At 63.9% G+C, this 56,465-nt stretch carries 55 protein-coding genes and 1 pseudogene (2 of these 56 only partly in view); 26 read left to right on the top strand and 30 right to left on the bottom strand.

Features of this window, described 5'->3' with window-relative positions; all coding sequences use genetic code 11:
- The 3 genes in view from FJ956_RS16995 to FJ956_RS16985 are tightly spaced (each overlapping or abutting the next) and all read left to right on the top strand, a layout consistent with a single transcriptional unit that may run on beyond the window.
- Positions 1-1,347 carry the 3' portion of an FAD-binding oxidoreductase gene (locus FJ956_RS16995; RefSeq protein ID WP_140678808.1) on the top strand. The gene continues 57 nt to the left of window position 1, outside the view, so only the last 1,347 of its 1,404 coding nucleotides appear in the window; its start codon lies off the left edge, out of view; the stop codon is at positions 1,345-1,347.
- Positions 1,347-1,928: an NAD(P)H-dependent oxidoreductase gene (locus FJ956_RS16990; RefSeq protein WP_181170236.1), complete on the top strand. Its 582-nt coding sequence runs from the start codon at positions 1,347-1,349 to the stop codon at positions 1,926-1,928. The genes FJ956_RS16995 and FJ956_RS16990 overlap by 1 nt, the downstream gene beginning before the upstream one ends.
- Positions 1,928-2,515, top strand: coding sequence for an NAD(P)H-dependent oxidoreductase (locus tag FJ956_RS16985; RefSeq protein ID WP_140678696.1), 588 nt, complete (start codon positions 1,928-1,930; stop codon positions 2,513-2,515). Before FJ956_RS16990 ends, FJ956_RS16985 begins: the two co-directional genes overlap by 1 nt.
- 150 nt (positions 2,516-2,665) lie before the next feature.
- Here FJ956_RS16985 and FJ956_RS16980 read toward each other — a convergent pair whose 3' ends face one another.
- The 5 genes from FJ956_RS16980 to FJ956_RS16960 all read right to left on the bottom strand — a co-directional run bounded on the left by FJ956_RS16980 (position 2,666) and on the right by FJ956_RS16960 (position 10,326).
- Complete coding sequence (locus tag FJ956_RS16980) at positions 2,666-5,113, bottom strand: FAD-dependent oxidoreductase (protein ID WP_140781976.1); 2,448 nt, start codon at positions 5,111-5,113, stop codon at positions 2,666-2,668.
- On the bottom strand, positions 5,110-6,291 hold the full coding sequence (locus FJ956_RS16975) for a pyridoxal phosphate-dependent aminotransferase (protein WP_140678700.1): 1,182 nt from the start codon (positions 6,289-6,291) through the stop codon (positions 5,110-5,112). Before FJ956_RS16975 ends, FJ956_RS16980 begins: the two co-directional genes overlap by 4 nt.
- A complete protein-coding gene (locus FJ956_RS16970) occupies positions 6,291-7,190 on the bottom strand; it encodes a homocysteine S-methyltransferase family protein (RefSeq protein ID WP_140678702.1) in 900 nt (299 codons plus the stop codon). Before FJ956_RS16970 ends, FJ956_RS16975 begins: the two co-directional genes overlap by 1 nt.
- On the bottom strand, positions 7,187-9,640 hold the full coding sequence (locus tag FJ956_RS16965; RefSeq protein ID WP_140678704.1) for an FAD-dependent oxidoreductase: 2,454 nt from the start codon (positions 9,638-9,640) through the stop codon (positions 7,187-7,189). The genes FJ956_RS16970 and FJ956_RS16965 overlap by 4 nt, the downstream gene beginning before the upstream one ends.
- A 98-nt stretch (positions 9,641-9,738) precedes the next feature.
- Complete coding sequence (locus FJ956_RS16960) at positions 9,739-10,326, bottom strand: XRE family transcriptional regulator (protein WP_281405620.1); 588 nt, start codon at positions 10,324-10,326, stop codon at positions 9,739-9,741.
- 236 nt (positions 10,327-10,562) lie between these two features.
- On the opposite strand from FJ956_RS16960, the gene FJ956_RS16955 reads away from it, so the two are divergent.
- Positions 10,563-11,267, top strand: coding sequence for a nitroreductase (locus FJ956_RS16955; RefSeq protein ID WP_140678706.1), 705 nt, complete (start codon positions 10,563-10,565; stop codon positions 11,265-11,267).
- A gap of 22 nt (positions 11,268-11,289) precedes the next feature.
- On the opposite strand, the gene FJ956_RS16950 is transcribed toward FJ956_RS16955, so the two are convergent.
- Together FJ956_RS16950 and FJ956_RS16945 are read right to left on the bottom strand one after the other, a co-directional pair.
- Positions 11,290-12,672 (bottom strand): MFS transporter, encoded by a 1,383-nt coding sequence (locus tag FJ956_RS16950; protein WP_246672099.1) that lies wholly within the window; start codon positions 12,670-12,672, stop codon positions 11,290-11,292.
- A 234-nt stretch (positions 12,673-12,906) separates the two neighbouring features.
- Positions 12,907-13,803 carry a LysR substrate-binding domain-containing protein gene (locus FJ956_RS16945; protein WP_140678710.1) on the bottom strand — a complete coding sequence of 299 codons (897 nt, stop codon included), beginning with the start codon at positions 13,801-13,803 and terminating at the stop codon, positions 12,907-12,909.
- A gap of 85 nt (positions 13,804-13,888) precedes the next feature.
- Here FJ956_RS16945 and FJ956_RS31110 point away from each other — a divergent pair.
- Together FJ956_RS31110 and FJ956_RS16935 are read left to right on the top strand one after the other, a co-directional pair.
- Positions 13,889-14,323: pseudogene (locus FJ956_RS31110) on the top strand (DMT family transporter).
- Between the two features lie 73 nt (positions 14,324-14,396).
- Positions 14,397-14,807, top strand: a complete 411-nt coding sequence (locus tag FJ956_RS16935; protein WP_140678712.1) for a VOC family protein — start codon at positions 14,397-14,399, stop codon at positions 14,805-14,807.
- Positions 14,808-14,825: 18 nt separating this feature from the next.
- On the opposite strand, the gene FJ956_RS16930 is transcribed toward FJ956_RS16935, so the two are convergent.
- Genes FJ956_RS16930 through FJ956_RS30720 form a run of 5 tightly spaced genes read right to left on the bottom strand, consistent with a single transcriptional unit; the run spans position 14,826 to position 20,189 of the window.
- Positions 14,826-15,413, bottom strand: a complete 588-nt coding sequence (locus FJ956_RS16930; protein ID WP_140678812.1) for a sarcosine oxidase subunit gamma — start codon at positions 15,411-15,413, stop codon at positions 14,826-14,828.
- 7 nt (positions 15,414-15,420) lie between these two features.
- Complete coding sequence (locus FJ956_RS16925) at positions 15,421-18,429, bottom strand: sarcosine oxidase subunit alpha (protein ID WP_140678714.1); 3,009 nt, start codon at positions 18,427-18,429, stop codon at positions 15,421-15,423.
- Complete coding sequence (locus FJ956_RS16920; protein ID WP_140678716.1) at positions 18,426-18,719, bottom strand: sarcosine oxidase subunit delta; 294 nt, start codon at positions 18,717-18,719, stop codon at positions 18,426-18,428. Before FJ956_RS16920 ends, FJ956_RS16925 begins: the two co-directional genes overlap by 4 nt.
- 15 nt (positions 18,720-18,734) lie before the next feature.
- A complete protein-coding gene (locus FJ956_RS16915; RefSeq protein WP_140678718.1) occupies positions 18,735-19,994 on the bottom strand; it encodes a sarcosine oxidase subunit beta in 1,260 nt (419 codons plus the stop codon).
- Between the two features lie 33 nt (positions 19,995-20,027).
- Positions 20,028-20,189, bottom strand: a complete 162-nt coding sequence (locus tag FJ956_RS30720) for a hypothetical protein (RefSeq protein ID WP_181170237.1) — start codon at positions 20,187-20,189, stop codon at positions 20,028-20,030.
- Between FJ956_RS30720 and FJ956_RS16910 the strand changes: the two genes are divergently transcribed.
- Complete coding sequence (locus FJ956_RS16910; protein WP_140678720.1) at positions 20,188-22,677, top strand: mechanosensitive ion channel family protein; 2,490 nt, start codon at positions 20,188-20,190, stop codon at positions 22,675-22,677. The genes FJ956_RS30720 and FJ956_RS16910 overlap by 2 nt on opposite strands.
- Here the strand turns inward: FJ956_RS16910 and FJ956_RS16905 are convergent.
- Both FJ956_RS16905 and FJ956_RS16900 read right to left on the bottom strand, forming a co-directional pair.
- Entirely contained in the window at positions 22,674-23,570 is an 897-nt protein-coding gene (locus FJ956_RS16905) for an NAD(P)H-binding protein (protein ID WP_140678722.1), read from the bottom strand. The two genes, FJ956_RS16910 and FJ956_RS16905, sit on opposite strands and share 4 nt — an antisense overlap.
- A 103-nt stretch (positions 23,571-23,673) precedes the next feature.
- Positions 23,674-24,492, bottom strand: coding sequence for an AraC family transcriptional regulator (locus tag FJ956_RS16900; RefSeq protein ID WP_140678724.1), 819 nt, complete (start codon positions 24,490-24,492; stop codon positions 23,674-23,676).
- 201 nt (positions 24,493-24,693) lie between these two features.
- Between FJ956_RS16900 and FJ956_RS16895 the strand changes: the two genes are divergently transcribed.
- The 15 genes from FJ956_RS16895 (at position 24,694) to FJ956_RS16825 (ending at position 41,364) form a co-directional block, all read left to right on the top strand.
- On the top strand, positions 24,694-24,957 hold the full coding sequence (locus tag FJ956_RS16895; protein WP_027167119.1) for a hypothetical protein: 264 nt from the start codon (positions 24,694-24,696) through the stop codon (positions 24,955-24,957).
- Between the two features lie 258 nt (positions 24,958-25,215).
- A complete protein-coding gene (locus tag FJ956_RS16890) occupies positions 25,216-26,649 on the top strand; it encodes a UbiA family prenyltransferase (RefSeq protein ID WP_140678726.1) in 1,434 nt (477 codons plus the stop codon).
- Positions 26,649-28,001 carry an FAD-binding oxidoreductase gene (locus FJ956_RS16885; RefSeq protein ID WP_140678728.1) on the top strand — a complete coding sequence of 451 codons (1,353 nt, stop codon included), beginning with the start codon at positions 26,649-26,651 and terminating at the stop codon, positions 27,999-28,001. Before FJ956_RS16890 ends, FJ956_RS16885 begins: the two co-directional genes overlap by 1 nt.
- 122 nt (positions 28,002-28,123) lie before the next feature.
- Positions 28,124-28,558 carry an EamA family transporter gene (locus FJ956_RS16880; RefSeq protein ID WP_140678729.1) on the top strand — a complete coding sequence of 145 codons (435 nt, stop codon included), beginning with the start codon at positions 28,124-28,126 and terminating at the stop codon, positions 28,556-28,558.
- A complete protein-coding gene (locus FJ956_RS16875) occupies positions 28,555-29,562 on the top strand; it encodes an NAD(P)-dependent oxidoreductase (protein ID WP_140678731.1) in 1,008 nt (335 codons plus the stop codon). Before FJ956_RS16880 ends, FJ956_RS16875 begins: the two co-directional genes overlap by 4 nt.
- 31 nt (positions 29,563-29,593) lie before the next feature.
- Positions 29,594-31,060: an aspartate aminotransferase family protein gene (locus FJ956_RS16870; RefSeq protein WP_181170240.1), complete on the top strand. Its 1,467-nt coding sequence runs from the start codon at positions 29,594-29,596 to the stop codon at positions 31,058-31,060.
- 12 nt (positions 31,061-31,072) lie between these two features.
- Complete coding sequence (locus tag FJ956_RS16865; protein ID WP_140678735.1) at positions 31,073-32,305, top strand: hypothetical protein; 1,233 nt, start codon at positions 31,073-31,075, stop codon at positions 32,303-32,305.
- Complete coding sequence (locus FJ956_RS16860) at positions 32,302-33,057, top strand: FkbM family methyltransferase (RefSeq protein ID WP_140678737.1); 756 nt, start codon at positions 32,302-32,304, stop codon at positions 33,055-33,057. The genes FJ956_RS16865 and FJ956_RS16860 overlap by 4 nt, the downstream gene beginning before the upstream one ends.
- 155 nt (positions 33,058-33,212) lie before the next feature.
- Entirely contained in the window at positions 33,213-35,774 is a 2,562-nt protein-coding gene (locus tag FJ956_RS16855) for an FAD-dependent oxidoreductase (protein WP_140678739.1), read from the top strand.
- 107 nt (positions 35,775-35,881) lie between these two features.
- Positions 35,882-36,646 carry a site-2 protease family protein gene (locus FJ956_RS16850; RefSeq protein ID WP_140678741.1) on the top strand — a complete coding sequence of 255 codons (765 nt, stop codon included), beginning with the start codon at positions 35,882-35,884 and terminating at the stop codon, positions 36,644-36,646.
- A gap of 60 nt (positions 36,647-36,706) precedes the next feature.
- Positions 36,707-37,648, top strand: coding sequence for a phosphoribosylaminoimidazolesuccinocarboxamide synthase (locus FJ956_RS16845; protein ID WP_140678743.1), 942 nt, complete (start codon positions 36,707-36,709; stop codon positions 37,646-37,648).
- A 79-nt stretch (positions 37,649-37,727) separates the two neighbouring features.
- Complete coding sequence (locus tag FJ956_RS16840; RefSeq protein WP_140678745.1) at positions 37,728-38,570, top strand: DUF1194 domain-containing protein; 843 nt, start codon at positions 37,728-37,730, stop codon at positions 38,568-38,570.
- 223 nt (positions 38,571-38,793) lie between these two features.
- Positions 38,794-39,744, top strand: a complete 951-nt coding sequence (locus tag FJ956_RS16835) for an ABC transporter substrate-binding protein (protein WP_140678746.1) — start codon at positions 38,794-38,796, stop codon at positions 39,742-39,744.
- 67 nt (positions 39,745-39,811) lie between these two features.
- Positions 39,812-40,585: an ABC transporter permease gene (locus FJ956_RS16830; protein ID WP_140653656.1), complete on the top strand. Its 774-nt coding sequence runs from the start codon at positions 39,812-39,814 to the stop codon at positions 40,583-40,585.
- Positions 40,582-41,364, top strand: coding sequence for an ABC transporter ATP-binding protein (locus FJ956_RS16825; RefSeq protein WP_140678748.1), 783 nt, complete (start codon positions 40,582-40,584; stop codon positions 41,362-41,364). Before FJ956_RS16830 ends, FJ956_RS16825 begins: the two co-directional genes overlap by 4 nt.
- 10 nt (positions 41,365-41,374) lie before the next feature.
- Here the strand turns inward: FJ956_RS16825 and FJ956_RS16820 are convergent, their stop codons facing one another.
- The 4 genes from FJ956_RS16820 to FJ956_RS16805 form a co-directional block, all read right to left on the bottom strand.
- Positions 41,375-41,548, bottom strand: a complete 174-nt coding sequence (locus FJ956_RS16820) for a DUF1778 domain-containing protein (protein WP_246672101.1) — start codon at positions 41,546-41,548, stop codon at positions 41,375-41,377.
- 11 nt (positions 41,549-41,559) lie between these two features.
- Positions 41,560-42,498, bottom strand: a complete 939-nt coding sequence (locus FJ956_RS16815; RefSeq protein ID WP_254633786.1) for a GlxA family transcriptional regulator — start codon at positions 42,496-42,498, stop codon at positions 41,560-41,562.
- A 307-nt stretch (positions 42,499-42,805) separates the two neighbouring features.
- Positions 42,806-42,940, bottom strand: a complete 135-nt coding sequence (locus FJ956_RS31020; RefSeq protein ID WP_081482193.1) for a hypothetical protein — start codon at positions 42,938-42,940, stop codon at positions 42,806-42,808.
- A gap of 348 nt (positions 42,941-43,288) precedes the next feature.
- Entirely contained in the window at positions 43,289-43,474 is a 186-nt protein-coding gene (locus FJ956_RS16805; protein WP_140541955.1) for a hypothetical protein, read from the bottom strand.
- Positions 43,475-43,693: 219 nt separating this feature from the next.
- Here FJ956_RS16805 and FJ956_RS16800 point away from each other — a divergent pair, with 219 nt between their 5' ends.
- The gene (locus tag FJ956_RS16800) at positions 43,694-44,593 is read left to right on the top strand and encodes a LysR substrate-binding domain-containing protein (RefSeq protein WP_140627085.1); all 900 of its coding nucleotides are present in this window, start codon (positions 43,694-43,696) and stop codon (positions 44,591-44,593) included.
- 1 nt (position 44,594) lies between these two features.
- Here FJ956_RS16800 and FJ956_RS16795 read toward each other — a convergent pair whose 3' ends face one another.
- Positions 44,595-45,557, bottom strand: a complete 963-nt coding sequence (locus tag FJ956_RS16795; RefSeq protein WP_140678752.1) for an alpha/beta hydrolase — start codon at positions 45,555-45,557, stop codon at positions 44,595-44,597.
- Positions 45,558-45,867: 310 nt separating this feature from the next.
- Entirely contained in the window at positions 45,868-46,053 is a 186-nt protein-coding gene (locus FJ956_RS30520) for a hypothetical protein (protein ID WP_095765549.1), read from the bottom strand.
- Positions 46,054-46,346: 293 nt separating this feature from the next.
- Between FJ956_RS30520 and FJ956_RS16785 the strand changes: the two genes are divergently transcribed.
- The gene (locus FJ956_RS16785; RefSeq protein WP_246672102.1) at positions 46,347-47,366 is read left to right on the top strand and encodes an acyltransferase; all 1,020 of its coding nucleotides are present in this window, start codon (positions 46,347-46,349) and stop codon (positions 47,364-47,366) included.
- A 10-nt stretch (positions 47,367-47,376) separates the two neighbouring features.
- On the opposite strand, the gene FJ956_RS16780 is transcribed toward FJ956_RS16785, so the two are convergent.
- The gene (locus FJ956_RS16780) at positions 47,377-49,446 is read right to left on the bottom strand and encodes an ASKHA domain-containing protein (protein ID WP_140678754.1); all 2,070 of its coding nucleotides are present in this window, start codon (positions 49,444-49,446) and stop codon (positions 47,377-47,379) included.
- An 89-nt stretch (positions 49,447-49,535) separates the two neighbouring features.
- Here FJ956_RS16780 and FJ956_RS16775 point away from each other — a divergent pair, with 89 nt between their 5' ends.
- The gene (locus FJ956_RS16775) at positions 49,536-49,778 is read left to right on the top strand and encodes a hypothetical protein (protein WP_245273519.1); all 243 of its coding nucleotides are present in this window, start codon (positions 49,536-49,538) and stop codon (positions 49,776-49,778) included.
- Positions 49,779-49,857: 79 nt separating this feature from the next.
- Here the strand turns inward: FJ956_RS16775 and FJ956_RS16770 are convergent, their stop codons facing one another.
- The 8 genes from FJ956_RS16770 to FJ956_RS16735 all read right to left on the bottom strand — a co-directional run bounded on the left by FJ956_RS16770 (position 49,858) and on the right by FJ956_RS16735 (position 55,338).
- The gene (locus tag FJ956_RS16770; RefSeq protein ID WP_140678756.1) at positions 49,858-50,832 is read right to left on the bottom strand and encodes a methyltetrahydrofolate cobalamin methyltransferase; all 975 of its coding nucleotides are present in this window, start codon (positions 50,830-50,832) and stop codon (positions 49,858-49,860) included.
- 80 nt (positions 50,833-50,912) lie between these two features.
- Complete coding sequence (locus FJ956_RS16765; RefSeq protein ID WP_140678758.1) at positions 50,913-52,004, bottom strand: methylenetetrahydrofolate reductase; 1,092 nt, start codon at positions 52,002-52,004, stop codon at positions 50,913-50,915.
- Positions 52,001-52,591 (bottom strand): methylenetetrahydrofolate reductase C-terminal domain-containing protein, encoded by a 591-nt coding sequence (locus FJ956_RS16760; protein WP_140678760.1) that lies wholly within the window; start codon positions 52,589-52,591, stop codon positions 52,001-52,003. The genes FJ956_RS16765 and FJ956_RS16760 overlap by 4 nt, the downstream gene beginning before the upstream one ends.
- Positions 52,584-52,886, bottom strand: a complete 303-nt coding sequence (locus FJ956_RS16755; RefSeq protein WP_140678762.1) for a virulence factor — start codon at positions 52,884-52,886, stop codon at positions 52,584-52,586. Before FJ956_RS16755 ends, FJ956_RS16760 begins: the two co-directional genes overlap by 8 nt.
- 175 nt (positions 52,887-53,061) lie before the next feature.
- Positions 53,062-53,640: a GNAT family N-acetyltransferase gene (locus FJ956_RS16750; RefSeq protein WP_348641076.1), complete on the bottom strand. Its 579-nt coding sequence runs from the start codon at positions 53,638-53,640 to the stop codon at positions 53,062-53,064.
- Positions 53,565-53,822: a DUF6290 family protein gene (locus FJ956_RS16745; protein ID WP_246672104.1), complete on the bottom strand. Its 258-nt coding sequence runs from the start codon at positions 53,820-53,822 to the stop codon at positions 53,565-53,567. Before FJ956_RS16745 ends, FJ956_RS16750 begins: the two co-directional genes overlap by 76 nt.
- A 63-nt stretch (positions 53,823-53,885) precedes the next feature.
- The gene (locus FJ956_RS16740) at positions 53,886-54,668 is read right to left on the bottom strand and encodes a formyl transferase (RefSeq protein ID WP_140678764.1); all 783 of its coding nucleotides are present in this window, start codon (positions 54,666-54,668) and stop codon (positions 53,886-53,888) included.
- 94 nt (positions 54,669-54,762) lie between these two features.
- The gene (locus tag FJ956_RS16735) at positions 54,763-55,338 is read right to left on the bottom strand and encodes a DUF4893 domain-containing protein (RefSeq protein ID WP_140678766.1); all 576 of its coding nucleotides are present in this window, start codon (positions 55,336-55,338) and stop codon (positions 54,763-54,765) included.
- Between the two features lie 125 nt (positions 55,339-55,463).
- On the opposite strand from FJ956_RS16735, the gene FJ956_RS16730 reads away from it, so the two are divergent.
- Positions 55,464-56,378: an NAD(P)-dependent oxidoreductase gene (locus FJ956_RS16730; protein WP_140678768.1), complete on the top strand. Its 915-nt coding sequence runs from the start codon at positions 55,464-55,466 to the stop codon at positions 56,376-56,378.
- 10 nt (positions 56,379-56,388) lie between these two features.
- On the opposite strand, the gene FJ956_RS16725 is transcribed toward FJ956_RS16730, so the two are convergent.
- Positions 56,389-56,465: the final stretch of a DUF1638 domain-containing protein gene (locus FJ956_RS16725; protein ID WP_140678770.1), read on the bottom strand. It continues 553 nt past the right edge of the window; only the last 77 of its 630 coding nucleotides appear in the window; the start codon falls outside the window, past its right edge — the gene reads right to left on this strand; it ends in the stop codon at positions 56,389-56,391.

The following is a 56,465-nucleotide window of genomic DNA, read 5'->3' as shown; positions in this document are numbered from 1 at the left end:
GCCATCGTGCAGCAGAAAAGCCGCGACTTCTACTGGTACAGCCCGGTGCTGAAGGCGCAGCTCGATCACGTCAAAGGCGACCTGATCGTTACGCCGAAGAACGAGGACGAGGTGATCCGCGTTCTGGCTGCCTGTCACCGGCACGGCGTGCCGGTGACACCGCGCGGTAGCGGCACCGGCAATTACGGCCAGGCGATGCCGCTGTCGGGCGGCGTGGTGCTCAACCTTGCCGAGATGAACAAGGTCAAGTCGATCGCGCCTGGACGCGTGGTGACCGGGCCGGGCGCCGTGCTGGCCGACATCGACAAGGCGACGCGGGCGCATTCCGGGCAGGAGCTGCGCATGTCGCCTTCCACCTACAACACGGCTTCGATCGGCGGCTTCGTCGCCGGCGGCTCGGGCGGCGTCGGCTCGATCAATTTCGGCGGCTTGCGCGATTTCGGCAATGTGCTGCGGTTGCGCGTCGTCACCATGGAGGCCGAGCCGAAGGCGCTCGAGCTCACCGGCGAGGACCTGCACAAGGTCACGCATGCCTATGGCACCAACGGCATCATCATCGAAGTCGAGATGCCGCTGACCGCCGCCTATGAGTGGGTCGACGTCATTGTCGGTTTCGACAGCTTCATGGCGGCTGCCCGCTACGGCAACGCGCTGGCCTGCCAGGACGGCATCCTGACCAAGCTGATCACGCCGATCGCCGCACCCGTGCCGCAGCTCTATTTCAAGCGGCACCAGAAATTCCTGCGCGAGGGGCAAAGCATCTGCGTCGTCATGGTCGCGCGGCATGGGCTCGACGCCTTCCTGACCTTCACCCGGCGCACCGGCGGCGAGGTCATCTTCAACGCGGCAACCGCGACGGACGAGGACAAGAAAGGCCTGCCGCCGGCCTATGAGCTTGCCTGGAACCACACGACGCTGAGGGCGCTGCGCGTCGACCCGTCGATTACCTACCTGCAGTCGCTCTATCCGTTCCCCAACCAGTTGGCGCTGGTCGAAAAGATGGACGCGATGTTCCCCGGCGAAGTGTTTTCACATCTCGAATTCGTGCGGCTCGACGGCAACATCACGTGCTTCGGCCTGCCGCTGGTCAAGTTCACCACCGAGACGCGGCTCAACGAAATCATCCGCCTGCATGAAGAGAACGGCTGCCCGATCTTCAATCCGCATCGCTACACGCTGGAAGAGGGCGGCATGAAGCAGACCGACGAGATCCAGCTCGCCTTCAAGCGCCAGACCGATCCGCAAGGCCTGCTCAATCCCGGCAAGATGATTGCCTGGGAAAATCCGGACTACGATTATCGCTCCGGCCGGACGTTCCTGTTCAAGGGATTGCAGAAGGCGGGCTGATGAAAATCCTCGTGCTCTTCGCTCATCCGGTGGAGACCAGCTTCAACGCCGGCCTGCACCGGACGATCGTCGAGCGGCTCGCCGCGGCGGGGCATGCGGTCGACGATTGCGACCTCTACGCCGAGGATTTCGATCCGCGGCTGACGCGCGCCGAGCGGCTCGGCTACCACGGCCCGCGCGGGCCGGACGACGCGGTCGCCGGCTATGTGGAGAGGCTCCAGAGGGCCGAGGCGCTGGTGCTGTCTTTCCCGGTCTGGAATTACGGTTATCCGGCGATCCTGAAAGGGTTCTTCGATCGCGTGTTCCTGCCCGGCGTGTCATTCAAGCTGGTCGACGGCAAGGTGCGGCCGACGCTGCATAACATCCGCAAGATGGCGGCCATCACGACCTATGGCGGCAGCCGTTTTCGCGCCATGCTGATGGGCGATCCGCCGCGCAAGATCGTCAAGCGCATGCTGCGGGCCACGATCAAGCCCGGCGCTCCCGTCTCCTATCTCGCGCATTATTCGATGAACCTTTCGACCGACGAGACGCGCAACGCCTTCATGGCGAAGGTCGCGGCCACGATGGACGCCTTCTGATGCGCGTGCTGGTGGTCTATTGCCATCCGGTGCCTGAAAGCTATTGCGCGGCGATCCGCGACATGGCGATCGAGGTGCTGAAAGGGCGGGGCTGGGACGTGCGGCTGCTCGACCTCTATGCCGAGAATTTCGACCCGGTGATGAGCTGCGAGGAGCGGCGCTTCTACAACGACCGGGCGCCGCAAGACCCGGCGCTCAAGCCGCATTTCGAGCACCTGCAATGGGCGCAGGCGATCCTCTTCATCTATCCGACCTGGTGGTACGGCCTGCCAGCGATGCTGAAGGGCTGGTTCGACCGGGTCTGGGCGACCGACATCGCCTTCAAATTGCCAGCCGGCAAGGGACGGATCACGTCGCTGATGCGGCACGTAACCAAGGTCGGCGTCATCACCACCTGCGGCGCGCCAACCTGGTGGAGCGTGGTCGTCGGCCAGCCGGGACGCAAGACAATTCTGCGCGGCATGCGGGCGCTATGCGCCACGCGCTGCAAGACGGTTTTCCTGGCGCATTACCTGATGGATGCCTCGACGCCGAAGAGCAGGGCGGCGTTTCTGGCGAAGGTGAGGACGAGGCTGGAGAGGTTTTGAGCGCCTCTTCCTTCTCCCCTTGTCGCCGAAGGCGACGGATGAGGGGTGCTCCATGGAACGCCGACGTCTTACTCCGCTGGAACACCCCTCAACCGTCTCGGCGCTTGCGCGCCGATCCTCCTTCTCCCACAAGGGGAGAAGGAGGAGGCGCTACATTCTCACCCGTTCCGCCTTGGGATCATACATCGGCTTCAGCGATGCCTCCGCGGCGAAGCGCTCGCCGGCGATCTCCACCTCGTAGGATGAGCCCAGCACATCCGCCTCGCTCTCGCCCTGGCAAGGCACATAGCCAAGCCCGATAGCGCCGCCGAGATGGTGGCCGTAATTGCCTGACGTGATCGGGCCGACGATCTTGCCGTCGCGCAGGATGGGCTCGTTGTGGAAGAGCAGGGGCTGCGGGTCCTTCAGGCGGAACTGCACCAGCCGGCGTGACAGGCCGGCTTCCTTTTTCCTGAGCACCGCATCGCGGCCGATGAAGCCGGCTTTGCTCGTCTTCACCGCAAAGCCCAGTCCGGCCTCCAGCACATTGTCCTCGTCGGTGATGTCGTGGCCGAAATGGCGGAAGGCCTTTTCGATGCGGCAGGAATCGAGCGTGTGCAAGCCGCAAAGCTTCAGGCCAACATCGGCGCCGGCTTCAGCGATCGCTTCGAAGACATGGGCCGCCTGCTCCGTCGAGACGTAGAGTTCCCAGCCGAGCTCGCCGACATAGGTGACGCGGTGGGCGCGGGCCAGCCCCATGCCGATCTCGATCTCCTGGAACGTGCCGAACGGATAGGCTTCGTTGGAAAAATCGTTCGGGCTGACCTTCCGGATCAGGTTTCGCGCTTCCGGTCCCATCAGGCAGATGACGGCTTCGGCGGCGGTCACGTCGGTGATGACGACGAATTCGTCGGCGACATGCTTGCGCAGCCAGGCAAGGTCGCGCTGCAAGGTGGCGCCCGGCACGACGAGGAAATAGGCCGTCTCCGACAGCCGCGTCACGGTGAGGTCGCTCTCGATGCCGCCGCGCTGGTTGAGCATCTGCGTGTAGACGATCTTGCCCGGCGCGACGTCCATGTCGTTGGCGCAGAGCCGCTGCAGGAAGGTACAGGCATCGCGGCCCTCGACGCGTATCTTGCCGAAGGAGGTCATGTCGAACAGGCCGATGCCGTTGCGCACCGCCAGGTGCTCTTCGCGCTGATTGTCGAACCAGTTCTGCCGCTTCCACGAATAGCGGTATTCGCGCTCCTGGCCATCGCGGGCGAACCAGTTGGCACGCTCCCAGCCCGCCACCTCGCCGAAGACGGCGCCGCGCGCCTTCAAATGTTCATGCAGAGGCGAGCGACGCACGCCGCGCGAGGTCGCCATCTGGCGGTAGGGAAAATGGTCGGCATAGAGCAGGCCGAGCGTTTCCGACACGCGCTCCTTGAGATAGCGGCGGTTCTTCTGGAAGGGCTGGGCGCGGCGGATGTCGACCTCCCACAGGTCGAAGGGCGCCTCGCCGTCGTTGATCCATAGCGCCAGCGCCATGCCGGCGCCGCCCGAGGAGACGATGCCGATCGAATTGTAGCCGGTCGCCATCCAGTAGCCGGCAAGTTCCGGCGCCTCGCCGAGATAGTAGCGATCGTCGGGGGTAAAACTCTCCGGACCGTTGAAGAAGGTGTGGATGCCGGCGGTGCCCAGCATCGGCATGCGGTTGACGCCCATTTCGAGGATCGGCTCGAAATGATCCATGTCCTCGGGCAACTGGTCGAAGCAGAAATCCTCGCGGATGCCATCCATGCCCCAGGGCTTCGCCACCGGCTCGAAGGCGCCGAGCATCATCTTGCCGGCGTCCTCCTTGTAGTAGGCGCACTCGTCCGGCACGCGCAGCACCGGCAGGCGGGACAGGCCGGGGATCGGCTCGGTGACGAGGTAGAAATGCTCGCAGGCATGCAGCGGGATGGTGACGCCGTTCTGCCGGCCAAGCTCGCGCGCCCACATGCCGGCGCAGTTGACGACGATGTCGGTCTCGATCGTGCCTTGCTCTTCGCCCTGCGCCCAGGAGACGCCGGAGACGCGACCGTTCTTCGTGTGGACCTTGGTGACCTTGACGTTCTCGATGATTGTCGCACCGCGCTGGCGCGCGCCCTTGGCCAGCGCCATGGCTATGTTGGCCGGATCGCACTGGCCGTCGAGCGGCAAATGCACGGCGCCGACCACGTCCGAGACGTTGAGATGCGGGTACATCTCCTTGACTTCGCTCGGCGAAATCTCGCGGACGTCGACATCGAAGGCGCGGGCGAGCGATGCCTGCCGATAGATCTCGTGCTTGCGCTCTTCGGTCAGCGCGACGGTGATCGAGCCGACCTGGCGCATGCCGGTGCCGACCTCGGTCTCGGCTTCGAGCTTGACGTAGAGGTCCGCCGAGTATTTCGCCAGCCGCGTCATGTTCTGCGAGCCGCGCAATTGGCCGATCAGCCCGGCTGCATGCCAGGTGGTGCCGCTGGTGAGCTGCTTGCGCTCGAGCAGCACGATGTCGGTCCAGCCGAGCTTGGCCAGGTGATAGGCGACCGAGCAGCCGGAGACGCCGCCGCCGATGATGACGACGCGGGCTTTCCTGGGAACGGTCTTGGTCATGCGGCCTCGCGGCGATAGTTTGAGGCTAAGCGGCGCACGCGAAGCGCTGCTTCCTTGAGGATGGGCTCGGGCTGGCAAAGGCTGATGCGGATGTGGCCGGCGGCAGCTTCGCCGAAGCTCGATCCGGGCATGACGCCGACCTTTTCCTTGTCGAGCAGCGCCCAGGCGAATTTCTCGTCGTCGGGTTCGACGGCGGAGACATCGAGCATGATGTACATGCCGCCTTCGGAGCCGCGCACGGTGACTTCATTGGCGCCGCGTATGGCGTCGAGGAAGACGGTGCGTCGCGCGGCGTAGCGCTCGGCGATGTCCTTCACGCCATAGTGGTTCTCCAGCGCCTCGGCGCAGGCGATCGAGATGAAGGCCGGAAGACCGTAGGTCGTGACCAGATTGAGGTCGATCATCAGCGCGATCATCGCTTTCGGCCCGGTCAGCCAGCCCATGCGCCAACCGGTCATGCCGTGGCTCTTCGACATCGAGTTGATGACCAGCGTGCGCTCGGCCATGCCGGGCAGCGAACGCGGCGAGATATGCTCGCCGCCGCCAAGCGTCCAGTAGACCTCGTCCGATAGCAGCCAGAGATCATGCTCCTTGCAGATTTCGGCCAGTTGCTCGAGCCGTTCGCGCGAATAGACGGCGCCCGTCGGGTTGTTCGGCGTGTTGATCAGGATGGCGCGGGTGTTGGGCTTGACCGCGGCGCGGATCATGTCGGCGCGGGGTTGAAACCCATCTTCGGCGGGCGTCTCGACCACGGTGAAACTGGCGCCCGCGGCGCTGAAGGTGTTCGGGTAGGTGGCGTAATAGGGCGCGACGACGATGGCGTGGTCGCCCGGATCGAGCATGCCCTGCACGGCGGCATAAAGCGCCCCCTGGCCACCGGCCGTGGCGATGACTTCGTCGGGTTCCGTCAGGACGCCGGTGCAGGCGGTGGAGGCCGCCGCCATCGCCTTGCGCAGGCGCGGCAGGCCAGGCAGCGGCGTATAGTGATGGTTGCTGCCGCGCACGGCGGTCACGCAAGCCTCGATCGTTTCCGACGGCGTGTCGAAGTCATGGTCGCCGACCGAGAGCACGATGATGTCTTCGCCGGCCTGCCTACGGGTCCAGGCGGCGAAGTGGACTTCCCAGCCATCCTTGCCCGAAGGCACGATACCGGTAATGCGCTTTGACGGCTTTGGCATCAGAAGACTCCCGAAATCTGGTGGCCGGCCTGCGTGAGCTTGTCGCGCAGGGCGGCGATATGGGCGGGGCCGACCTCGCAACAGCCGCCGACAATGCCGGCGCCGACATCGACCCAGCCGATGGCCTGGTCCGCATAGGCTTGCGGATCGAGGTCATGGCGAGCATGCAGCACGTCGACCGTCCCGCCATGCTTCAATGCCTCGACCGAGGTGAAACCATTGGCATAGGCACCGACCGGTCCGCCAAGGGCGACGAGTTCGGGCAAGGCGGCGGCGATGGCCTCGGGCCGGCAGCAGTTGAGCAGCCGGGCCGCGACCGGCAGGTCGTCGAGGGCGTTGACGGCGGCAGCAATGGTTTCGCCGCTGCGCAGGCGCGGCGCGCCGTGATCGGCGAGCGTCCAGGACACCCATACGGGCTTGCCGCTTTCAGAGGCCGCGGTGACCGCTGCACGCGCCTCCTCGGCGGAGGCCATCGTCTCGCACAGGAACAGATCGACGCCGTCGGCCTGCTCGGCGACGATGCGTCGATAGATATCGAGCGTGTCCTCCAAGGAGATGGTCAGCGCCGGCGCGTAGCTGCCGAACAGAGGCGACAGGCAACCGGCGATGGCGGTGTCGCCTGCTTCGTCGCGAGCCTGGCGCGCCAGTTCGATACCGCGCTTCTGCAACGGCTTGAACAAATCTTCGGCGCCCTCGCGCTCCAGGCGCTCCGGCGTTGCCGAATAGGTGTTTACGGTGATGACGCGGGCGCCGGCACGGATGAATTCCGCATGCAGGTCGCGCACAAGGTCCGGCTCGTCGATCAGCACCCTGGCCGACCACAGCGGCGTCGGCTCGGATTTGCTGCGGCGGACCAGTTCCTGGCCCATGCCGCCGTCGGTGAGGATAACTGAGGTCATGCCCGCAATCTTTCGTTCTTCGGATCCCATAGCGGCTCGTCGTTCTGGACGATGGCCTTGAAGCGATCGCCAAAAATCTCGACCTCGATCGCCGTGCCCGGTTGCGTGAGATCGGCGCGCAGCATGCCAAGCGCAATCGATTTGCCGACGCGGTGGCCCCAGCCGCCCGACGTCGTCTCGCCGACGATGCTGCCGCCATGCCAGAGCGTCGACATATAGGGCGCGTCGCAATCGCCCGGGTTCTCGACGACCAAAGTGACGAAGCGCTTCTTCACACCCTGCTGCTTTTCATTGAGCAAAGCCGCCTTGCCGCGGAAATCGGGCTTATCCCATTTGACGAAGCGCTCCAGGCCGCCCTGCAGGATCGAATAGTCGGTCGACAGATCGCCTTTCCAGGCACGGTAGCCTTTTTCCAGCCGCAGCGAATCCAGCGCATACATGCCGAAGGGCTTTAGCCCGTGCTTCCGGCCTGCGGCCCAGACGGCGTCGAAGACGGTCGCCGTGTCCGCGACCTTGGTGTGGATCTCCCAGCCTAGCTCGCCGGCGAAGGAGACGCGCACCAGCTTCGCCCAGCGTCCAGCGATGGTGGCTTCCTGATGCGTCAGCCAGGGCAGCGTCAGATCCGCTCCGCAGACCTCGGCAAGGATTTTTCGCGAGTTCGGACCGGCGAGGATCTGGGTCGAGTATTCTTCCGTGCAGTCGGTCAGCGTGAAGGCCGCGTCGACGGGCATGCGCGACTTCAGCCATTCGAAATCGTGCCATTGCGCGACCGCCGCGGTGATCAGCGTCATCTGGTCCTCGCCATGGCGTACGACCGACATTTCGGTGACGATGCGGCCCTTGTCGTCGGCGAAATAGACGAGGCCGATGCGGCCGGGCTTCGGCACAAGGCCGGTGACCTGCCTTGCCAGCCAGTCGGCCGCACCGGGGCCTTCGAGGTTGAAGCGCGAGAAACCGGGCAAATCGAGGATGCCGGCGGCGTCGCGCACGGCCAGGCATTCCTCGCGCACGCGCTGCTGCCAGGGTCCGTCGCGGCGGAAAGTCAGCGTCGCTTCCTCGGACGTGTCGTCGCCCGGCCCGGCATACCAGGTGGCGCGCTCCCAGCCATTATAGGCGTCGAACTGGCCGCCCAGCGCCTTGGTGCGATCGTGCAGCGGCGAAAGCTTGCGGTTGCGCCCCTCCGGCCAGGCATGACGCGGGAACTGGATGGCGTATTCGTTGCCGTAGATTTCCATGCCCTTGGCCACGCAATAGTCGGGCGCGGAGGCGAAGCTGGTGAAGCGGCGCGGATCGCAGGACCACATGTCCCATTCGGTCTGGCCCTCGGTGACCCATTCGGCCAGCACCTTGCCGGCGCCGCCACCCTGCGCGATGCCGAAGGTGAAGACACAGGCCTCGAAGGCGTTCGGCACGCCGGGCATCGGCCCGATCAGCGGGTTGCCGTCCGGCGCGTAGGGGATCGGTCCGTTGATCACCTTGGAGAGGCCGGCGGTGCCGAGGATCGGCACGCGGGCGACGGCGTCGGCGAGGTAATGCTCGAGACGGTCGAGATCGTCGGGGAACAGCTGGAAGGAAAAATCCTCCGGCATCGGATCGTTGTGGGTCGCCCAATGCGCGCGGCAATTGCGCTCATAGGGACCGAGATTCATACCGGTCTTTTCCTGGCGCAGATAATACGACGTATCGACGTCGCGCAGCAGCGGCAGTTTCTTGCCTTGTTCCTTCGACCATGCGGCGAGTTCGGGGATTTCCTCGAACAATATGTACTGATGGCTCATCACCATCATCGGCACTTCGCGGCCGAACATTTTTCCGACCTCGGCGGCGCGGTAGCCGGCCGCGTTGATGACGATCTCGCAGCGGATTTCGCCCTGCGGGGTGGCGATTACCCATCCGCCGTTCTCGCGGCGCACGCCGGTGACCGGGCAGAAGCGGATGATTTTCGCGCCCATGTCGCGCGCGCCCTTGGCGAGCGCCTGGGTCAGCTGCGCCGGGTCGATGTCGCCGTCGCTCGGATCGTAGAGCGCGCCCTTCAGCTCATGCGTCTCGATGAAGGGGTAGCGGCGCTTGATCTCGTCGAGGCCGACGACGTCGATGTCCATGCCCTGGTAGCGGCCCATGCCCTTGGCACGCTGGAATTCCTGCATACGCTCCCTGCTGTGGGCAAGCCGGAGCGAGCCGGTGACGTGGTAGTTCATCGGATAGTCGACCGCCTCGGCCAGCCCACGATAGAGTTCGGTCGAGTAGCGCTGCATGTTCATCAGCGACCATGACGAGGAGAAGGTCGGCACGTTGCCGGCGGCATGCCAGGTCGAGCCGGAGGTCAGCTCGTTCTTTTCCAGAAGCACGCAATCGGTCCAGCCGGCCTTGCAGAGATGATAGAGCGAGGAGGTGCCGACGACACCGCCTCCGATGATCACCACGCGTGCCGTGGTCGGCAAACCGGCCATTTTCTTCCTCCAGAGTCTCAGCGCTTCGCGCTTCGATTTTTGTTTTTGATGCATGTCGTTATCCCAAACCGCTTTGCACTTTTGGGTGACATGCATTGTCAGTATACCGGCGGCGAAACCACCCAGATGACCACAGCCGGCTCGGCGCCGGGATTGCGCCAGCGGAACGGCTTGCCCTCGAAGCGGAACGAATCGCCCTCGCCGAGACGGTGCCAGACGCCGTCGATCTCGATCTCGAACGTGCCCGATGCGACGTAGCCTGCTTCTTCCGTCGGGCGGCGCGCTTCGGTCTTCAGCTCCGCGCCCGGCGCGAAGACCGAGCGCAGCATCTCGAAGCTACCGCCGAGGTCTGGCGACAGAAGCTCCTCCACCAGGCCGGATTCACTTGTGCCAAGCGAACGGCGATTGCCGGCGCGCACGACCACGCCGCGTTCCTCTTCGACAGGCACATCATGGCTGAAGAACAGGCTGACCGGAACGTCGAAGAGGCTGGCGAATGCTCTGAGGTCGCCGAGCGAGGGGATAGAAAGACCGCGCTCGACCTGGCTGACCCAGCCGACCGACCGGCCGAGCTTGAGGGCGATTTCGGCGAGCATGAGGCCGCGCGCCTTGCGAAGCGCGCGGATGTCGCCGGCGAGCAGCCGGTCACCATTGTCCTGCTCCGATTTGGTCGCGGTCGGGGTCAAAGGCTGCTCGTGAAAAAAACTGGATAAATTTCATGAGAGGGTAAAATCATGAAAAAATCAAGGAGATTTTCATAGGCCACAAGATTTGCTTGCGCGTTTTCGGCGGTTGATGCAAAGGCTCGCGCACGAGCGGCGAGTGGGGCGTCCGGTCGGGGACCAGTTTTAGCTTATAGTCTGCGGATGGTCGTTAAGGAAACCGGGTTGCGGGTTTCTGGCCATGCCGAAAGGGACGACCCATGCTTGAGAAGAACATCCGGATCGCGTCGGATGCGGAGATCGTCGATGAGGCGATCATGTCGCGCCGGTCGGTGCGCGCCTTCCTGCCCGATATGGTCGATGACGACACGATCCGCGCGATCCTCGCCGTCGCCGCGCGCGCGCCGTCCGGCACCAACATGCAGCCCTGGCGCGTCTATGTGACCAAGGGCGAGGTCAAGCAGCGCATCAGCGACGCGATCCTTAATTCCGGCATCCGCGCCGAAAAGGCCGAGTGGGACGAATATCGTTATTATCCCGACCAGTTCTTCGAACCATACCTCACGCGCCGCCGCGCCAACGGCTTCGGGCTCTATGGCGTGCTGGGCATCGGCCGCCGCGAGGTCGACAGGATGCGCGCCCAGCACGACCGCAACTTCATCTTCTTCGACGCGCCGGTCGGCATGATCTTCACGATCGACCGGAGACTGAACCAGGGGTCGTGGATCGACTACGGCATGTTCCTGCAGAACATCATGGTGGCGGCGCGGGGCAGGGGGCTGCATACCTGTCCGCAGGCGGCCTTCGCGCCCTATCACCGTCAGATCAGGCCGGTGCTCGATATTCCCGACGAAGAGATCGTCGTCTGCGGCATGGCGCTGGGCTACGAGGACACATCGAAGCCGGAGAACGAATTCCGCACCGACCGCGCGCCGCTCGAGGACTGGGTAAGCTTCGCGGAATAATGACGCCGAGTTTCTCGGTTGGCTAATCGGTGCTCATGTGCGCGCCGTGGCCGCTGACATGGGCGCCGTCTTGCGGCGTCAGCCTGAGATAGGCCGACAGCGCGCAAAGCGTGATCAGCCCCTCGATGACGAACAGGATGCGGTAGTCGTTGACGTTGGCCTTGCCGCCGCCGGCAAGCAGCGACAAGAGCGCCGCCGCGAAGCCGACGCTGATCGCCACCGCGAGCTGCCACAGGATGTAATAGAGCGCGCTGAAGCGCGCGAGCTGCTCCGGCGCGATGTCCGAATAGGAAAGATTGCCGGTCGAGGCCCATTGCACCGAGCGGAAGACGCCGAAGGCGAAGATATAGGCCAGAACGATCCAGGCCGGCAGGCTCTCCTGCATCAGGGCAAAGCCCGCGACCAGCAAGGCGACGATCGGCGTGTTGGTGACCAGCACGCGCTTGAAACCGAAGCGGTTCAACAGGCGCGGCATGAAGAAGCGCATCGTCAACGACCCGATCGCGGCGATGAAGGTCAGCGATCCGGCCTCTACCGCGCTCATGCCGAAGCCGAGCTGGAACATCAGCGGCAAGAGGAAAACCACCGAGCTCAGGCCGATCGTGTCGAGCGCCCCGCCGGTGAGGAAGGAGATGCGGAAGGTGCGGATGCGCAAGAGATTGAGGTCGAGCAGCGGGTTGCGCGCGCGCAGGCAGTAGAAGGCGGCAACCGCCAGGATGACGATCGCCAGGCCAAGCTCGATGCCGATGAGACTATTCGCGGCATCCTTGGCGGCAAGCGAATCCATGCCGAAGACCAGCAGCCCCATGCCGCTGCCGACGAGTAGGAAGCCCGGAAAATCGAACGGCGTGCGCACCGGCTTGGTCGTCGTGGGAAACATGGAGGCGGCCAGCATTGCGGCGGTCAGCGCGATCGGGATGTTGATGTAGAAGATCCAGCGCCAGGAAACGTAGGTGGTGAGCGCGCCGCCGACGAGCGGGCCGACCAGCGGCCCGGATTGGCCGGCCAGCGAGATATACATGTTGATCTTCAGCGTGCGATCGCGCGGGAAGCTCGACAGGATCACGACCTGACCAAGCGTGCCCATCAGCGCGCCGCCGCAGCCCTGCAGGGCGCGCGAGCCGACCAGCATCCAGATGTTTTCCGAAAGGCCGCACAGGGCCGAAGCGCCGGCAAAGACGAGCAGCGCGAAGCAATAGACGTTGCGCAGGCCGAAGCGGTCGGCCAGCCAGCCGCCGAGCGGCATGGTGACGATGAGGCTCGCGACGTAGACCGTGATCAGCAGGCCAAGCTGGCTTGGCGGGCGATCGAGGCTCTCGCCGATGCCGGGCAGCGCGGTGACCACGACGTTCTGGTCGAGGCTGGTCATGAACACGCCGCAGGCGACGGTCGCCGGCAACAGCATTGACGGACCGCCCGCCGGAGCAAAGCGGGTCGTGGCCGTCGCCGAAGTCTCTAACGTCATGGGAAGGGTATGGTCGAACTGGTTGCCTGAGCGGACGTCTGCCCTGGCAAACGCCGATGATTCTTTATCTATCGTCCTTGCTGGCCCAACGCTCAAGCAGCAGTTGTAGCGGTCCATAGTACCAGATACCGGCTGGACCAATCCTGGCACTGCCAGGCGGGCCTTACACCTCGCTCAGTCCTCAAACAGATGTCGAAGGCGCGCGCGCAGCCATTGATGCGCGGGGTCGCCATCGCGCCGCTTGTGCCAGATCTGGGTAAATTGGAAATCTGGAATCTCGAAAGGTGGGTTGAATACGCAAAGCCCGTTGCCGGGCGCCGGCAGTATCCGGCTGGCGACCGTAAGCACGAGGTCGGTGCCGACGATCAAGCGCGGCGCGACACCCCAATGTGGAATGATCAGGCAGAGCCGCCGCTTGTGACCCAGTTCGACCAGGGCCTTGTCGACCTCGCCGAGGCGGTCCGGTCGCAAGTCGACAAGAGCATGCGGCCGTTCCAGATATGCGGGCAGGTCCATCCTCAGCTCGCCGCCGAGGCTTGCCGCATCGGCGAGGCAGGCGAAGCGCTCGTCGAACAGCCGATGCGAGCGCACGGAAGCGTCCAGGCCGGGAAAGACGCCAAAGGCGAGGTCGATCTCGCCGTCGACGACTTGCGAGACCATCACCTCGCGGCTCGCCTGGCTGACGGCGAGGTCGACATAGGGCGCCTGGGTGCGCAAGAGGGGCAGCAGGGCGGGCAGGATAACCGCGGCACCATAATCCGACATGGCGAGACGAAATGTCCGGCGTTCCTTCGCCGCGTCGAAGCCGGCCGGTGCAAGGAGGTGCCGCATACGATCGAGCGCCTCGGCGAGCGCGGGGGCGATTTCCATGGCGCGCGCCGTCGGTTCCAGGCCGCCCGGGCGTCTGACCAGCAACGGGTCGTCGAGAAGGTGACGCAATCTGGCAAGGGCATGGCTGATGGCGGGCTGGCTCTTGTTCAGCCGGATTGCCGCCCGCGACACGTGCCGTTCTGAAAGCAAGGCCTCCAGCACGACGAGGAGATTGAGATCGACACCGGCAAGATTATTCATGGTGTGCATATTAATTGTGCGATTATGGAATTTCCATAAATCTCAATTATGGCCTAACCCGGCATGATCGATATGGAGATATCTCATGCCCGGTTCCCTTTCCTTTCTTGTCTCCGCGTTGCTGGCGGGGGCCGCGGTCCCTTTCCAGTCCGGTGCGAACGCGATGCTCGGCCGTCTGCTCGGTCATCCGCTCTGGGCGACCCTGGTTTCGCTTGGCGTCAGTGCGGTGCTGATCGTTCCCGTCATGGCGGTTTTCAGGGTGCCGGTTCCATCCTCAGAATGGCGTTCGAGGGGCCATGGTGGATTTGGATCGGCGGTGCCGTGGGCGTGATCTACATCACCGCGGCATTGCTGCTCGCGCCGAAGCTCGGCGCGGCGAGCTTCATCGTTGCAGTCATAGCCGGCCAGATGGCGGCTTCGACGGCCATCGACCATTTCGCCCTGATGAGCTTTGCCCATTGGCCGATCACCACGGTCCGTTTCGCCGGACTTGTGCTCATCATCGCCGGACTCGTGGTGACACAATGGTCAAATTCCATTGCGCGGCCATCCGCTCAACTCGACCTGAACTCGACCGAAAAAGGAAACGGCAAATGAAACCTCACCTCGTCTTGCGCGTGGCGCGGCCCACCAACGACCTCGCGGCCGTTGTCCGCTTCTACAGGGATGGTCTCGGTCTTCAGGAGCTGTTTCGCTTCGACAACCATGACGGCTTCGACGGTGTCATGCTCGGGCAGCCCGGCGACTCCTACCATTTCGAATTTACCCACGCCCACAACCACGATGCGGGCCGGGCGCCTACCGCCGACAATCTCGTTGTCTTCTATCTCCCGGACCATGACGCCTGGGAATCGGCCGTGCGGCGCATGAAGGACCACGGCTATGCCACGGTCCCGTCCTTCAATCCCTATTGGGACAGGCAAGGCGTCACTTTTGAGGATTGCGACGGCTATCGCGTTGTCCTGCAGAACGCCGATTGGAGGACGGTTGAGCAAAACGCGTAAACGGCACGCAGACCACGCCTATTGCACCTCGTAGCCGACTTCTTCCGAGGCGTGGCACAAAGCCTTCCAGAACGAGCGCGCGAAGGAGCGGAAGACGTAGATATCGAACTGGTCGGCGCCGCTGCGCTGGATCTGCGCGAAGACGTCGTGATGGTTGGTCGAACGTCCAGCGCCGAGCGGGAAGGCCGGCAAGGCGAAGTCGATGGCAAAGAATTTCGCCATCACCCATTCGGCCTTCGGGCCGGCGATACGGATCGCGGTGCGGCCATGCGAAAGGTCGGTGAGCGTGCCGATCGCCGGCGTGATCGATCCGGCAAAGGCCTGAGCCAAACCTTCGGCCTCGTCCACCACGGTGAATTTCCCCGGCGCGAAGCCGAAAACGGCGCGGGCGCCGCTGCTCACGCCGCCGCCGGCGCCGTCGGGCAGAGCGAGCCCAGCGACCTTGCGGATAATTTCGATCAGACGCTTCTCTTCGCCCGGCCATGCGGCGAGCTGCAGGATCGAGCCCGGCCGCGTCTCGGACAGGATGACGTCGACGCCATGTTCGAAATTGCCGTGCGAACCCGGATGATACTCCGGCTCGAGCGGCGATTGGCGTTCGGGCAAATGCTGCTCAGCCATGCATGCGGCTCCCGTCCGGATCGTAGAAGTGGTTGGAGACGATCTCGATCGGCCCGAACCGGTTGCGCAGCGGGTCGGAGACGAAGGCGCGAGTCCCGTGACGCGCCTTGCCGCCCTTGACCAGCGCAAGGGCTATATATTTGCCCAGCGCCGGCGAATAGCAGCATGCGGTGATGTGACCGAGCGATCCGTGCGGATTGGCCTCGTCCAGTTCCTCGACGATATGCCCGCCGCCATTGAGCGCTCGGTTGTCGAGCGCAATCACCCCGACCAGCTCCAGCCGGTCGGAGCCGATCAGGCCTTCCCGGTCCATCATGGCCGAGCCGATGAAGGGCTTCTTCTTCGACAGCATCCAGTCGAGATGGAGGTCGCGCGCGGTGGTGCGGCCGTCGATCTCGGCGCCGGTGACATGGCCCTTCTCGATGCGCATCGTGCCCAGCGCCTCGAGCCCGTAGGTGACAAGGCCGAAAGGCTTGCCGGCCTCGATCAGTGCTTCCCAGACGTGGGTGCCGTAGCCGGCGCCGGAATAGACCTCGAACGCCATCTCGCCGGAGAAGGACAGCCGGCAGATCATCACCGGGATGCCGGCGATCCGGCCATGGACGATGCCCATGAAGGGCAGGGTGGCGTTGTCGACGGCGGTGCCGGTGACGCAGGAGGCAAGGATGGCGCGCGCGTTCGGTCCGCCGATCGCCGCGCCCGCCCATTCGTCGGTGACGGAGGTGACAGTGACCTTCAGCTCCGGCCAGATGACGTCGAGGAAATATTCCAGATGCTGCATGACCTTGCCGGCATTGGCGGTGGTGGTGGTCATCAGGAATTCCTGATCGCCGAGCCGCCAGGTGGTGCCGTCGTCGAAGGCAAGCCCGTCCTCGCGCAGCATCAGTCCGTAACGGGCCTTGCCGACCGCGAGCGTCGAAAACATGTTGGTGTAGACGCGGTCGAGGAGTTCAGCCGCGTCTGGTCCCTGCACCGCGATCTTGCCCAGCGTCGAGACGTCGACGATGCCGGCGCTTTCGCGTGTCGCTTTCGCTTCGCGGACATAGGCCTGCTCGACCGTCTCGCCGGCAAGGCCGTAGATCATCGGGCGGTACCAGAGGCCTGCCGAATACATCCTCGCGCCATTGGCGAGGTGCCAGTCATGCATCGGCGTCAGCCGTTCGGGCTTGAGGTCGCCGAAGCGTTCGGCGGCCAAGGAGCCGATCGACACCGCCGTGTAAGGCGGGCGGAAGCGGGTCGTGCCGACTTCGGGGATCGGCTTGCCGAGCGCCTCGGCCATGATCGCAAGGCCAGGCACATTGGAGTTCTTGCCCTGGTCGGTCGCCATCCCGAGCGTGGTGTAGCGCTTCAGGTGCTCGACCGAGACGAAGCCTTCGCGATGCGCCAGCCGCACGTCTTCGGCCGTCACATCGTGCTGGAAGTCGACAAAGCTCTTGCCCTTGGCCTTGATCTCGAAGACCGGCGCCGGATCGGGATCGCCGGGGGCGACCTCGACCACGGGCAGGGGAGCGGATGACACTGCGCCGCCAGCCGCCTGAAGGCCGACCGCGCGGCCTTCGGCGATGGCTTCAGCAGTCGAAAAACCGCCGGTGAAGGCACCTGCGCCAACCCATTGCTGATTTGGCCAGCGCTGCGTCGGCTTCGGTGGCAGGAAGGCCTGCCGGGCCGGGTCCCATTCGGCCTTCGCTCCGGCCTGGCTGGCAAGATGGATGGTCGGTGACCAGCCGCCGGACATCAGAAGGCTGTCGGCATGGATGCTGCGTTCGTCGCCGCTCAGCGCACCGCTCATGGCGTCGAAGCGCTGCACCTTGAGGCCGGTGAGGCCCTTGCCGCCCTCGGTCGCAATCACGGCATGGGCGGCAAGCAGTTCGGCCTCGGCCTCGCTCGCCAGCCGGCGCATTTCGTTCGAGACGTCGCTTCGGACATCGACGATGGCAACGACAGCGGCGCCGGCCTTCTTGAAGGCAACGGCCGATCGATAGGCGCTGTCGTTGTTGGTGAAGAGCGCGATGCGCTGTCCCGGCAGCACGCCATATTCATTGACGTAGCGTTCCGCCGCATGCGCCAGCATGACGCCGGGACGGTCGTTGCCCGGGAACACCAGCGGCCGCTCGAAGGAGCCGGTGGCGAGAACCACGGTGCCTGCGCGGATCGCCCAGTAGCGCTGGCGCGGCTCACCCTTGGCGGCCACTTCCTTATGATCGGTCACGCGTTCGAGCGCGGCCAGCGTGTTGCCGTCGTAATAGCCCCACACCGTCGTGCGCGGCAAAAGGCGGACATTGTCGTTGCCTTCGAGCTGCCCGACGGTGCGCAGGGCCCAGTCGGCGGCAGGCATGCCGTCGATGGTTTCGCCCGACCAGTTGGCGGAGCCGCCGAAGTTGGCTTCGAGATCGGCGAGGATGACGCGGGCGCCCTGGTCGGCGGCGGCCTTTGCCGCCATCAGGCCGGCCGGACCGGAGCCGACGATCAGCACGTCGCAAAAAGCGTTCATGCGCTCGTAGCGCGCCGGATCGGGCGCGGTGCCGGCCTTGCCGAGGCCGGCTGCGCGACGGATGAAATGCTCGCAGAACATCCAGAAGCGCGTGCCCTTCAGCGGGCCGATCACCGGACCCATGAAGGTCTTGTAGTAGAAGCCAGCCGACAGGATCTTGCCGCCGAGCTGGTTGATCGCGCTTATGTCCCAGGCGAGCGAGGGGGTACGGTTCTGGCTGACGGCGACGAGCCCGTCATAGATCTCGACCATGGTGGCCGCGATGTTCGGCTCGCGCACCTCGCCGCGCAGCACCGTAACCAGCGCGTTCGGCTCCTCGACGCCGGCGGCAAGCAGGCCGCGCGGGCGGTGATATTTGAAGGAGCGGCCGAACAGCGTCACGCCGTTGGCGAGCAGCGCCGAGGCCAGCGTGTCGCCGGCGTGACCGGTGTAAGGCGCGCCGTCGAAGGTGAAGCGGATGGTGCGCAGCCGGTCGATCCGGCCGCCGATCTCCGTGCGGCGAGGGCTCACGAGCGGCCCTCCGCCCTGTTGTCAGCGGATTTGTGGCCGCCACGGGCGAAGGCGGTGCTCAGGATTTCGTGTGTGATGGTGTTGCGCACGACCCTCAGATGCGCGCGGCAGCCGCCGGAATGCTGCCATATCTCGTTGTGATCGCCGGCCGGGTTCAGCCGGTCGTAGACATAGGCGTTCCAGGCGTCGAGGTTCTGCGAGGCCGGCTGCGGCCGCTCGCGGTTGCCGTCGCCCTGATAGGTGAATTCGATGACGTCGCGCGGGCCGCAATAGGGACAGGTGATCAACATTTTTCAATCCAAACCCTAGTGCAATCTGGGCGTCGCGCCCTGGCCTTTGTCGTCGATGATCAGGCCACGATAGAAGCGGTCGAGCGTGAAGGGCGCGTTGAACTCGTGCGGCTCGTCCTTGGCAATGGTGTAGGCAAAGCACCAGCCGGAGGCGGGCGTCGCCTTGAAGCCGCCGTAGCACCAGCCGCAATTGAGATACATGCCCGGCAGCGGACCGGCGGCGATGATCGGCGAGCCGTCCATCGTCATGTCGCACAGCCCGCCCCAGGAGCGCAGCATGCGCACCCGAGCCAGGCCCGGGAACAGCGCCACCATCTCGCTCATCACCTCGTCGACGATCGGCAGGCTGCCGCGCTGCGCGTAGCTGTTGTAGCCGTCGAGATCGCCGCCATAGACGAGGCCGCCCTTGTCGGACTGCGAGATGTAGAAATGGCCCATGCCGAAGGTGAGAACGGTGTCGACGACGGGTTTCAGCGATTCCGAGACGAAGGCCTGCAGCACGTGGCTTTCGATCGGCATGTGCGAAATGCCGGCAAGCTGCATGACCTGGCCGGTGCTGCCGGCAACCGCAAGCGCGACCTTTTTGGCGCGGATTTCGCCGCGCGTCGTCGTGACGCCGGTGATGCGGCCGCCGTCGCGCAGGAAGCCGGTGACCTCGCAATTCTCGATGATGTCGACGCCGCGCCGGTCGGCGCCGCGCGCATAGCCCCAGGCGACCGCATCGTGCCGGGCGGTGCCGGCGCGCGGCTGCATCAGCCCGCCAAGGACCGGGAAGCGCGCCGAACCCGAGACGTCCAGCGCCGGGACAAGCCGCTTGATCCGGTCGACGCTCATCAGCTCGGCATCGACGCCGAGATGGCGCATGGCGTTGCCGCGCCTGGCATAATCGTCGAGCTGGGCGGGCGTATGCGCGAGGTTGAGGCAGCCGCGCTGCGAGAACATGACGTTGTAGTTGAGGTCGTGGGAAAGGTTCTCCCACAGCTTCATCGAATGTTCGTAGAAGCGGGTGTTCTGCGGCAAAAGATAGTTGGAGCGCACCGCCGTGGTGTTGCGGCCGACATTGCCTGAGCCGAGCCAGCCCTTTTCCAGCACAGCGACATTGGTGATGCCGTGTTCTTTGGCAAGATAATAGGCGGTCGAGAGGCCGTGGCCGCCGCCGCCGATGACGATCACGTCATAGGAAGCCTTGGGATCCGGCTTGCGCCAGGCGGGCTTCCAATCCTTGTTGCCGGTCAGCGCATTCTTGAGCAGCGAAAAGGCTGAATATTCCGCCATTCTTCCTATCGTCCTTATGATGCGAGCGGCAGACTATAGAGCAGGCGGGAAGCGCAAAGCCAAGATTGCGCCATCGCTTTTCGACAGGCCGACTCCCGCCGATGCGATGGGGATGGCTTGCCGCCCGATATGCCGGTCTTTATCAAGAGCGGAAATTTCGAGGATTTTTCGGCCGCGAGTCGCCAACAAGGTCATGTTCTTCCGCCTGCTTCGCCTGATCCTGGTCGTCATCGTCGCTGCCTTCGGGCAGCCGGCGCTGGAGGCGTCGGCGCAAGCGATCGGCCATGGCTCGTCACAACTCATCGCCGACCAGACCAAGGCCATCCAGGACCTGACGGCCAGGACCGACGGCCTGGAGAAGAAGCTGAGCGACCCCGCCCAGGACGATCCGGGGCTTGTCGACATCCGGTTGCAGCTCGAGGATATCTCGCGGGCGGCGCTGAACAGCGCCTTGGCATTCCGGCAGCGCCTTACCGACATCAACAATCGTGTCGAGGTGCTCGGCGCGCCACCGGCGCAGGGGCAGCCCCCCGAGCCGGTGATCGTCAGCAACGAGCGCGCCGCGCTCGCCTCGGAAAAGGCTCAGATCAACGCGGTCGTCGCCAGCGCGCAAAACCTATCGATCCGCGTCAACGGGCTGGTCGACAAGATCGCTGTCATGCGCAGCGAGCTTTTCCGCAGCGTCATCACCAAGCACTACGACCTGACGGACGCGCTGAGCCCGCAGGCCTTTTCCGACGCGCACGACCAGTTCTCGGGCCTCTACAAGGCGGTGTCGTCGTGGCTGAGCTTCGCCGTCAGGTTCAAGTTCCAGGCGATCCTCGCGGCGACGCTGATGGCGTTGGCGCTGGCGGCGGTGCTGTTGATCGGCGGCAGGCGCCTGTTCGGCCGCATATTCGAGGCCGACCCGAGCGTCGAGGATCCTTCCTATCTCAGCCGGCTGTCGGTGGCGTTCTGGTCGACGCTGCTGCCGACCCTGGCGCTCGGCGTCTTCTTCGCCTCGGCGGTGTTCTTCTTCAACTATTACAATGTGCTGCGCGGCGATATCGGCACGTTCCTCAATGCCTTGCTGACGGTGATCGGCATGGTGTTCTGCGTCAACCGGCTGACCAACGCGGCGCTCGAACCGCGCCTGCCCAACTGGCGGCTGATCCCGGTCGCGACCGGTCCCGCGCGCTGGTTCGTCGGGCTGACGACGGCCATGGCGCTGGTGCTCGGGTTCAATTACTTCCTGTCGGTCGTCAACGAGAAGATGGGTTCGCCGCTTTCGCTGACGATCGCCAGGGGCTTTGTCGCCGCCATCATCGTCGGCGTCATCCTCATCCTGATGGGGCTGCTGCGGCCTTTCAGGACCGCCGACGGCTCATGGCGCCCCTGGCCGACCTGGCTTCGTTTCATCGCCATCGGGCTCGGCCTGTTCACCATCGCGGCGGCACTGCTCGGCTATATCGGCCTGGCGCTTTTCGTCTCGTTCCAGGTCGTGGTGACCGGCACGGTTCTGGTGACGGCCTATATCGGCTTCCTGTCGGCACGCGCGATCGGCGAGGAGGGCGGCTTCGCCGACACTTCGGTCGGGCGATGGCTTTCAGAAAACTCCAGCTACGAGGACACCGCCCTCGACCAGCTCGGCCTGGTGGTCAGCATCGCCATCAACCTGATGATCGTGCTGGTGTTCTTGCCGCTGATCCTTTTGATGTGGGGCTTCCAGCCCGGCGACATCGAGGCCTGGGCCTACAAGCTGGCGACAGGGGTCGCGATCGGCTCGGTGACCATCTCCTTCCTCGGCATCCTCAGCGGCATCGTCGTCTTCGCCATCGGCTATTTCCTGACGCGCTGGTTCCAGGGCTGGCTGGACGGCTCGGTGATGGCGCGCGGCAAGGTCGATGCCGGCGTGCGCAACTCGATCCGACTCGGCGTCGGCTATGCCGGCGTGGCGGTTGCCGGCCTGGTGGGCATCTCGGCTGCGGGCATCGATCTTTCCAATCTCGCGCTGGTTGCCGGTGCGCTTTCGCTGGGTATCGGCTTCGGCCTGCAGAATGTCGTGTCGAATTTCGTTTCGGGCCTGATCCTGCTTGCAGAGCGGCCGTTCAAGGTCGGCGACTGGATCGTCGCGGGCGACGTCAGCGGCACGGTGCGGAAGATCAGCGTGCGCGCCACCGAGATAGAGACCTTCCAGCGGCAAGCGGTGATCCTGCCCAACTCGAACCTCATCAACAATGCGGTCGGCAACTGGACGCATCGCAACAAGCTCGGGCGCATCGACATCAAGGTCGGCGTTGCCTATGGCAGCGACGTCAAACGCGTCCATGCCGTCCTGATGGATATTGCGCGCGCCCATCCGATGGTGCTGAAGAATCCCGAGCCATTCGTTCTCTTCGCCAATTTCGGGGCGGCCGCGCTCGAATTCGAAATCCGCGTGTTCGTCGCCGACATCATGAACGGCAGCGTCGTGCAGAACGACATCCGCTTCGCCATCTTCGATATCTTCGAGGGGGAGCGGATCGAGATACCCTCGACGCCTCGCGCCGTGGTCGAAACGAAGAAGCACGAGGCCTGGCCGATCGACGACGACAAGATCGAGGCCGAATTCGCGGAGCGCGAGAGGCTGGAGGCGGAAGCCGCGGCCGAGCGGGAGCGGCTGGCCAAGATGAAGCGCAGGGGCCGCAAGCCGGACCCGAGCTAAGATCGACCGGCCGCTTTTTGCGCAGCCGGCAGGAGTGCCGACAGAACCGTGTGAAGCTCGGTCTTGCCCTTTCTTGTTTCGCCAACGCCTTGCTCGGCATCGATGCGGCCGGCGTTGTGCGCGTCGAAGAGATCGGCGACGAGCCCGGCGTAGCTCGGGCTCATTCCGCCGGCGGTCTGGGTCGGAATCCAGTCCTTGCGGGCCATCCCCCGGGCGACGATTTCACGACCTGTCGCCGCGCTCAATGTCTCCGCTACGTCGAACACGCTATAGCGGCGAGGTCCCTCGGCATGGACAATGCGCGGCGCATCACTGCTGTCCGACATCAGCAAGTCGGCCGCAATCAGCCCGACATCGTCCGCCGCAACGGTGGGGAAGGACTTGGACAAGGGATGATGCAGGGTGCCGAGGACACCGGTCTGCAATGCCCGGCCCAAGCTGCGTCCCCAGTTCTGCATATGCTCGGCCGAGCGCAGGAAGGTCAGCGAACCGGGGAGCGTTCTCAATTGCGCTTCCAGGTGGTGGAAGGCGAGCGTGATGCCGGTCCCGGTCGGCAGTTGCGCACCATAATCGGAGATCGCCAGGACACGCGCCGGGCGGTTTTGTGCAAGCGCTCTGGCAACCGTATCGATCGTGGCTTTCATCCCGGCCAAGGCATTTTCCGCCTGGACGAGGGTCGGGCAGATCACCTGAACCGCCGACGCGTCTTTTGTTGCCTCCACAAGTGCCGGCCCATCCGTGAGATCGGCGAAGGCTATGTCGCAACCCAGCGCGCGAAGCTCGTCGGCCTTGGACGCGTTGCGAACAACCGCCCTGATCGGAAGGCTGTGTCGGCGGAGCGCGCTGATCGTTGCACGCCCAATTTTGCCAGTGGCGCCGAGAATCACGAACATCTGCACTCTCCTGTTGTCATGGAGTAGTGATGCCGGATCAGCGAGGATCGGTCGCCCCGATACGGACGACGAAACGCACAAAAGGACGATAAGGATTGCCCGCTTAACGTCGCAGGCGAGCGAACGCTGCAGGAGTGAAGCCCAAAACGCGCTTCATGCTGCGAGCCATGTGGCTTTGATGAGCGAAGCCGGCCTCCAGCGCGATCTGGCTGAGCGGTATCTTGCCCTGGTCGAGCAAAAGGCGGGCGCGTTCGACGCGACGGTGAATGACAAATTGGTGCGCTGGCATGCCGAAGCTGCGGCGAAACAGCGGCTTCAGATGCGAGACGCTGATCGCTGCCACCTCAGCCAGATCATCCAGCGAGAGATCCTGGTCCAGGTTGGCTTCGATGAATTCCCGCAACCTGCGCTTCTGGCCGGATGACAGCGTCTGTCCCGACGGCACCTGCCGCATGGACGCGCTTTGAACCAGTTGCACAGCCAGTGCCCTTGCCAGGCTTTCGAAATAGAGCCGGTCCGATGGCTGGTCAGGGCTGAGGCCGCTAGCCAGTGCCCAGGCGATATGTTCGATCCTGGGATCGCGGCGCTGGAATTGCGGTTCAACGACAAGCCGGTCCGGATCCATGTCCAGGTCGCAGGCGGCTTGGCGGACCAGAGCCGGATTGATCCACAGGCGCAGGATGGTGCAGTCGGCGTCGTCCTCCCAGTCGCCATCCAATCCGGCGGGCACGATGTCGATGTCGCCATGCGCCTGGACGCGCCGCAGCTGCCTGCCGTCGCAGCGGCACGAAGCGTTAACGGGCGGCCCGACATGGATGCCGAGACGATGATAGGGCGAAGCGGGCACATAATAGTTCAGGCCGGCCGTGATTCTTCGATGTTCGACTTCGACGCCGATCGTTTCCAGCCATGTGCCCGGCATTGTGCTCGCCTCGTCCTCGCTTCGCCCGGCATCATATCGGACCGGCCGCCGAAATTAACAGGGGCGCGGAGGCGAAACCGATTGTGGCATGAATGCGGCATTCAGTTGCGGTTCAGGTAACATCTCATATAAGCTTCGATGCAAAGGGCGAGAATGCCTTGCAAATTTGAACAGAGGCGGTGTGCGAACACCGGAATTGCAATGTGGAAGTCTGTCGTTGCCGCCATCGCTTTGCTGGCCCTGGGCGGTTCGGCTTTCGCCGCCAGCGCGATCAACAGGGACGCTCAGACGCGGACCCTGGTCGTGACCGAAGGCGGCGCCAAGAGCGAGCTGACGCTTGCCGCCGGCGAGACTGTGGAATTCTGCTCGAACGGCTGCTTCGTCACCCTGCCCAATGGCGACCTCGAAGCCCTGACCGGCTCGGAAACGGTCGAAATTTCGGGCGGCGCGGCCCGCATCAAGTAATCCGCCACGGATTGGCGCAGCAAGATTGGCAAAGGCCGGACCGATGTCCGGCCTTTTATCGTTTCCGGTAGCCGTCGCTTAACGATGGCGCCGAAAAACCGGCATAACAATGCACTGCAACCGGGCGTTTTAACGTTCGCTGCGTCATGACCCGCTATATCCGACCCGAGGACGCCGGCATACGGCGTGGGTTGAATTGGCGCATGGTTCCGTTCCGAGATCGGAGTTTCGGGATCCTGCGCTCGATCGGGGCAGGCAATGGACGCGAGGTCGGACAGGAACGCAATTCCGCTCGCGGTCGATCTCGACGGCACGCTGATTGCGACGGACCTTCTGTGGGAAGGCCTGTTCATCCTGTTCAAGAAGAACCCGCTCTATCTCTTTCTTGTGCCGCTCTGGCTGACCGGCGGGCCCGCACGGCTGAAGCAGGAGATCGCCAGGCGCGTCGACATCGATCCGGCCTCGCTGCCCTACCGCCAGGACCTGCTCGACCGCTTGCGCGCCGAGCACCGGGAGGGTCGCAAGATCGTGCTGGCGACGGGAACGCCGCGCAAGTTCGCCGAGGCGATCGCGGCGTATCTCGGTATCTTCGATCGCGTGCTGGCCACCGACGGCCCGCACAACATGACCTCCGGCCGGAAATGTGCGGCACTTGTCGCCGCCTATGGCGATGCGGGCTTCGACTATGCCGGCAACAGCCGTCATGACCTCAAAGTGTTCGACGCCGCGCGCAACGCGCTCGTGGTGGCGCCCGACCGCAGCGCCCGGCGCTGGCAGGCGGCGCATAGCGCCGAGGCCATGCCCGCGCCGAAGCCGACGCTGAGGACCTACGTCAAGATGCTGCGCATGCATCAGTGGCTGAAGAATGCGCTGATCGCCGTGCCGATGGTGCTGTCGCACGAATATTTCAACCCGAACATGATCTGGCAGTGCCTGCTGGCGTTCGTCTCCTTCAGCGCCGTGGCGTCCGCCATCTATATCCTCAACGATTTCTTCGACCTGGCGCTCGATCGCAAGCATCCGACAAAGCGCAACCGGCCCTTCGCCAGCGGTGCATTGTCCATTCCGTTCGGTCTCGGCGCGATCGTCGCGCTGCTCGCGATCGGCATCGTCGCCGGCCTGTTCCTGCCGATCGAATTCCTCGGCGTGCTTTTAGGCTATATGGTCGTCACCACCGCCTATTCGCTGTCGTTCAAGCGCATGCTTCTGGTCGACGTGCTGACGCTTGCGGGCCTCTACACGATCCGCGTGCTGGCGGGCGCGGCGGCCACCGGCGTCGACGTCTCCTTCTGGCTGCTCGCCTTTTCGATCTTCTTCTTCCTGTCGCTGGCGCTGGTGAAGCGGTTTGTCGAACTGCGCACCACGGCCATTCCCCCGGGCGAACGCATCGCCGGTCGTGGCTATCGCACCGAGGACCAGGAAATCGTCGCCCAGGCCGGCATGGCCTCCGCCTTTTCCTCGGCGCTGGTCCTGGCGCTCTATATGGACAGCCCGGCGGTGCGCGAGCTCTATCCGCATCCCTGGATGATATGGCCGCTGGCGCCGATCGTGCTCTACCTGACGATGCGCGTCTGGATCCTCGCCCGGCGCGACGAGATGCATGACGATCCGGTCGTCTTCATCATCCGCGACTGGCGCAGCCAGATCGTCGTCGCCATCGGCGCGGTCTTCCTCGTCGCCGGAGGCTGGTGATGAGGAACGAGCGCTTCGGCAGCTTCGGACTGGCGACGGCGCCGGCGCGCAAGGCGATCCCGACGGACGAGGCGATCGCCTTGCTGAAGCGCGGCGAGGCGAAAGCCGGATCGCTGCTCGGCTACGGCAATGGCCGCTCCTATGGCGACAGTTGCCAAAACGATGCCGGCATGGTGGTCGACATGCGGCCGCTCAACCGCATCCGTTCCTTCAACGCCGAGACAGGCGTGCTCGAAGCGGATGCCGGGACGCTGCTTTGCGACATCATCGCTTATGCCGCGCCCTACGGCTTCTTTCCGGCCGTGGTTCCAGGCACGCAGTTCGTCACGCTGGGCGGCGCGATCGCCAACGACGTCCATGGCAAGAACCACCATCGGCGCGGCACCTTCGGCTGCCACGTCGAGACCTTGACGCTGCTTCGGTCCGACGGCCGGACCTATCGCTGCTCGCAGACAGACAATGTCCGTCTGTTCGCGGCAACGATCGGCGGAATGGGGCTGACCGGGCTTATCCTTTCGGCATCGATCAAGCTGATGCGGGTGCCCTCGCTCGACATAACGGAAAAGGCGACGCGGTTTCGCGATCTCGGCGAATTCTTCGATCTTGCCGAGGCTGCCGACCAGGCCAACGAATATGCCGTCGCCTGGATCGATCAGCTTGCCGGGGGCAAAAGGCGCGGGCGCGGCCTTTTGTTCACCGGCAACCACGCCGAGCACGGCTCGCACGCCGCCGTGCGCGCCGGCAGCCGGCTCTCCGTGCCGGTGCAGCCGCCATTCAACGTCCTCAACCGGCCTTTCCTCGCGACCTTCAACGCGGTCTACCGTTGGAAAAAGGGCAAGTCCGCGGCTCCGCGCCAGGCGGGCTATCAGGGTTTCTTCTTTCCGCTCGACGGCATCCGCGACTGGAACCGGCTCTACGGGCCGCGCGGGCTTTTCCAGCACCAGAGCGTGGTGCCGGAGGCAAATGCGCGCCGCATCGTGCCGGCGCTGCTCGAGGCGGCACGGCGGGCGGGCGAGGGATCGTTCCTGACCGTGCTCAAGCGCTTCGGCGACGTCCGCTCGCCGGCGCTGCTGTCGTTCCCGCGGCCGGGCTACACGCTGACGCTCGATTTCCCCAACCGGGGCGAAAGGACGTTGCGACTGCTTGCCGAGCTCGACCGCATCGCCGTCGAGGCGGGTGGGGCGGTGAATCCCTACAAGGACGCCCGGATGGAGCCTGAAATCTTTGCCGCGTCGTTCCCGCGATGGCAGCGGCTGGAGGCGCTCCGCGACCCAGCCTTCCTGTCGAGCTTCTGGGCGCGGACGGCGAAAAGACTGGATGTAAGGAGTGGAGTTTCGGAAGCCGCGGAATAGATAAAAGTCGAATAAATCATGGTAAACGAAGTGTTACGCTATGGTTTACGCAAAATACCATCCGGGCTTCACGAAATATTTGCAGGTTTGTAATAGGACCGCCCACGGGGCGGGTGGCAACAATGAAATACATAATCTTCATTCTCTTTACGGTCATGACCAATGCCGCGGCGCAGCTGATGCTGAAGCAGGGCATGATGTCGATGGGCCCGATCTCCTTCGAAGGCGTCAATCCGCTCGTCAAGCTCCTGCAGATCGTGTTCAGCCCCTGGGTGTTCCTGGGCCTCTGCACCTTCGTCATCTCGATGGTGTCGCATCTTTATGTGCTGTCCAAGGTCGAGCTCAGCTTCGCCTATCCGTTCCTCAGCCTCGCCTATGTCGCCGTGGCGATCTTCGCCTATTTCGTCTTCCGCGAGGACCTCAATGGCTGGCGCATCGCCGGCATCGCCTGCATCTGCGTCGGCACGATCCTGATCGCGCAAAGTGGCTGCGGGCATGAGGACCAGACCGCATCCATCACCCCCGACAAGATCGGCACAAGCGAGATCGTTCGATGAGACATGTGATTTTCGGCGGCGACGGCTTCGTCGGCCGCCACCTTGCCCCCAAGCTTGTCGCGGACGGCGAGACCGTCGTCGTCGCCGACATCGTGAAGAGCGACCTGCCGCATTACCGCTCGGTGCGCTTCATTACATGCGACGTCACCGATCCGGCCTCGGTCGCGGCGGTCGGGCTCAAGGCCGACGACATGGTCTACAATCTGTCGGCCAAGATGCTGTCGCCGATCCAGGTGCGCGCCAAGCGGCATGATTTCTTCTTCCCGGTGAATTTCCACGGCACCGAGAACATCATGCAGGCGATGGACAAGGCAGGCGCCTCGAAGCTCGTCCACTACACGACCGACATGATCTACGGTCATACGATCACGATGCCGATGACCGAGGAACATCCGGTCTCGCCGCTCGGCGAGTACGGGCTGTCGAAGCTGAAGACCGAGGAGCTCGCCGCCGAATGGCGCATGCGCGGCATGTCGATCTCGCTGTTCAGGCCGCGCCTGATCATCGGGCCCGGCCGCCTCGGCATCCTGGAAAAGCTATTCAAGCTGATCGACTGGAATCTTCCGGTGCCGATGATCGGTTCGGGCCGGAATCCCTACCAGTTCATCTCGGTGTTCGACTGCGCGGAAGCCGCCCGCGCGGCCTGGAAAGCCGGCGTGCCGAACGAAGCCTATAATCTCGGCTCGCTCAATCCGCCGCCGGTCAAAAAACTGCTCGGCGACCTGATCAAACATGCCGGCTCGAGGTCGATCCTGCTGCCGACGCCCGGCTGGGCGGTCAAGCGCACGCTCGACCTGCTCGACCTGTTGAACATGCCGATCATGGATCCGGAACAGTATCTGATCGCCGACGAGGAATGCGTGCTCGACGTGTCCAAGGCCGAGCGCCAGCTCGGCTGGGTGCCGCAATATCGCGACGAGGACATGCTGATCGCAGCCTACGGCGAATATCGCGCCAAGAAGGACGGCCACGCCGTCGCCACCAGACACGTTCCCGCCGAATAGAGCGCGAAGGGAGATTTTTCAGATGACCGTCATGGCCAAGCCGGAACATCCCGGAACGCGCACGCTGGTCGATGCGCCGGCGCTGTCACCGGCGACCATCGCCAAGCCCGACCTGATCAGCGTCGAGCAGGCCAAGGCGCTGGATGTCGCTCGCATCACCGACCTGTTCAAGGCGCATCTCAATCCTGGACAGCTGCATTTCATGAAGCTGCTCGGCTTCCACAAGATCAAGATCGAGCGCGCCGAGGGCATGTTCTACATCGACCAGAACGGCCGCAAGATCCTCGACTTCTTCGGCGGCTTCGGCTCGCTCGCCTTCGGCCACAACCATCCGCGCATCCTGGAAGCGCGGAAAAAGTTCCAGGAGGAGAAGCGCCAGGAAATAGCCATCGCCTTCATGTCGCAATATGCGGGGGCGCTGGCGCACAACATTGCCAAGTGCTCGCCCGGCGACCTCGACATGGTGTTCCTCGGCTCCTCCGGCTCGGAAGCGATGGAGGCGGCGGTGAAGCTCGCCGAGCGCGCCGCCGGCCCGAAGCGACCGAAGGTCGTCTATGCCGAGAATTCCTTCCACGGCAAGACCAAGGGCGTGCTGGCGATCACCGACGGTCAGCTCTACCGCGCCGACTTCAAGGTCGCCGACAATGTCGTGCGCGTTCCCTTTGCCGACATCGACGCCGTCGAGCGGCTGTTCAAGAGCGATCCCGAGATCGGCGTCATCGTCTTGGAAACCATCCAGGGCGGCGGCGGCATCATCCAGGCGCCGGCGCAATATTGGCAGAAGCTGCGCGCGCTTTGCGACCAGCATGGCGTGCTGTGGGTGGCTGACGAGGTGCAGTGCGGCTATGGCCGCTCGGGCCGCTTCTATGCTTTCGAGCATTATGGCGTGGTGCCGGACGTGACGGCGCTGGCGAAATCGCTGGGCGCCGGCAAGGCGGCGGTCGGCGCCATGATCGCCAAGCGCGACGTCTACATGAAGGCCTATGGCACGCCGAAGACGGCGATGATCCATGCGATGGCGACCTTCGGCGGCATGGGCGAGGCCTGCGTCACCGCGATCGAGGGCATCAACGTGCTCTATGACGAAGGCCTGATCGACAACGCCGCCTCGACGGGCGAGTACCTTCTGCAGCGGTTGCGGGCGCTCAAGGAGAAATATCCAAAGATCATCAAGGACGTGCGCGGCAAGGGTTTCATGATCGGGCTCGAGTTCCACGATTTCTCGCAGACCCTGCCGATGGTGCTGCGTCCGGTCGTCAGCGTGCTCGACGACAAGCTGAAGGGCTCGCTGTCGGGCTTCGTCGGCTCGCTGCTGCTGCGCGACTACGACGTGCTCGTCGCCTTCACAGAATACAACCGCAACGTCATCCGGCTCGAGCCGCCGCTGATCTGCCAGCCCGAGCATGTCGACCGCTTCGTCGATGCCTTCGACAGCCTGTTGTCGCGCGGCATCGTGGCGATCGTGAAGGATTTCGTGAAAAGCCAGGTCGGCAAATAGAGGCCGCTGAGCATGCTGACCAAGCCGTCCGCTCCGACCAATCCGCTGGAACGGCTGACCGGCGCCGGTCTGGCGTTGGGCGAGGGGGCTTACGCGAAATGGGCGGCGCCGATCGGGGCGATCGCCTTTTCGCTCTATATCCTGCTCACCGCCGCGACCGCCTGGTTCATGCCCGACGCCAATTGGGACATGCTGCCTTATCTGGCGATCGCCGAGGAGGGCGCCTATCCCGATCCGCAGGCGCTGCACGACTATGCCTACAGCACGGTCAAGGCCGGCGTGCCGGCCGGCGATTACAAGGCGCTGAGCGACGATGGCGGCGGCTTCCGCAGCCATATGAGCGAAAACGCGGCAGACTTCCATTCGTTGCTCGGCATGTACCGGATCAAGTTCCTCTATGCCGAGATCCTGTCCGGTCTCAGCCATGCTGTCTCGCCGGTCGAGGCGATGCGGCTGGTGCAGGTGTTTTCGGTGCTTCTGTTCGGCGCCGTCGCGCTCGCCTGGCTGCGCGCGCAAGGCGCGCTGGCGCTGGCGCCCGTGGTCGGCGCGATCCTGATCATGGCCGATTTCGGCGACGCGGCACGCGCTTCGACGCCGGACCTCTTGTGCTCGGCGCTATTCCTGGGTGGGCTCTTCGCCTATATGCGCAAGCGCGAGGCGGCGACGGCGGTCCTGCTTTTCCTGGCGTTCATGGCCAGGCCCGACAACATCGTCTTCCTCGCCATTTTCGCGGTGCTGCTCGTCGCTTTTCGCGAGAGGGCGTGGGGGGCGCTGGCCGGCTTTGCCGCGTCCTTCATCGCCTATTTCGCCATTTCGCACTGGGCCCAGCATCCGGGCTGGTGGCCGCATCTTTGGTTTTCCAGCATCGAGCAGCACTACAATATGGACGGGTTCGAGCCGCCGTTTTCGATAGCGGCCTACCTCAAGGCCTTCGCCGCCTCAGTCGTGCGCGCCATCAGCGTCAACAACTGGGTCGGCGTTTCGGTGCTGGCCTTGGCCGGCTGGTTCGGCTTGAACCGTGCCGGCTTCGGGCTCGACCGCCGCGCAGGCATCCTGCTGGCGGCGCTCGTGCTTGGCGCGCTGGCGAAGTTCGCCGTCTTCCCGATCCACGACACCCGCATCTATTTTCCCAACCTTCTGCCGCCCTTCCTCCTGCTCGTTGCGCCGCTCATGGCGCTGTGGGCATCGGCAAGCCAAAGCGGCCGACGCGCTGCGCTGCAGGTCATTTCCGGAGACAAGTCATGAGCTCGCTTTCCAACCTGGCGCGCATCTTCCTGTCGCTCGGCCTGCCCAGCGGCCTGCTCGATCGCGGACCAGCGCTGCGCGGCACGAAGTTCCTCGCCAAGGCTGCGCTGAAGGCACGCTTCGGTGGTGGCAGACCTTTCCAGATCGTCAATGTCGGCGCCTGCGACGGCGCGTTGTTCGACGACGTCACACCCTGGTTGCACCGCATCCCGCGGGCGCGCGCCATGCTGGTGGAGCCGATCCCGTATAACCAGAAGCGGCTGCGCGCCAATTACCCGGATGCCGAACGCTTCGTCATCGAGCCGGTTGCGGTGACGAGGACCAAGGGTACGATCACGGTGCACACTTTCGATGCCGCCGCGCTCGAGGCCGGCACGCTGCCGATCGAGTTCATCGGCTGCTCGTCGGTCACCGACACCAATCTGATGTCGGGCAAGAACGCCTGGGGCGAGGCGGACGCCAACTTCAACAAGTTCGCGCCGCATCTGAAGGATATCGAGGTGCCGTCGGAGACCTTGCAGACGCTGCTCGACCGTAACGGCATTACCCACATCGACGCCTTCCTGGTCGACTGCGAAGGCGCCGACTGGATGGTGTTCGAACAGCTCGATCTTGAGCGCTATCGCCCCGGCATGATCAAGGTCGAGGTCGGCGCGCTGCCGGCCGCCGAGATCGGCCAGGTCGTGGTCAAGCTGAAGACCGCCGGCTACCAGGTCGGCTTCCAGGCCGAGGACATCTGGGCCTTCGCCTGAGCGTAACCGCATCCAGTACTACGCCTGCGCGCAGGGTCGCGCCGCACCTGCGGCGTGTCGCAAACAGGCGGTAGCCCGACCGTCGTCCTCTGCATATTGTGCGCCATTCGAAGGGCGCGCAGACGCGCCTGTCTATCCCTTTGGAGTCGCGGGCAATGGCAGAGTTTCCGAAAAAAGCGAAGGTCGTCATCGTCGGCCTGGGCGGTATCGTCGGCGCTTCGGTCGCGCATCATCTGATCGAGCGCGGCTGGGACGACATCGTCGGCATCGACAAGTCGGGCATCCCGACCGATATCGGCTCGACGGCGCACGCCTCGGACTTCTGCTACACGACCAGCCACGACTTCCTCTCATGCTGGACGACGCTCTACTCGATCGATTTCTATGAGAAGATGGGCCACTACGCCCGCGTCGGCGGCCTCGAGGTGGCGCGCGTCGGCGACGACGCCCGCATGGACGAGATCAAGCGCAAGATCGCCTCGGCCAAATCCTTCGGCACCCGCGCGCGGCTGATCGAGCCGGCCGAGATCAAGGAAAAATTCCCGCTGATCGAGGAGCATCTGGTGCAGGGCGGCCTTTGGGACCCGGATGCCGGTCTCGTCATCCCGCGCTCTCAGACGGTCGCCGGCAAGCTGGTCGACCAAGGGGTTGCCGCCGGCAAGCTGCAGGCTTTCGCCAACACTTCGGCGAAGTCGCTGGTCGTCGAGAACGGCCGCATCAAGGGCGTGGTGACGGAGCGCGGCACGATCGAGGCCGATTATGTCGTGGTCTGCACCGGCATCTGGGGCCGGCTCACCGCGGCGCTGGTCGGCGAGGATCTGCCGGTCATGCCGATCGACCATCCGCTCACCTTCTTCGGCCCCTACAACGAGTTCGCCGGAACCGGCAAGGAGATCGGCTGGCCGCTGCTGCGCGACCAGGGCAACTCGGCCTATATGCGCGACACCGGCGACCCGAAGACCGCTGAGGGCGGGCAGATCGAATGGGGTTATTACGAGGAGACCAATCCGCGTCTGTGCCACCCGCGCGATCTGCTCGAAAAAGACCAGGCGCGGCTCTCGCCGTCGCAGCGCGATCTCGACATGGAGCAGATCATGGCGCCGCTGGAGCGCGCCATGGAGCTGACGCCGATCCTGGGCGAGCTCGGATATAACGAAGGCCATTCCTTCAACGGATTGCTGCAGGTGACCACTGATGGCGGCCCGTCGATGGGCGAAAGCCAGAAGGTGAGGGGGCTTTGGTACGCCGTCGCCATCTGGGTCAAGGACGGCCCGGGCATGGGCAAGCTGATCGCCGACTGGATGACCGACGGTCGCACGTCGATCGACCATCACGCGATCGACTATTCGCGCTTCTATCCGCACCAGACCAAGGAACAGTTCATCTGGGATCGCTGTACCGAAACGGCGATGAAGGTCTACAATCCGGCGGTGCATCCGCGCGAGCCCTTCTCCAAGGGCCGCAACATCCGCCGCTCGCCGTTCTGGGAGCGCGAGAAGGAGCTCGGCGGCTATTTCATGGAGCTGGGCGGCTGGGAGCGCGCGCACGGCTATGCCGCCAACGAGCATCTCCTCGAAAAATACGGCAACCGGGTTCCCGTGCGCGAGAACGAGTGGGACAACCGCCATTTCTGGCGCGTCTCCAATGCCGAGCATCTGGCGATGAGCGAGGATTGCGGCATCGTCAACCTGTCGCATTTCTCCATGTACGACGTCGAAGGCCCCGACCATGTCGCGCTGCTGGAATGGCTGTGCGCGGCCAAGATCGGCGGCGACAACAATATCGGCAAGGGCATCTACACGCACTTCCTCGACGAGGAAGGCATGGTGCGCGCGGACTTCACGGTCATCCGTATGGCGGACCGCTGCCGGGTGATCGACGGCGCCGACGCCGGCCCGCGCGACTTCCGCTACATGCAGCGCACCGCGCAGGACAAAAGCTTCGACGCAACCGTCACCGACGTGACCGAGAAATACGTCACCATCGGCATCTGGGGGCCGAACGCCCGTATCACTCTGCAGAAAGTGGTCGAAAACCCGGAGGGCCTGACGCCGGAGAATTTCCCCTTCGCGGCGATCAAGCCGATCCGCATCGGCGGCAAGGACGTCACCGCCTTCCGCATCTCCTATGTCGGCGAGCAGGGCTGGGAACTGCATATGCGCTACGAGGACGGCCTGGCTGTCTGGGACGCGCTGCGCTCGACCGGCGTCATGCCGTTCGGCGTCGAGACCTACGCCAACACGCGCCGCATGGAAAAGAGCCTGCGGCTGCAGAACGCCGACCTCTTGACCGAATACAATCTGCTCGAGGCCGACCTTGCCCGCCCGAAGGTCAAGGAGAACGACTTCTGCGGCAAGGCCAGGCATCTGGAGTATCGCGCCCGCGAGCACCAGCCGGCGATGCTGTGCACGCTGGTGATGACCGGGAACACCGATTCCAAGGGCGTCGCGCGCTATCCGGTCGGCACTATGCCGGTGCAGGATCCCGCGACCGGCGAGACGCTGGTCGACGAGCTCGGCCGCCGCTCCTTCACCACCTCGGTCGCCTACGGCCCGACGATTGGCAAGAACATCGCGCTCGCTTACCTGCCCTGGACCTTCGCCCAGGAGGGCCGCAAGCTGCAGGTCGAGTATTTTGGCGAGACCTATCCGGTCGAGGTCGCCGGCGTCGGCTACAAACCGCTCTACGACCCGGAGAACCTCAAGCCGCGCAGTTGAGATCGTGGACATTGAAGCACGAATGCGAAAGCCCGGCTTCGACCGGGCTTTTCTCTTTTGTATGCCAGGATTCTCGCATAGCGTTGCGCCGGGCGGAGTGGGCAAGCTTGCAACGGTTCGGCTGGGACAGGAAGAACGACGCATTCGTCTTCACGATGAAGGGGAACATTCCCGTTCGTGTCAGCTGGACCTTTGCCATTCCCGCCGCCCTGCCGTTCCTGCATGATTGGTCGACCCGCCCCCGGAGCGCCCTGACCCATACCCTCATCTTTGCCGCGCTGCTGTTCCTGTCGGTGTTTCTGCATGAGCTTGCCCATGTGCGGGCAGCGCGGCGACAAGGCATCGGCACCCAACGGATAGATCTATACCTCTTCGGCGGAATTGCCTGGTTCAAGCCCGGCGCGGCTTCGCCTTACGGCTGGGCGTGGATCTCCTTCGCCGGGCCGCTGGTGAACATCGTGCTGGCGGCGGGTTTCGCAACTGCCTATTACCTTTTTGCCCGGTCCTTGTTGCCGGCCGAGCCGGACGGTCTTTTCAGTTCGCCTCCGCCGAGACCGGACACGCTTCTGGAGTGGACGTTTTGGCTTGGCGCCCTGGTGAACGCGGTTCTGGCCATTCTCAACCTCCTCCCGGCCTACCCGCTCGATGGCGGAGCGATCGCCAGGCATCTGCTTGCGCCACGGTTGGGCGCGGAGACCGCTACGCGGATCGTCGGCTTCTGCGGCGTCGTGCTTTCGATCCTGCGTTTCGCGGTCATTGTGCCTGCGGCCACAGCCGGTATCCTAATCTGGATTCCGCCGTCCTTCAGGCCGAACTGGCGGGCGTTTCGCGCTGCCGGCAATAAGAAGCGCGCTCCGCAGCATCCGGCTTGATGTGCAGGAGGCCAGCGGCTTATGTGGCCGCATCAGAAGCCCGCGAAAGCCACACGCCCCATGCGCATCCTGTCCGACGCCTTCATTCCCGAGCTGCCCAACCGCTACAATGGCAAGGTGCGCGAGAACTACGATCTGCCGGACGGGCGCCGCATTATCATCGCCACCGATCGTCTGAGCGCATTCGACACGATCCTGGCCTCGATCCCGTTCAAGGGAGAAGTGCTCACCCAGACGGCGCGCTACTGGTTCGAGGAAACCGCCGACATCTGTCCCAACCATGTGCTGGAATATCCCGACCCCAATGTCGTCGTCGGCACGCGGCTCGACATGCTGCCGGTCGAGATCGTGGTGCGCGGCTATCTGGCGGGAACCACCAGCACCTCGATCCTGACCAAGTACAGAAAGGGCGAGCGGAGCTTCTACGGCCACAGTCTTCCGGACGGGCTGCGCGACAACGAAAAGCTGCCGCAAGCGATCATCACGCCGACCAGCAAGGCTGCGCATGGCGGCCATGACGAGCCGCTGTCGGAAGCCGAGATCATCGCAGAGCGGCTGCTCACGCAGGCGCAGTGGGACACCGTATCGCGCTATGCGCTGCAGCTGTTCGCTCGCGGCCAGCAGCGCGCGGCCGAACGCGGCCTGATCCTGGCCGACACCAAGTATGAGTTCGGCACGGCGCCGGACGGCGCCATCGTGCTTGCGGACGAAATCCACACGCCCGACAGCAGCCGCTACTGGATCGCGGCGAGCTACGATGAGGCGTTCGAAGGCGGCGGGCGGCCGCAGAGTTTCGACAAGGATTTTATCCGGTCATGGGTGTCGGCGCGCTGCGATCCCTACAAGGATCCGATCCCCAACATTCCGGACGAGATCGTCAACCAGGCCTCAGCGGTCTATATCCAGGCCTACGAGGCGATCACCGGCGCGAAGTTCGTGCCCGACCTTTCCGGCGATACCGTGCTGGAGCGTGTCCGTTCGAACCTCGCGCGATATTTTTAGGAAGGTTCCGCCGCCGGCAGAATCCGATGCCCCGGATTCCCGGCTTTTGCGCGCGGTGATTTTCGCCTAATCTTGCTCCATGTCTGCTTATGCCCGCGCAAGGCATATCTTTTCAGGCAGTGCCGCGCTGGCGCTGGCGCTCTGGCTGACGCCGCCAGCTTCTCCCGCAGAACCGGTCGATGTCGAGCTGGTGCTGGCGGTCGATGTTTCGCTTTCGATGTCGCCCGCCGAGTTGGAGATCCAGCGCCACGGCTACGCGGCGGCGCTGACGCATGACAATGTGCTGAAGGCCATCGCCGACGGCGCCTATGGCAAGATCGCCGTCACCTATGTCGAATGGGCCGGCACGACATGGCAGCGCGTGATCGTGCCGTGGACGGTGATCGCCAACCGCGCCGACGCCGAGAGGGTTGTGGCGCAAATGAATGCGCTGCCGCCGGACAGCGCCCGGCGGACCTCGATCTCCGGCGCGCTGAGCTTCGGCAGCGACCTGTTCGCCGAGAGCGGTTTTGAAGGCACGAAGCGCGTCATCGACGTCTCGGGCGACGGACCCAACAACCAGGGCGCGCCGGTCGACCTCACGCGCGACGCGGTGGTCAAGCAAGGCATCACCATCAACGGCCTGCCGCTGATGACGCGCGGCGGGTTCAGCGGCGCCTTCGATGTGGAAAATCTCGACCGCTATTACAGCGACTGCGTCATCGGCGGACCGGGCGCCTTCATGATCCCGGTCAATGACTGGACGCAGTTCCCAGAAGCGATCCGCCGCAAGCTGGTGCTCGAGCTTGCCGGTCCCGCTTCACTGCGATGGGCGGCGGAAGAGGCCGCGCATCCGCCGGTCGTGCTCGCCGACAGCAGGCCGGCAGCGGACTGCATGGCGGGCGAGAAGATGTGGCGCAATCGCGGCTGGGGCATGCCGTGACGGATCGAGAGGCCGCTCCAGGCGCGCCGCCCGGCATTCGATCAGAATGACGAATCGTCATCCCGATCTAACTCTTCGGAGCATGATCTCTTCCGAAAACCGGATCCACTTTTCGGGACCATGCTCCAGCTTGGATCAAGGTCGAGTGCGGCGTCTGCTTCATTGACAAGCCTTTTGGCGTCTGTGAGACAATTTGCGCTCACCACAAAAAAGGGGAACCACAATGAACAGAACCTCCATCTTCGCGGCGGCGCTGACGGCGGTCGCCGTGCTCAGCGCGCCGGCCATGGCCGCTACGTCGCTCACCATCGGCATCAGCGGCTGGACCGGCTTCGCGCCGCTGACCTTGGCAAAGCAGGCCGGGCTTTTCGAAAAGCACGGGCTGGATGTCACGCTCAAGAAAGTGCCGCAGGCGAGCCGACCGCTGGCCATCGCCAGCGGCGACCTGCAATGCGCAGCGACCACGGTCGAGACCTGGATGGTGTGGAACGCCAGTGGCGTCACCACCAAGCAGATCTTCCAGCTCGACAAATCCTATGGCGCCGACGGCATCGTCGTGCGCAACGACATCAAGACCGTCGCCGATCTCAAGGGCAAGAATGTCGCCTCGTCCGCGCCCGGAACCTCGCCCTATTTCCTGCTTGCCTGGGTGCTGAACAAGAACGGCATGTCGACCAAGGACGTGACGGTCGTCAACCTGGAGCCGGATGCGGCGGCGCAAGCCTTCCTCGCCGGCCAGAACGATGCCGCGGTCACTTACGAGCCCTTCATTTCGGCGGTGCGCGACAAGGCCGACCAGGGCCATATCCTGGCGACCACGCTCGATTATCCGATGGTGCTGGATACGGTCGGCTGCACGCCGGACTTCCTCAAGGCCAATCCCGATGCCGCCAAGGCGCTCGCCGACAGCTATTTCGACGCGCTCGACATGATCAAGAAGGATCCGCAGAAATCCTATGAGATCATGGGCGCCGACGTGAAGCAGTCGGCCAAGGAGTTCGAGGACTCGGCCAAGTACCTGAAATGGGCCGACAAGGCGGAGAACAAGCAGTTCTTCACCAAGGATTTCCAGGACTTTTCCAAGACGGCCGCCGAGCTGCTGCTGCAGATGGGATTGATCAAGGAAGCGCCGGATGTGACGACGCTTGCCGACACCAGCGCGGTCGCCAACTGATCGCGCATTTTTCGATCGACGGCGGCGACAAGCCGCCGTTCCTCCTCTTCAAGGACAGGGCCTGATGCTGCGTCCCTTGCACCCCGTTGCACCGGGCACGCGAACCGTGCTCGGCATCGCCTTTTTCGTGCTGTTCGTGGCGTTCTGGGCGTGGATCACGCTCGGCGGCCATGTGAACCGGATCTTCCTCGCCGATCCGCTGTCGATGCTGAAGGATGGCTGGCGGCTGCTCACCGAGGATCGGTTCTGGCTGGATATCCTGATCACCATCTGGCGCGTCTTCGGCGGCTTCGTGCTGGCCTCGATCGTCGCGGTGCCGATCGGCATTGCCATGGGCGCCTGGAAGCCGGTCGAAGCCTTCCTCGAGCCGTTCGTGTCCTTTGCGCGCTACCTGCCGGCGTCGGCCTTCATCCCGCTGCTCATCCTGTGGGCCGGCATCGGCGAGCTGGAAAAGCTCCTGGTGATCTTCGTCGGCTCGGTGTTCCAGATCATTCTGATCATCGCGGTCAAGGTCGGCGGCACGAGGCGGGATCTGGTCGAGGCCGCCTATACGCTGGGGGCGACCGACAACGGCATCGTCAGGCGTGTCATCATGCCGGCCAACGCGCCGGAGATCGCCGAGACCCTGCGGCTGGTGCTCGGTTGGGCCTGGACCTATGTGATCGTCGCCGAGCTGATCGGCTCGTCGTCGGGCATCGGCTACATGATCATCAACAGCCAGTCGCGGCTGGCGACGGGGCAGATCATCTTCGGCATCATCGTCATCGGACTGATAGGGCTTCTGTCCGACTTCGCCTTCAAGGCGCTCAACCGCTGGCTCTATCCATGGAGCCTGGCGTGAGCAAGCTTCTCATCGAAGGCGTTTCGCGGACCTTTGCGGGGGTGAGGGGCGGTCAGCCGGTGCAGGCGCTGCAGCCGGTCGACCTTGCGGTCGCGGCCAATGATTTCATCACCATCCTGGGGCCGTCCGGTTGTGGGAAGTCGACGCTGCTGAGGATCGTCGCCGGGCTGGAGGCGCCGAGCACCGGCCGCGTGCTGCTCGACGGCAAGGCGGTCACAAGGCCGGGGCCGGACCGCGGCATGGTGTTCCAGTCCTACACGCTGTTTCCCTGGCTGACGGTCGCCGAGAACATCGGCTTTGGCCTGCGCGAGCAAGGCCGGCCAGAGCGCGAGCGCAACGAGGTCGTCGCCTCCTACGTCGATCTGGTCGGCCTGAAGGGTTTCGAGAATCATTGGCCCAAGCAGCTGTCGGGCGGCATGCAGCAGCGCACGGCGATCGCACGCGCTTTGGCCAACGACCCCGCGATCCTATTGCTCGACGAGCCGTTCGGCGCGCTGGACAACCAGACGCGCGGTCTGATGCAGGAACTGCTGCTCGGCATCTGGGAGCGGCGCAAGAAGACGGTGCTGTTCGTCACCCACGACATAGAGGAGGCGATCTTCATGGCGTCGCGGGTGATCGTGATGAGCGCCCGGCCCGGCCGCATCAAGTCGGACGTGCCGGTCGAGCTGCCGCATCCGCGTCACTACACGCTGAAGACCAGCCCGGAATTCTCGGCGCTCAAGGCGCAACTGACCGAGGATATTCGCATCGAGGCGATGCGGACCGCGCGGACGTAGTCAGTTCGACTCATACTGGATCGGGATCGGAAAAGATGCTCGGCTCGTTCAAGAGACGTTTCAGGCGTGGAAGATCACGGATCGGAGCATCCAGAGCCGCAATGAACGCAGCCCATTTCTCTGGGTCGAGATGAAACCTGCCGCGGTCGGCCAGATTTTCGGACTGGGTAGTTCTCGTACTCATGCGACACCTAATCAAGCAGCCAGCAATTGCTTGCGGTCGACGCGCTCCTGCTGCGGCGAGCGGGCGTAGAGCTCGCGGTAGCATTTGGAGAAATGCGAGGCGGAGACGAAGCCGCAGGCGACCGCCACTTCGACCACCGGCATCGAAGACTGGATGAGCAGGTGCCGGGCGCGGTCGAGCCGGATCTCCAGATAGTAGCGGGCAGGCGAGCGGCCCATCTCGGTGCGGAACAGGCGCTCGATCTGCCGGCGGGACAGATCGACATGGTCGGCGATCTCGATCAGCGACAGAGGCTCGGAAAGGTTGGCCTCCATCAGCTCGATGATGGTGAGCACCTTGGAGTTCTGCACGCCGAGGCGGGCGCGCAGCGGCAGGCGCTGGCGGTCGGTCGGGCTGCGCACGCGGTCGGTCAGCACCTGCTCGCAGACGCGGTTGACGAGGCTTTCGTCGAAATCGTCGCCGATCAGCTTCAGCATCATGTCGAGCGCGGCGGTGCCGCCGGCGCAGGTGTAGACGTTCTGGTCGACCTCGAAGAGGTCGGCAAAGACATTGGCCTTCGGGAACGCCTCGGAAAAGCCCGGCAGGTTCTCCCAGTGGATGGCGCAGCGCTTGTTGGACAACAGGCCGGCGGCGGCCAGGATATGCGCGCCGGTGCAGAGGCCGCCAACGGCGACGCCGCGATTATACTCCTCGCGCAGCCAGGCGAAGGCCGACTTGTTGTGGTAGCGCTCGACATTGATGCCGCTGCAGACGATCGCCATGTTCGGCCGATCCGGCCCGGCCATCTTCTTGCGCTCTTCCTCGAGCGAAGTGTTGACGGCGCATTCGACGCCGTTCGAGGCGCGCACCGGCTTGCCGTCTATGCTGGCCAGCCGCCAACGATAGGCTTCGTAGCCGAGCATCCGGTTGGCCGAGCGCAGCGGATCGAGCGCCGTCGCGAAGGCGATCATGGTGAAATCGGGAATGAGGAAGAATACAAACGATCTCTTGATCGGATGCTTTACGGCATTCACGGGGAAACCTCACGCAGCCATGACGCGAACAGGATGTCGCGAACAGCATAGCGTCATCAGGAAAAACCATTCCTGTCAATCGGGTAGGCGGCTTAGTGAAGATTAAATTTGCGACACGGGTCGCAAATGGGCAATTCAGCTGGGCATAAAGCGCCGTCGCCCGGGCAATCGACATCAATGCACGTGAAAACGCCGCCTCGGTTAACCGGGCGGCGTTGAATTTCAGCTTTGGATGCCGATTGCCTCAGGCGACGAAGCCGAGGCGGGCAGCATTCATGGCGCCGGTCTGGCCGGGCATGGTCTTGGCGAGACGCTGACGCTCGAGAGCGGTCGTCAGGTTCATTTCGCGGCGGGCGAACAGGCGGGCAAAGAGCTTCATCATCATCTCCATTTGGTTGCTCAGACGGGTCGCCTTCGCTTAAGGAGTGGGGCAGCTCGTTTGCTGGTGTGGATATAGGCTCACTTCAGCAAAAACTAAATCGCAAAAGCGAAGCGCTTGTTATGAAAAGCGACATCATTTGCGACGTTTTTAGGCAGTGTGCTCAAAATTTTCAATTATTTACAATGGTTTAATTCACAAATTAACCCGCTATGCGGCTTGTTCATATGCGTCATGCAGTCTCCGCATGGCTGGAAAAGTCGTTTGAATGCAAACAAAAGGTTCCAAACAAAACGAAAGGCCTGCCGAGCTGATCCGACAGGCCTTCAGAACTCCACACACACGTGATTACTTCGCTCCGGCCCAGCTTCCGACGCCGAAGCGCATGCCGGTCTTGGCGTCGGCGGCTTCCGGCCAGCCGATGTCCTTCTGCAGTTCGATCGGCAGGGCATGGATGGCGCGTTCGGTCTGGTAGCGGGCGCGGGCCGCGCTGAATTCGGTCGCAAGCCGACCGATGGACGACAGGATAGACATTTCTTTCTCCTCTATGCGGGCAGGGAGGCGCCCGTCACTGCGTTAAGTCAGGTCTGTTTCAGCTTCATTTCATGTCGATTGCAGGACTGTGTCAGGGTCGTTTGATGGCTGCTTTTGGCAGCATCCTGTATCGATCGCGTTGACTATGCGCCTGGAGTGATGTTCAATCAAACGAAATGGAATGATGGATTGCATCAGAAAAATTGAAGGCAAGCTGCCATGAACGCCCCGCTCAATCATCCCTTGCCGCTGCTTGACCTCGATGTGCTGCGCACCTTCGTGGCGATCGCCGAGACCGGCAGCTTCACCACCGCCGCCAATGCGGTATTCCGCACGCCATCGGCCGTCTCCATGCAGATCAAGAAGCTGGAGGACATCCTCGGCCGTTCGGTCTTCGCGCGCGACGCGCGTTCGGTGACGCTGACCACGGATGGCGAGATGCTGCTCGGCTATGCGCGCCGGCTGTTGTCGATCAACCGCGAGGTGGTGTCGAAATTCATCATCCCCGACATCGTCGGCGTGGTGCGGCTCGGTTCCCCGGACGATTATGGCGAGCGTGTGCTGCCGCATGTGCTGAAGCGCTTTGCCCAGTCGCATCCCTCGATTGCGGTCGACGTCACCATCGACCAGAGCATCAATTTGCGCCGCCGCATGGACGACCGCGCGCTCGACATCACCCTGCTCACCAATTCCTACAAGACCAGCGCGATCGGCGCCGAGGTGCTTTTGACCGAACCGATCGTGTGGGCGGGCGCCAAGGGCGGCTGCGCGCATCTGCGCGAGCCGCTGCCGGTGTCGCTGTGGGAAGAAGGCTGCGCATGGCGGGCCGGCGCTCTCGAAGCGCTTGGACGCGAGGGCCGCAACTACCGCATCGCCTATATGAGCGCGCACACGGCCGGCCAGCGCGCCGCAATCATGGCCGACCTCGCAGTGGCGCCGCTGCCGAAGTCCTTCCTCGGCGACGACATGGTCTCGCTGGGCGCCAAGGATGGCATGCCCGAGATTGGCACCTACAATCTCGCCATGGTGGTGGCGCCCGATGCGAGCGCGCCGGTGAAGGCCGTCGCCGACCATATCCGCGCGACGTTCGAACTGTTTCGCGAGACCGGCAAGTTCTGAGCTATTCGGCCGCGGGCGCGGAGCGGACTGCGAAAGCTGCTTTCGTCCTGCGTTGAGCGCGGGCTCGGGCTGGCGCCGGAACGCTGAGGAAATCGACGATGCTGTCGCGCGCGCGGCGCGCCTCGGGCATTTCGATCAGCGGCCAGACGTGGAACATGCCTTCCTCGTAGACTAGGTCGACCTCGACGCCGGCGGCCCGCGCGCGTTCGGTGAAGATGAGATTATCTGGTGTCAGCATGTCGTGTGAACCGGTCAACAGCAGCGTCTTCGGCAACACCGACAGGTCGCCGTAGAGCGGGCTGATGTGCCAGTCGTTGCGGTCGAAACCGGCGCTGTAGAGCCGCACCGCTTCCAGCCCACCCGCAATACCCAGCCACGGATCCTGCCGCTCGGCCTCGAAGACTTCGGGATTTGCAAGCGAAACGTCGAGACCGGGCGAGATCAGCACATGGCGCGACGGTGCCGGCAGGCCCTCCTCTGCCGCCATCATGGTCAGCACGACGGCCATGTTGCCGCCGGCGGAATCGCCCATGAAGACGATGTCTTGCGCCTCGGTCTCTTCGAGCATGCGCCGGTAGACGTCGCCAACCATGCCGAACATGTCATGGAAATCGTGCTCCGGCGCGATAGGGTACACCGGCACGGTGATGCCGAAGCCGAGACGCTCGGCCATTTCGGCGATCAGTCCCCAATGGTAGGACGTGATCTGAAAGACATAGGCGCCGCCATGCATGTAGAGGATGCGCCGGCTTTCGCCCGCCTTCGGCGCGATCTCATAGACGGGAAAGCCGTCGATCTCGGTCTCGGTGATGTCCAGCCGTGCCCTGAGCAAGGCCGGCGGATGATAGTCCTCGGTCTTGCGGGCGTAGGCGATCCAGCGCTGCAGGTTCTCGGGACTGGAAAACGCCTTCTTACGGCTGTGCCTGAGAACGAACGAAACGAGATGGCTTTTCAAACTGGGCATGCGGATACACGCACTTCGGCAGAGCCGACTAAGAGAATTCCCCCGCTCTGCGAAGATTGTACCTCAGTTTGAAATGTCAAGGAATCACGCTGGCACATCGGCGTGATCCGATGGTGCCAGTTCTTGGTTTGCGCAATCCCGGGCGGAAGGCTACGGCGAATTGCCAAGCCTAACCGCTGCGCACGTTTCCTGGAATTGCTCTAGCGCCGCTTCGACAGCAGTGCCGCGCGCAATTTGTTGTCGACGTTCGCCGAGGTCGCGTCGCGGCCACGGCGCTTGCCGAGCAGCCTGCATCTGTCGGCGAAAGTCATCAGCGCGGCGTGCCCAGAAGCAGCGCATGAAGGGCTGCCTGCGGGTCGCTCGGCGGCGAAGCCGGCCAGCCGATATCCTTCTGGACATGCGCCGGCAGGCTGTTCAGCGCGCGGATCGCCTTGTTCCTAGCGTGAGCCTGCCTGATGGTCACACCGAAACGGCTGAGGTTGTCGTACATCGACATTTTCATCTCCCTTGAAGAGCAGCGGCGGCCGAGGATTGTCCGCAGCCGCCGTTCGATGCCGGTTAAATCGCTCACGCATGTATCGGATCGATTTCGCGAAAACAGCGTTTCGGTTTCCGGATAGCGCGAATCTGGAAACATTTGCGTACAAACGAATTGGGCAGGGCGGCGCGCCGTTGCCGATCCGAATTGCTGCCATCGGCGGTTGACAGCAGCGAGCGGCTGCATTGTTATTGTGCAATGCGGCGTGGGGCGTGTGCATCGCAACATAATGCGATACGGATCAGGGTATCGTGACCAGCATCCATAGTATTCAATATCTGCGCGGCCTCGCCGCCTGCGCGGTGGTCTGCTTTCATGTCAGCGAGCAGTTCGGCGGCCCGTTCCACGTCGGAGCAGCGGGCGTCGACGTCTTCTTCGTCATCAGCGGCTTCATCATGTGGGTGACGACGGCCGGCAGGCCGGCCGATCCCTGGCGTTTCATGAGTCGCCGGATCACCCGCATCGTGCCTCTCTACTGGATCGTCACGCTGCTGACCGCGGCGGGCATCCTGATCAAGCCGCAGTTCTTCTACGGCCATTTCTTCAGCGTCCCGAATTTCCTGGGCTCGCTGTTCTTCCTGCCGGTTCTGCAGGAGAACGCGCTGCATCCCATCGTCATACAGGGTTGGACGCTGTGCTATGAGATGATGTTCTATCTCGTTTTCACCCTGGTCCTGTTCCTCGGGGAGCGCTGGCGGTTCGGCGTTCTCGTGGGCGCCCTTGTGGCCATCGTCGCGCTGCATTTCGTCTTGCCAGCGGGATACGCGCATGCCTTCACCGATCCTGTCGTGCTCGAGTTCGCGGCCGGCGTCGTCGTGGGGCACTTGTGGCTCCAGGGCGTCAGGCTGCCGCTCTGGGCAGGGCTGGCGATGGCTGTCTTAGGATTTCTGCTGCTTGCGGCCAGTCCGCTGTTCGATGCCGGCGTGGCTCGCGCCTTGCGCTGGGGGCTTCCGGCCACGCTGATCGTGGCTGGCGCGGTTTTTGCCGAGCGGGCGCGGCCTTTCAAGCCGGCTGCCTTGCCCACATTTCTCGGCGATGCGTCCTATTCGATCTACCTATGGCATGTCGTGGCCGGCGTCCTGGCGACGGGTGTCGTCTTGAGGGCCGGCCTCCCGGCGGTCTTGCAGCCGGCAACGATCCTGGCCATCACGCTGGCGCTCTCGGCGGTGCTTTATCTGATCGTCGAAAAGCCATTGATCGGGCTGCTGCACCCGCAACGCCCGAAGGTCGTGAAGGTCAGAAGCGCCGCGGCCGCAGGGGCCGCGGAATGATGTCGCAGAATTAGTCGCGGCCGCGTCGTGCCGCGCGTTCCTCGCGCGAACGCCGGCGCGGGGTGGCATCGCCGGCGGTGCCGTCCTCGCTCATCGCCTTGCGCGGCGGCAGCTTCACCGCGGCCGCCAGCTTCGGGAACGGGTCGACCTTGTTCGGCAGCGCCATGGCGTAGACGAAGTGCTCCTGGAATTTCGGTTCCAGCGCCGTCTCGATCTTCTCGATCCGGCTCACCGTCTCCTCGATCTCGCGCCGGTAGCCGCGATTGAGCAGCGCCATGCGCGCGCCGGCGCCGGCGGCGTTGCCGACGGCCGAGACCTTGTCCAGGTCGCAGTCGGGGATGAGGCCGAGCACCATGGCGTATTTCGGATCGATGAACGAACCGAACGCGCCGGCGAAATGGATGCGGTCGACATGGTCCGTGTGCTGCTTTTCCATCAACAGCTTGGTGCCCGCATAGAGTGCTGCCTTGGCAAGCTGGATGGCGCGCACGTCGTTCTGGGTGATGGTGATCCTGGGTTCGCCTTCCTTCAGCACATAGGAGAAGGTGCGGCCGTTGGGAACGATGCGCGGCGAGCGCGCGGCCAGTGATCCGTCGACAACGCCATCTTCGGAGATGATGCCGGCAAGGTACATTTCCGCCACGATCTCGATGATGCCGGAGCCGCAGATGCCGGTGACGCCGGTCGCCTGCACGCTGTCGGTGAAGCCCGGCTGATCGGACCACAGCTCCGAGCCGATGACTCGATATTTCGGTTCCAGTGTTTCGGGGTCGATGCGCACGCGCTCGATGGCGCCGGGCGCCGCGCGCTGGCCGCCGGAGATTTCCGCGCCTTCGAAGGCCGGGCCGGTCGGGGAGGAGGCCGCGACCACACGAGTCGAGTTGCCGAGCACGATCTCGGCATTGGTGCCGACATCGACGATCAGCATCATCTCGTCCTGGCGATGCGGGCCTTCCGACAGGGTGACGGCGGCGGCGTCGGCGCCGACATGGCCGGCAATGCAAGGCAGCATATAGAGGCGGGCGCCCTGGTTCAGCTTCAGGCCGATGTCGGATGCCTTGATGCGCACCGCGCCGGAGACGGCAAGCGCGAAAGGCGCGCCGCCCAACTCGGTCGGATCGATGCCGAGGAACAAGTGATGCATGATCGGATTGCCGACGAAGACGGAATCCAGGATGTCGTTGCGCTGGACGTTGCCTTCGGCGCAGACCTTGTCGACGAGGCCGGAAACCGCCTCGCGCACGGCGACCGTCATGCCTTCGCGGCCGTCCGGATTCATCATCACATAGGAGACGCGGCTCATCAGATCCTCGCCGAAGCGGATCTGCGGATTGGACGTGCCGGAAGATGCGGCGACGCGGCCCGACAGCAGCGACACCAGATGCATGGCTATGGTGGTCGAGCCGATGTCGCAGGCGAGGCCGTATGCCTCGTTCTTGAGGCCGGGCCACAACGCGATGACACGCGCGATATCGCTCTCGGCATCCTTGTGGATGGCGGCCGTCGCGGTCCAGTTGCCCTTGCGCAGGATGCCTTGCACCTGCGGCAGGAGATAGAAGTCGAATTCGAGGTTCTTGAGACCCCAGTCCTTCATCAGGGCGATCTTGAGCCGGTCGAGGTCGCCGAGCGGCTTGTGCATATCGGGCTCTTCGATCTCGACATAGCACATGCGGATCGCCGTATCGCGGGCGATCACCCTGGTGTCGGCGTCCTTGCGGATGGTCTGGGCGTTGATGACCGTGTCCTGCGGCACGTCGATGACGAGGTCGCCGAGGATCTGCGCCGAGCAGGAGAGGCGACGCCGTTCGGGCAGGCCGCGCACGCGCTCGTAGCGCTCTTCCTTGGCGCCCTTGGGAGAGATGTGATCGTTGGACGAGACGATCTTGTGCTTGGCGAAATTGCCTTCCTGCACCTCGATCTGGCAGCGCCCGCAAGTGGCGCGGCCGCCGCACACGCTCTCGACATAGACGCCGAGCTGGCGCGCCGCATCGAGCACGGGCGTTCCAACGGGGAACCGGCCGCGCTTGCCCGACGGCATGAACAGCACGAGCGGATCGGTGATGTTGGCGGGAGGGTTCATGCTGGCACGTGTCTCGATGGCAATTGCCGATGCCGTTTAACGGATCGTTTTACTGTTGGGTGGAGAGTCTGCTGGTCCAGGGGCCAACCATGTCGGATCTTCTGCTCTCCGCCGTCTTCACCGCGTTCACCATGGTGCGCGTGATCAAGGGCTCGTGGCTGCGCAATCCGCAATACCTCGCCACCGGGATCCTCGGCGCGATCGTCGGCGCGCTGCTGCTGCACGCGTTCTGGCCCGCCTATGACGATGATTTCATCGTCGGCGGCGTGACAGGCATCTTCGGATCGTGGGCGGGAATGGCGCTGTTCGACGCCATATTGGGCATGGCCTGAACGCAAAGCAGAGCTGTCCGAACGCATCCACGATGCGATCGGACCAGCCTTGTTTGCGGTGCGGCTCACGATTGCGCGCTTATCCTCTGGCCATGCGGGCTTCACGGCCGCCGCGGCGACGGCCGCCATTGCCGTTGCCTTCGCCCGGCGCATTGACGGCCGTCGGAGCCGCAACCGCTTGACCGCCTTCGGCCGGCTTATAATCCTTGTAGGTGCGGATCCAGTTGGTGCAGTTCTCGTCGGTGCCGTTCAGCACGTTGGCGCCGCGCACGGCTTCCATTTCCTGCGGACGGACCGGGTTCATGATTGCCGAGGTCATGCCGGCGCCGATCACCATCGGGATGAAGGCGGCGTTGATACCGTGGCGGTGCGGCAGGCCGAAGGAAATGTTGGAAAGGCCGCAGGTGGTGTTGACCTTGAGCTCCTCGCGCAGCCGGCGCAGCAGCGCGAACACCTGGCGTCCCGCATCGCCCAGCGCGCCGATCGGCATCACCAGCGGGTCGACGACGACGTCATGCGCGGGGATGCCGAAATCGGCGCAGCGCTGGACGATCTTCTTGGCGACGGCGAAGCGGACATCCGGATCCATCGAGATGCCGGTCTCGTCGTTGGAGATGGCGACGACCGGGACGTTGTATTTCTTGATCAGCGGCAGGATGGCCTCGAGCTTTTCTTCCTCGCCGGTGACGGAGTTGACCAGCGGGCGGCCCTTGGCGACCTTCAGCGCGGCCTCGATCGCGGCGGTCACCGAGCTATCGATCGACAGCGGCAGGTCGACCAGGCCTTGCACGATCTCCAGCGTCTGCACCAGAAGCGCCGGCTCGGTCGCATTGGGATCGACAGCGGTGACACCGGCATTGACGTCGAGCATGGTGGCACCGCAGGCGGCCTGCTCCAGCGCATCCTTGATGACGGTCTCGAAGTTGCCGGCCACCATTTCGGCGGCGAGCTTCTTGCGGCCGGTCGGGTTGATGCGCTCACCGATCACGCAGAAGGGCTGATCGAAGCCGATGACGATTTCTCGGGTCGCCGAGGCGACGATGGTGCGGGTCATTGAAATCTCTCCGTCGGGATATAAAGAGTTCTTTATATCGTTATCTGATCTTGTTCAAGCGGATGGCGACCGCCATGCTGTCAATGCGCGGTCTTCACCATATCCACCTGGGTTTCGGTAATCTCGTCGTGCAGCAGGTGATCGAGCCGGTCGGCGACCAGTTGGTCGTCGCGCCGGCGCTCCCGTTTCCAGGGCTGGCGGTCTTTCAGCACGCCGGATTCATCGACGATCTCGGCGACATATTCTTCCTGGCGATAGGCCATCACATGGATGCCGGCGACGCCCGGGATTTCCTTCACCTCGTTGATGATGTCGATGCAGAGCTGCTTGCCTTCCTTCTTCTGGTCCTGCGCGCCTTCCAGCCGCTTGATCACCGCGTCGGGGATATGGATGCCCGGCACGTTGGAGCGGATCCACTTCGCCGTCTTGGCGGAAGCGAGCGGGCCGACGCCGCAGAGCAGGAAGAGCTTTTCGGTGTGACCGAGGTCGCGCGCCTTCTGCATGAAGGTTCTGAACATCGGCACGTCGAAGCAATACTGCGTCTGCGCGAACTGCGCGCCGGCGGCGATCTTCTTGCCGAGATGGATCGGGCGGAAGTCGTAGGGCGGCGCGAAGGGGTTGACGGCGGCACCCAGGAAAACCTGCGGCGGCGTCGTCAGCTTGCGGCCGGACAGGAACTTGCCGTTGTCGCGCATGATGCGGATGGTTTCGAGCAGCGACATGGAATCGAGATCGAACACCGGCTTCGCGCCCGGCTGGTCGCCGGCCTGCACGCCATCGCCGGTGAGGCACAGCATATTGGCGACGCCCATCGCGGCGCCGCCAAGCACGTCGCCCTGGATGGCGATGCGGTTCTTGTCGCGGCAGGCGATCTGCATGATCGGCGCATAGCCCATGCGGGTGAGCAGCGCGCAGATGCCGACCGACGACATGTGGCAGTTGGCGCCCGAGGCATCGACGGCATTGATGGCATCGACCCAGCCATCAAAAATCTTGGCGCGGTTGTAGACATCTTCCGGATCGGCGCTGTCGGGCGGGTTGAGCTCGGTTGTCACAGCAAACTCACCGCGGCGCAGCACGCGCTCCAGCCGGCCGCGCGACGTGTGGCCGGGCAAGGGCTCAAGCGGCAAGTGGATGCCGGCCGGGTTCTCGTCGAGCTGGCGGACGGTCATGCCGAAGCTCCGGGTTTCTGGGCCGTTTCGCGCGCGGCGGCGGCCTGCGCGGTCACGCGGAGCCAAGCCGAGGTTTCGCGCAGCGACTGGTCGACCGGCTTCTGCACGGTGAGGATATTGTCGCCATGCACCATGTTGCGCGAGCCTTCCCAGGCCTTGACCCAGACGCAAGGCATGTCCGGCTCGACCTCGCAATTGCCGTTGGCGCGCACGCCGCCGCACGGGCCGTTGCGCAGCTGCTTGGGGCAGTTCATCGGGCACGACATGCCGGTGGAGGAGAGCACGCACTGGCCGCACATGCGGCAGTCGAACATAAAACCCTTGACGCGCTTCTCGACGAATTTCACCGGGGCTTCGACGCGGCCGTAGCCGATGCCCTTCCACAAAGGGTGCAACAACAGGAAAGCGTCGGCGAACCGGCCGTAGAACCATTCGAGCAATCGCGAATGCCGGATCGACCACAGGCGCACGGCGAAAGTGCGCTGGACGCGGCGCTGCGGCGACACGTCGGCAGGCTTGTAGTCGGATTTCGGCGCTGCCTTCTTGACCAAGGTGGCCTGGGTAACCGCCGGCTCTTTTTCAGACATTTTCTTTTCCGCCCGCCTTGACGAGGGCCACCAGCCGCTCGCGGTCATACTTTGCATCGAACTCGTGGAAGGCCTTCTCGACCTCGGCTTCAAGATCGTCGCCAACCGGGACGGGGTCGGCCTTGCGCCATTCGGCGAGATAATCGTCGGTGCCGCCGGCGCCGGTGCGCATGGCGCACATGTCGATCGCCTCGGTGAAGCGCAGCGGCAGCTCGCGCTTGGCATTCTGCCGGCCCTTCTTGACGATGACCTGGGCGGGGATGTCGCGCCAGTAGACGACGATCAGATCGGCCATGAATTCTCACTCCTCGAAGTCTTGGAGCATTGCCGCATGCGCTGTTGGGCTGCTTGTTATGGGACGACGCGCGCGCCTTCAAAAGCGACGCTGGCGATGGCGCAAACGAAAGGGAGAAGTTCTTTGGTCAAGCATCCTCGGGGGTGCGCTGCTCCGCTTGCTCTCGAAACTTGCCTTATTCGTAGCCGAAGCCGCTTTCCCTTAAGTCGGCGATACGCACGATCATGCTTCGTTTCGGATCGAATGGCAGGTCTACGAAATTGAAGCCGCGGTAGAAGTTTCTCACGGACTCATCGAGTGGGTGGGTAAGGACACCAAAACAGCCGATCTCAGTGGAAAACCGAACCGCGGTCCTAAATGCGAAGAGGAGCAGCGAGCGTCCGCAGCCGAGACCTTGAAAGCGGATATCCACGGCTAGTTGGCCAAGCAACACAATCGGAATGGGATCGGGGCGATTACGCTGTGCCGACTTCGGCAGATAGGCCCGCTCGATCTGGCCGGCGCTCAGCGCAACATAGGCAGCAATCGCGCCGCTCGCCAAATCGCAGATGATGCTGGTGCGCGATGCCCCATCCTGCTGGTTGCGCCAGGCATGGCGACGAAGCCAATTGTTGAGCGACTCGCGACCGCAGTCGAAAGCGTCTCTGTCGTCATCAACCGCAAGCGGTCGAGGCGAGGTCAGTCCTGCCATACGGGCCGTGACGCCGCGAGCCTTTGCAAACCAGGCAGCTTTTTCGGTGCCGATTTCGCCCAAGCCTCGAACCGGTCCCAGTCGGCTGCGGGGATAGTCACGATACGCCCATCCAACACCTCCATTTCGGCAGCTTCAACAGCCTTACGGCGGATGAAGTCGCTAAGATTGGTGTTAGCCTGACTTGCGGCGGCTTCGAGTATTTCGCGTTCGTCCAGAGTGACGCGAACGCTAAGAGGAGCCATGTTCGACATCATAAATCTCGCTTTCTGTATGACAATAGCATACAAATCGCGAAGCTGACAATGCTACCAGACGCGCTTGGTCAGGCCCGTCCAGAGATAGAACCAGATCGTCGGGTGGTACCACTGCTTCGACGGCAGGCCAGGGTCGATCGTTTCCAGTCTGCCGGATAGCGCATTGCCGACCGCCTCGACGCAGATATCGCGCGAAAACGCTGCCTGGCGCAGCGCGTAGCTGGCGATGGTGTCGCCGGTCTTGGGCTTGCCGCGCGCCTGCTTGAGCACGCCACCGGTGTCGACGCCGGCATCGACCAGGTGAACGGTGGTGCCGAAATTCCCTTGATCGCCACAGGCCAGCGGCCAGTAGCCGCCATTCATGCCGCGATATTTTGGCGCGATGCCGGCATGGTAGTTGAGCACCGGGCAAGGCATTTTTGTCAGCGTTTCCTTCGACAGCAGCCTGCAGCCGGCAAGCAGCACCACGCTCGGATTGATCCCGGCGACCGCCTCGAGGCATTCCGGCCCGTTGGCTGAAGGGACATGGATGATCGCCTGGCCTTGCCGCGGTTCGGTGTCGAGTTTCTCCTCGGCAATCAGTCGCTCGGCATGACGGGCCAGGAAGCGCTTGCCGAGCCTCGTCAGCACCATGGTGCCGAGCTGGCCGATGGCCGAGATCCGGCCCTGGCGCCGCGCGCGGCGCATGAGCAGGCGCTTTTTGGATTCAGGGGATTCGAGGATGACGCTGACGGGGCCGACGCGATCGGCAAGCGCATTGACGATGGCCCAGATATGCGGGCCACCTTCGGTGACGACCACGATCGGTCCCGTGCTCGATTCCGACGCTGCCACGGCAAGTACCCGCTCTGAAGACTGGCGCATACTATGCGGACCGGGTTAATCCTTGGTGTGCCGGAGGCGTTTCAGCCGGCGTCGAAGGACCGCCTCAGCGCTTCAATTCCATGATGTCGAGCTTCGATTCGTAATAGGGCGCGGGGAATTCGATCCGCCATTCGGTGGCGCTGTTGCGGAAGGCATAGCCGACCTGGTCGCTTTCGGGGCCGCTGCCATAGGGCTTGGCCCTGTCATCATTGACCGAGAACGAGCCGAGATAGATGGCGCGCTTCTCGCCGTCGTCGAAGAAGCGGCCGGCGGTGCGCTGCGAGCCGCTGATCTTGGCAAGCCGCCAGCCGGAACCGCCGTCGGTCACCTTGCATTTGAACCAGCCATAGATGACGAGCGGGCTGATGCCGCCCGCCTTGATGGTGCGGCACTTCCAGTTTCCGGTGAGGTCCTTGTCGGAGAAGTCGACAAGCGGTTTGGCGAGCAGGTCATCCAACTGCTTGACCTCGGACGGATCGCCGGCCTTGGCCTCCTCGAGGGCTGCCTTGCGCGTCTCGCCATATTTGTCCAATCGCGCCTTGTCGGCTGCGGTGATCAGCTTCTGCACTTCGCCGTCGGCGTGGGCGGGCAAAGTGAGAGCGATAAGGCCGAGGGCGGCAAAAAGCAGGTGGGGCGTCATAAATGTGTCTCCTCAAATCAATGGCTGGAACAGTTTTTTCTATCACTGGCGCACAACTTACTGGTTCGCCATCGCCTGTCATCCGTGCTTAACAGCGTGTGCTCGAAAAAATGGCGGTTTGATCGATGCGGATTCTGCTCACGGGATCGTCCGGCTGGCTGGGCGGCGCGCTTAAGCCGAGGCTTGAAGCGCTCGGCCATCACGTCGTCGGACTTGATCCGGTTCCCTCGGCGCGCACTCAGGTCGTCGGCTCGATCGCGGATCGCGACTTTGTCCTGAGGACCGTCCGCGAGAATCGCATCGAGGCGATCATTCACAGTGGGGCGCTGCACAAGCCGAATATCGAGCATCATGAGAACACGGCCTTTATCGCCACGAATATAGAAGGCACGCTCAATCTGCTCGATGCTGCCGTGGCCTGCGGCGTGCAACGTTTCGTCTTCACCTCGACGACGTCGCTCATGATCTCGCAGGCGATCCGCGCCGGCTTCCAGGGTGGCGCGCGCAAGGCGGCCTGGCTGACCGAAGAGATGTCGCCGGAGCCGCGCAACATCTACGGCGTGACGAAGCTTTCCGCCGAGCATCTCTGTCGCCTCTATCACATCGAGCATGGGCTGCCGGTGGTGGTGCTGCGCACGGCGCGCTTCTTTCCCGAGGCGGACGACATGGCGCATGCCATCGAACAGTCCGATGCCAACACCAAGGCCAACGAATTGCTGTTCCGGCGGCTGACGGTGGAGGATGCGGCCGAGGCCCATGTGGCGGCCCTGGAGAAAGCGCCGAGCCTTGGCTTCGACGTCTTCATCATCTCGGCGCCGACGCCGTTCAAATCGGAGGATTGCGTCGAGCTGATCGCCGACGCGCCGTCCGTCGTCGCGCGCTGTTTCCCGGATTATCCCAGGCTCTATGCGAGGAAGGGCTGGACGATGTTCTCCTCGATCGACCGCGTCTACGATCCGTCGCGGGCGAGGGAGCGACTGGGTTTTGTGTGCAGAACGAGTTTTGCCGATGTGTTGAGGGCGCTGGAAGCGGAGGCGTGAAGACCGACCTTCAGGCGCCCTGTGCCACCCGGGCCAGCTCGCCGGTCAGGTCGCCATAGCCGGTCGGGCGGCGCTCATAGGCGAGGC

The sequence above is a fragment of the Mesorhizobium sp. B2-4-3 genome, from assembly GCF_006442815.1.
GTDB lineage: Bacteria > Pseudomonadota > Alphaproteobacteria > Rhizobiales > Rhizobiaceae > Mesorhizobium.
The sequence above is the reverse complement of the archived record's forward strand: the minus strand, read 5'-3'. Positions and strand labels throughout refer to the sequence as shown.

Coding starts and splice junctions, on each gene's coding strand:
- FJ956_RS16760 (WP_140678760.1), bottom strand. CDS start 52,591: ATGTCTGAAAAAGAGCCGGCGGTTACCCAGGCCACCTTGGTCAAGAAG.
- FJ956_RS16795 (WP_140678752.1), bottom strand. CDS start 45,557: ATGCCCAGTTTGAAAAGCCATCTCGTTTCGTTCGTTCTCAGGCACAGC.
- FJ956_RS16855 (WP_140678739.1), top strand. CDS start 33,213: ATGGCAGAGTTTCCGAAAAAAGCGAAGGTCGTCATCGTCGGCCTGGGC.
- FJ956_RS16895 (WP_027167119.1), top strand. CDS start 24,694: ATGTGGAAGTCTGTCGTTGCCGCCATCGCTTTGCTGGCCCTGGGCGGT.
- FJ956_RS16880 (WP_140678729.1), top strand. CDS start 28,124: ATGAAATACATAATCTTCATTCTCTTTACGGTCATGACCAATGCCGCG.
- FJ956_RS16775 (WP_245273519.1), top strand. CDS start 49,536: ATGTCGGATCTTCTGCTCTCCGCCGTCTTCACCGCGTTCACCATGGTG.
- FJ956_RS16735 (WP_140678766.1), bottom strand. CDS start 55,338: ATGACGCCCCACCTGCTTTTTGCCGCCCTCGGCCTTATCGCTCTCACT.
- FJ956_RS16815 (WP_254633786.1), bottom strand. CDS start 42,498: ATGATCGCCTTCGCGACGGCGCTCGATCCGCTGCGCTCGGCCAACCGG.
- FJ956_RS16900 (WP_140678724.1), bottom strand. CDS start 24,492: ATGCCGGGCACATGGCTGGAAACGATCGGCGTCGAAGTCGAACATCGA.
- FJ956_RS16935 (WP_140678712.1), top strand. CDS start 14,397: ATGAAACCTCACCTCGTCTTGCGCGTGGCGCGGCCCACCAACGACCTC.
- FJ956_RS16870 (WP_181170240.1), top strand. CDS start 29,594: ATGGCCAAGCCGGAACATCCCGGAACGCGCACGCTGGTCGATGCGCCG.
- FJ956_RS16770 (WP_140678756.1), bottom strand. CDS start 50,832: ATGACCCGCACCATCGTCGCCTCGGCGACCCGAGAAATCGTCATCGGC.
- FJ956_RS30520 (WP_095765549.1), bottom strand. CDS start 46,053: ATGTCGATGTACGACAACCTCAGCCGTTTCGGTGTGACCATCAGGCAG.
- FJ956_RS16755 (WP_140678762.1), bottom strand. CDS start 52,886: ATGGCCGATCTGATCGTCGTCTACTGGCGCGACATCCCCGCCCAGGTC.
- FJ956_RS16890 (WP_140678726.1), top strand. CDS start 25,216: ATGGACGCGAGGTCGGACAGGAACGCAATTCCGCTCGCGGTCGATCTC.
- FJ956_RS16820 (WP_246672101.1), bottom strand. CDS start 41,548: ATGAGTACGAGAACTACCCAGTCCGAAAATCTGGCCGACCGCGGCAGG.
- FJ956_RS30720 (WP_181170237.1), bottom strand. CDS start 20,189: ATGACCTTGTTGGCGACTCGCGGCCGAAAAATCCTCGAAATTTCCGCT.
- FJ956_RS16765 (WP_140678758.1), bottom strand. CDS start 52,004: ATGACCGTCCGCCAGCTCGACGAGAACCCGGCCGGCATCCACTTGCCG.
- FJ956_RS16875 (WP_140678731.1), top strand. CDS start 28,555: ATGAGACATGTGATTTTCGGCGGCGACGGCTTCGTCGGCCGCCACCTT.
- FJ956_RS16975 (WP_140678700.1), bottom strand. CDS start 6,291: ATGCCAAAGCCGTCAAAGCGCATTACCGGTATCGTGCCTTCGGGCAAG.
- FJ956_RS16805 (WP_140541955.1), bottom strand. CDS start 43,474: ATGTCTATCCTGTCGTCCATCGGTCGGCTTGCGACCGAATTCAGCGCG.
- FJ956_RS16965 (WP_140678704.1), bottom strand. CDS start 9,640: ATGGCCGGTTTGCCGACCACGGCACGCGTGGTGATCATCGGAGGCGGT.
- FJ956_RS16730 (WP_140678768.1), top strand. CDS start 55,464: ATGCGGATTCTGCTCACGGGATCGTCCGGCTGGCTGGGCGGCGCGCTT.
- FJ956_RS16990 (WP_181170236.1), top strand. CDS start 1,347: ATGAAAATCCTCGTGCTCTTCGCTCATCCGGTGGAGACCAGCTTCAAC.
- FJ956_RS31020 (WP_081482193.1), bottom strand. CDS start 42,940: ATGAAGCTCTTTGCCCGCCTGTTCGCCCGCCGCGAAATGAACCTGACG.
- FJ956_RS16950 (WP_246672099.1), bottom strand. CDS start 12,672: ATGCTGTTGCCGGCGACCGTCGCCTGCGGCGTGTTCATGACCAGCCTC.
- FJ956_RS16860 (WP_140678737.1), top strand. CDS start 32,302: ATGAGCTCGCTTTCCAACCTGGCGCGCATCTTCCTGTCGCTCGGCCTG.
- FJ956_RS16905 (WP_140678722.1), bottom strand. CDS start 23,570: ATGTTCGTGATTCTCGGCGCCACTGGCAAAATTGGGCGTGCAACGATC.
- FJ956_RS16865 (WP_140678735.1), top strand. CDS start 31,073: ATGCTGACCAAGCCGTCCGCTCCGACCAATCCGCTGGAACGGCTGACC.
- FJ956_RS16835 (WP_140678746.1), top strand. CDS start 38,794: ATGAACAGAACCTCCATCTTCGCGGCGGCGCTGACGGCGGTCGCCGTG.
- FJ956_RS16915 (WP_140678718.1), bottom strand. CDS start 19,994: ATGGCGGAATATTCAGCCTTTTCGCTGCTCAAGAATGCGCTGACCGGC.
- FJ956_RS16970 (WP_140678702.1), bottom strand. CDS start 7,190: ATGACCTCAGTTATCCTCACCGACGGCGGCATGGGCCAGGAACTGGTC.
- FJ956_RS16745 (WP_246672104.1), bottom strand. CDS start 53,822: ATGGCTCCTCTTAGCGTTCGCGTCACTCTGGACGAACGCGAAATACTC.
- FJ956_RS16910 (WP_140678720.1), top strand. CDS start 20,188: ATGTTCTTCCGCCTGCTTCGCCTGATCCTGGTCGTCATCGTCGCTGCC.
- FJ956_RS16920 (WP_140678716.1), bottom strand. CDS start 18,719: ATGTTGATCACCTGTCCCTATTGCGGCCCGCGCGACGTCATCGAATTC.
- FJ956_RS16955 (WP_140678706.1), top strand. CDS start 10,563: ATGCTTGAGAAGAACATCCGGATCGCGTCGGATGCGGAGATCGTCGAT.
- FJ956_RS16840 (WP_140678745.1), top strand. CDS start 37,728: ATGTCTGCTTATGCCCGCGCAAGGCATATCTTTTCAGGCAGTGCCGCG.
- FJ956_RS16945 (WP_140678710.1), bottom strand. CDS start 13,803: ATGAATAATCTTGCCGGTGTCGATCTCAATCTCCTCGTCGTGCTGGAG.
- FJ956_RS16980 (WP_140781976.1), bottom strand. CDS start 5,113: ATGACCAAGACCGTTCCCAGGAAAGCCCGCGTCGTCATCATCGGCGGC.
- FJ956_RS16845 (WP_140678743.1), top strand. CDS start 36,707: ATGCGCATCCTGTCCGACGCCTTCATTCCCGAGCTGCCCAACCGCTAC.
- FJ956_RS16780 (WP_140678754.1), bottom strand. CDS start 49,446: ATGAACCCTCCCGCCAACATCACCGATCCGCTCGTGCTGTTCATGCCG.
- FJ956_RS16885 (WP_140678728.1), top strand. CDS start 26,649: ATGAGGAACGAGCGCTTCGGCAGCTTCGGACTGGCGACGGCGCCGGCG.
- FJ956_RS16800 (WP_140627085.1), top strand. CDS start 43,694: ATGAACGCCCCGCTCAATCATCCCTTGCCGCTGCTTGACCTCGATGTG.
- FJ956_RS16985 (WP_140678696.1), top strand. CDS start 1,928: ATGCGCGTGCTGGTGGTCTATTGCCATCCGGTGCCTGAAAGCTATTGC.